The sequence below is a fragment of the Acinetobacter sp. AOR12_HL genome (genome assembly GCF_027855275.1).
GTDB lineage: Bacteria > Pseudomonadota > Gammaproteobacteria > Pseudomonadales > Moraxellaceae > Acinetobacter > Acinetobacter baumannii.
Genome location: NZ_JAKTIJ010000004.1, coordinates 1 through 57,671, shown reverse-complemented (window position 1 = coordinate 57,671; position 57,671 = coordinate 1). Strand labels below are relative to the sequence as shown.

Annotated in this window: 56 protein-coding genes, 4 tRNA genes and 1 riboswitch (1 of these 61 running past the window's edge); of the genes, 39 read left to right on the top strand and 21 right to left on the bottom strand. The window is 40.5% G+C overall.

Translation table 11 applies throughout. From position 1 onward, the window contains the following. Positions 1-326, bottom strand: partial view of a YifB family Mg chelatase-like AAA ATPase gene (locus tag MKL36_RS00920; protein WP_000010454.1) — the start only. The gene continues 1,162 nt to the left of window position 1, outside the view; only the first 326 of its 1,488 coding nucleotides appear in the window; the start codon lies at positions 324-326; the stop codon falls past the left edge of the window. Between the two features lie 65 nt (positions 327-391). After that, a complete protein-coding gene (locus tag MKL36_RS00915; RefSeq protein ID WP_000894500.1) occupies positions 392-619 on the bottom strand; it encodes an accessory factor UbiK family protein in 228 nt (75 codons plus the stop codon). A gap of 279 nt (positions 620-898) precedes the next feature. Between MKL36_RS00915 and glnK the strand changes: the two genes are divergently transcribed. From glnK to MKL36_RS00885, 6 genes are all read left to right on the top strand, one after another. Then, entirely contained in the window at positions 899-1,237 is a 339-nt protein-coding gene (glnK, locus tag MKL36_RS00910; RefSeq protein ID WP_000780326.1) for a P-II family nitrogen regulator, read from the top strand. Positions 1,238-1,294: 57 nt separating this feature from the next. Continuing rightward, positions 1,295-2,692: an ammonium transporter gene (locus tag MKL36_RS00905; protein WP_000738520.1), complete on the top strand. Its 1,398-nt coding sequence runs from the start codon at positions 1,295-1,297 to the stop codon at positions 2,690-2,692. Positions 2,693-2,850: 158 nt separating this feature from the next. Beyond that, a complete protein-coding gene (gene nrdR / locus MKL36_RS00900; protein ID WP_000543541.1) occupies positions 2,851-3,309 on the top strand; it encodes a transcriptional regulator NrdR in 459 nt (152 codons plus the stop codon). Between the two features lie 15 nt (positions 3,310-3,324). After that, a complete protein-coding gene (gene ribD, locus MKL36_RS00895) occupies positions 3,325-4,410 on the top strand; it encodes a bifunctional diaminohydroxyphosphoribosylaminopyrimidine deaminase/5-amino-6-(5-phosphoribosylamino)uracil reductase RibD (RefSeq protein ID WP_021510857.1) in 1,086 nt (361 codons plus the stop codon). After that, on the top strand, positions 4,407-5,699 hold the full coding sequence (locus MKL36_RS00890) for a DNA adenine methylase (RefSeq protein ID WP_001083669.1): 1,293 nt from the start codon (positions 4,407-4,409) through the stop codon (positions 5,697-5,699). The genes ribD and MKL36_RS00890 overlap by 4 nt, the downstream gene beginning before the upstream one ends. A 42-nt stretch (positions 5,700-5,741) precedes the next feature. Then, positions 5,742-6,401, top strand: a complete 660-nt coding sequence (locus tag MKL36_RS00885; protein WP_000493866.1) for a riboflavin synthase — start codon at positions 5,742-5,744, stop codon at positions 6,399-6,401. A gap of 58 nt (positions 6,402-6,459) precedes the next feature. On the opposite strand, the gene MKL36_RS00880 is transcribed toward MKL36_RS00885, so the two are convergent. The 4 genes from MKL36_RS00880 to MKL36_RS00865 all read right to left on the bottom strand — a co-directional run bounded on the left by MKL36_RS00880 (position 6,460) and on the right by MKL36_RS00865 (position 9,334). Continuing rightward, positions 6,460-6,678 carry a hypothetical protein gene (locus MKL36_RS00880; RefSeq protein WP_000354154.1) on the bottom strand — a complete coding sequence of 73 codons (219 nt, stop codon included), beginning with the start codon at positions 6,676-6,678 and terminating at the stop codon, positions 6,460-6,462. Between the two features lie 130 nt (positions 6,679-6,808). Further along, positions 6,809-7,447 (bottom strand): cell division protein BlhA, encoded by a 639-nt coding sequence (blhA, locus tag MKL36_RS00875; RefSeq protein WP_086374139.1) that lies wholly within the window; start codon positions 7,445-7,447, stop codon positions 6,809-6,811. Positions 7,448-7,485: 38 nt separating this feature from the next. Next, positions 7,486-7,893, bottom strand: coding sequence for a DNA polymerase III subunit chi (locus tag MKL36_RS00870; RefSeq protein ID WP_021510859.1), 408 nt, complete (start codon positions 7,891-7,893; stop codon positions 7,486-7,488). After that, entirely contained in the window at positions 7,886-9,334 is a 1,449-nt protein-coding gene (locus MKL36_RS00865) for a leucyl aminopeptidase (protein WP_000673449.1), read from the bottom strand. The genes MKL36_RS00870 and MKL36_RS00865 overlap by 8 nt, the downstream gene beginning before the upstream one ends. Before the next feature lie 143 nt (positions 9,335-9,477). Here MKL36_RS00865 and lptF point away from each other — a divergent pair, with 143 nt between their 5' ends. The 4 genes from lptF to MKL36_RS00845 all read left to right on the top strand — a co-directional run bounded on the left by lptF (position 9,478) and on the right by MKL36_RS00845 (position 14,521). Further along, positions 9,478-10,578, top strand: coding sequence for an LPS export ABC transporter permease LptF (lptF, locus tag MKL36_RS00860; RefSeq protein ID WP_000586912.1), 1,101 nt, complete (start codon positions 9,478-9,480; stop codon positions 10,576-10,578). After that, positions 10,578-11,648, top strand: coding sequence for an LPS export ABC transporter permease LptG (gene lptG / locus MKL36_RS00855; RefSeq protein WP_000881094.1), 1,071 nt, complete (start codon positions 10,578-10,580; stop codon positions 11,646-11,648). Before lptF ends, lptG begins: the two co-directional genes overlap by 1 nt. Positions 11,649-11,773: 125 nt before the next feature. Continuing rightward, positions 11,774-13,321: a 2,3-bisphosphoglycerate-independent phosphoglycerate mutase gene (gene gpmI / locus MKL36_RS00850; RefSeq protein ID WP_031963978.1), complete on the top strand. Its 1,548-nt coding sequence runs from the start codon at positions 11,774-11,776 to the stop codon at positions 13,319-13,321. Positions 13,322-13,336: 15 nt separating this feature from the next. After that, positions 13,337-14,521, top strand: coding sequence for a S41 family peptidase (locus tag MKL36_RS00845; protein ID WP_000942504.1), 1,185 nt, complete (start codon positions 13,337-13,339; stop codon positions 14,519-14,521). 3 nt (positions 14,522-14,524) lie between these two features. On the opposite strand, the gene MKL36_RS00840 is transcribed toward MKL36_RS00845, so the two are convergent. Genes MKL36_RS00840 through gacA form a run of 3 tightly spaced genes read right to left on the bottom strand, consistent with a single transcriptional unit; the run spans position 14,525 to position 18,185 of the window. After that, positions 14,525-15,946 carry a sigma-54-dependent transcriptional regulator gene (locus tag MKL36_RS00840; protein ID WP_031963979.1) on the bottom strand — a complete coding sequence of 474 codons (1,422 nt, stop codon included), beginning with the start codon at positions 15,944-15,946 and terminating at the stop codon, positions 14,525-14,527. Positions 15,947-15,970: 24 nt separating this feature from the next. After that, positions 15,971-17,539: a sensor histidine kinase gene (locus tag MKL36_RS00835; protein WP_001160340.1), complete on the bottom strand. Its 1,569-nt coding sequence runs from the start codon at positions 17,537-17,539 to the stop codon at positions 15,971-15,973. Positions 17,540-17,549: 10 nt separating this feature from the next. Next, complete coding sequence (gene gacA, locus MKL36_RS00830; protein ID WP_000633799.1) at positions 17,550-18,185, bottom strand: response regulator transcription factor GacA; 636 nt, start codon at positions 18,183-18,185, stop codon at positions 17,550-17,552. A gap of 212 nt (positions 18,186-18,397) precedes the next feature. On the opposite strand from gacA, the gene pbpG reads away from it, so the two are divergent. After that, positions 18,398-19,444 carry a D-alanyl-D-alanine endopeptidase PBP7/8 gene (pbpG, locus tag MKL36_RS00825; RefSeq protein ID WP_001984577.1) on the top strand — a complete coding sequence of 349 codons (1,047 nt, stop codon included), beginning with the start codon at positions 18,398-18,400 and terminating at the stop codon, positions 19,442-19,444. Between the two features lie 106 nt (positions 19,445-19,550). On the opposite strand, the gene thrC is transcribed toward pbpG, so the two are convergent. The 4 genes from thrC to xerD all read right to left on the bottom strand — a co-directional run bounded on the left by thrC (position 19,551) and on the right by xerD (position 24,174). Beyond that, positions 19,551-20,690, bottom strand: a complete 1,140-nt coding sequence (gene thrC, locus MKL36_RS00820) for a threonine synthase (RefSeq protein ID WP_021510861.1) — start codon at positions 20,688-20,690, stop codon at positions 19,551-19,553. 55 nt (positions 20,691-20,745) lie between these two features. Then, positions 20,746-22,047 carry a homoserine dehydrogenase gene (locus MKL36_RS00815; protein ID WP_000805827.1) on the bottom strand — a complete coding sequence of 434 codons (1,302 nt, stop codon included), beginning with the start codon at positions 22,045-22,047 and terminating at the stop codon, positions 20,746-20,748. Between the two features lie 244 nt (positions 22,048-22,291). Continuing rightward, positions 22,292-23,107, bottom strand: a complete 816-nt coding sequence (locus MKL36_RS00810; protein WP_000011163.1) for a DsbC family protein — start codon at positions 23,105-23,107, stop codon at positions 22,292-22,294. Between the two features lie 146 nt (positions 23,108-23,253). After that, positions 23,254-24,174: a site-specific tyrosine recombinase XerD gene (gene xerD / locus MKL36_RS00805; protein WP_000608735.1), complete on the bottom strand. Its 921-nt coding sequence runs from the start codon at positions 24,172-24,174 to the stop codon at positions 23,254-23,256. Positions 24,175-24,317: 143 nt separating this feature from the next. On the opposite strand from xerD, the gene MKL36_RS00800 reads away from it, so the two are divergent. The 5 genes from MKL36_RS00800 to ftsW all read left to right on the top strand — a co-directional run bounded on the left by MKL36_RS00800 (position 24,318) and on the right by ftsW (position 29,431). After that, positions 24,318-24,581: a FeoA family protein gene (locus MKL36_RS00800; RefSeq protein WP_001991212.1), complete on the top strand. Its 264-nt coding sequence runs from the start codon at positions 24,318-24,320 to the stop codon at positions 24,579-24,581. Next, a complete protein-coding gene (gene feoB / locus MKL36_RS00795; RefSeq protein ID WP_021510862.1) occupies positions 24,578-26,431 on the top strand; it encodes a ferrous iron transporter B in 1,854 nt (617 codons plus the stop codon). Before MKL36_RS00800 ends, feoB begins: the two co-directional genes overlap by 4 nt. A gap of 20 nt (positions 26,432-26,451) precedes the next feature. Further along, a complete protein-coding gene (locus tag MKL36_RS00790; RefSeq protein ID WP_000942501.1) occupies positions 26,452-26,703 on the top strand; it encodes a DUF6587 family protein in 252 nt (83 codons plus the stop codon). A gap of 160 nt (positions 26,704-26,863) precedes the next feature. Further along, positions 26,864-28,210, top strand: a complete 1,347-nt coding sequence (gene murD / locus MKL36_RS00785; RefSeq protein WP_021510863.1) for a UDP-N-acetylmuramoyl-L-alanine--D-glutamate ligase — start codon at positions 26,864-26,866, stop codon at positions 28,208-28,210. Between the two features lie 24 nt (positions 28,211-28,234). Beyond that, positions 28,235-29,431: a putative lipid II flippase FtsW gene (gene ftsW, locus MKL36_RS00780; RefSeq protein ID WP_000907680.1), complete on the top strand. Its 1,197-nt coding sequence runs from the start codon at positions 28,235-28,237 to the stop codon at positions 29,429-29,431. 49 nt (positions 29,432-29,480) lie between these two features. On the opposite strand, the gene gluQRS is transcribed toward ftsW, so the two are convergent. The 6 genes from gluQRS to MKL36_RS00750 form a co-directional block, all read right to left on the bottom strand. Further along, positions 29,481-30,464: a tRNA glutamyl-Q(34) synthetase GluQRS gene (gene gluQRS / locus MKL36_RS00775; protein ID WP_021510864.1), complete on the bottom strand. Its 984-nt coding sequence runs from the start codon at positions 30,462-30,464 to the stop codon at positions 29,481-29,483. A gap of 2 nt (positions 30,465-30,466) precedes the next feature. After that, a complete protein-coding gene (dksA, locus tag MKL36_RS00770) occupies positions 30,467-31,003 on the bottom strand; it encodes an RNA polymerase-binding protein DksA (protein ID WP_001262524.1) in 537 nt (178 codons plus the stop codon). A gap of 210 nt (positions 31,004-31,213) precedes the next feature. Then, positions 31,214-32,026, bottom strand: a complete 813-nt coding sequence (gene cpdA / locus MKL36_RS00765) for a 3',5'-cyclic-AMP phosphodiesterase (protein ID WP_000143915.1) — start codon at positions 32,024-32,026, stop codon at positions 31,214-31,216. Positions 32,027-32,030: 4 nt separating this feature from the next. Continuing rightward, positions 32,031-32,657, bottom strand: a complete 627-nt coding sequence (locus MKL36_RS00760) for an NUDIX domain-containing protein (protein ID WP_000029222.1) — start codon at positions 32,655-32,657, stop codon at positions 32,031-32,033. Between the two features lie 75 nt (positions 32,658-32,732). Further along, positions 32,733-34,610, bottom strand: coding sequence for a phosphomethylpyrimidine synthase ThiC (gene thiC, locus MKL36_RS00755; RefSeq protein ID WP_001072861.1), 1,878 nt, complete (start codon positions 34,608-34,610; stop codon positions 32,733-32,735). A gap of 89 nt (positions 34,611-34,699) precedes the next feature. Continuing rightward, positions 34,700-34,834, bottom strand: a riboswitch (TPP riboswitch). A 34-nt stretch (positions 34,835-34,868) separates the two neighbouring features. Beyond that, positions 34,869-35,951 carry a hypothetical protein gene (locus MKL36_RS00750; protein ID WP_021510865.1) on the bottom strand — a complete coding sequence of 361 codons (1,083 nt, stop codon included), beginning with the start codon at positions 35,949-35,951 and terminating at the stop codon, positions 34,869-34,871. Positions 35,952-36,061: 110 nt separating this feature from the next. Between MKL36_RS00750 and MKL36_RS00745 the strand changes: the two genes are divergently transcribed. The 4 genes from MKL36_RS00745 to phoU all read left to right on the top strand — a co-directional run bounded on the left by MKL36_RS00745 (position 36,062) and on the right by phoU (position 39,799). Continuing rightward, positions 36,062-36,643, top strand: a complete 582-nt coding sequence (locus MKL36_RS00745) for a TetR/AcrR family transcriptional regulator (protein WP_021510866.1) — start codon at positions 36,062-36,064, stop codon at positions 36,641-36,643. Next, positions 36,636-37,541 carry a DMT family transporter gene (locus MKL36_RS00740; RefSeq protein ID WP_021510867.1) on the top strand — a complete coding sequence of 302 codons (906 nt, stop codon included), beginning with the start codon at positions 36,636-36,638 and terminating at the stop codon, positions 37,539-37,541. Before MKL36_RS00745 ends, MKL36_RS00740 begins: the two co-directional genes overlap by 8 nt. Positions 37,542-37,636: 95 nt before the next feature. Beyond that, positions 37,637-38,968, top strand: a complete 1,332-nt coding sequence (locus MKL36_RS00735; protein ID WP_000959168.1) for a TolC family outer membrane protein — start codon at positions 37,637-37,639, stop codon at positions 38,966-38,968. 108 nt (positions 38,969-39,076) lie between these two features. Beyond that, positions 39,077-39,799: a phosphate signaling complex protein PhoU gene (gene phoU, locus MKL36_RS00730; RefSeq protein WP_000075183.1), complete on the top strand. Its 723-nt coding sequence runs from the start codon at positions 39,077-39,079 to the stop codon at positions 39,797-39,799. Positions 39,800-40,114: 315 nt separating this feature from the next. On the opposite strand, the gene MKL36_RS00725 is transcribed toward phoU, so the two are convergent. Beyond that, positions 40,115-40,384, bottom strand: coding sequence for an oxidative damage protection protein (locus MKL36_RS00725; protein WP_000089996.1), 270 nt, complete (start codon positions 40,382-40,384; stop codon positions 40,115-40,117). A gap of 9 nt (positions 40,385-40,393) precedes the next feature. Then, on the bottom strand, positions 40,394-41,827 hold the full coding sequence (gene argH, locus MKL36_RS00720) for an argininosuccinate lyase (protein WP_021510869.1): 1,434 nt from the start codon (positions 41,825-41,827) through the stop codon (positions 40,394-40,396). Between argH and MKL36_RS00715 the strand changes: the two genes are divergently transcribed. From MKL36_RS00715 to tuf, 19 genes are all read left to right on the top strand, one after another. Then, the gene (locus MKL36_RS00715; protein ID WP_021510870.1) at positions 41,818-42,957 is read left to right on the top strand and encodes a sensor histidine kinase; all 1,140 of its coding nucleotides are present in this window, start codon (positions 41,818-41,820) and stop codon (positions 42,955-42,957) included. The genes argH and MKL36_RS00715 overlap by 10 nt on opposite strands. A gap of 60 nt (positions 42,958-43,017) precedes the next feature. After that, entirely contained in the window at positions 43,018-43,758 is a 741-nt protein-coding gene (locus MKL36_RS00710; RefSeq protein ID WP_000865993.1) for a LytR/AlgR family response regulator transcription factor, read from the top strand. Positions 43,759-43,858: 100 nt separating this feature from the next. Further along, a complete protein-coding gene (gene hemC, locus MKL36_RS00705) occupies positions 43,859-44,776 on the top strand; it encodes a hydroxymethylbilane synthase (protein WP_031945568.1) in 918 nt (305 codons plus the stop codon). Between the two features lie 4 nt (positions 44,777-44,780). Then, positions 44,781-45,548, top strand: coding sequence for a uroporphyrinogen-III synthase (locus tag MKL36_RS00700; RefSeq protein WP_000897413.1), 768 nt, complete (start codon positions 44,781-44,783; stop codon positions 45,546-45,548). A gap of 8 nt (positions 45,549-45,556) precedes the next feature. Continuing rightward, complete coding sequence (locus MKL36_RS00695) at positions 45,557-46,396, top strand: hypothetical protein (RefSeq protein WP_001230201.1); 840 nt, start codon at positions 45,557-45,559, stop codon at positions 46,394-46,396. 9 nt (positions 46,397-46,405) lie between these two features. After that, a complete protein-coding gene (locus MKL36_RS00690; RefSeq protein WP_021510872.1) occupies positions 46,406-47,599 on the top strand; it encodes a hypothetical protein in 1,194 nt (397 codons plus the stop codon). Between the two features lie 7 nt (positions 47,600-47,606). Further along, on the top strand, positions 47,607-48,047 hold the full coding sequence (locus tag MKL36_RS00685; protein WP_000661569.1) for an acyl-CoA thioesterase: 441 nt from the start codon (positions 47,607-47,609) through the stop codon (positions 48,045-48,047). Positions 48,048-48,241: 194 nt separating this feature from the next. Next, on the top strand, positions 48,242-48,568 hold the full coding sequence (locus tag MKL36_RS00680) for an H-NS histone family protein (RefSeq protein ID WP_000801427.1): 327 nt from the start codon (positions 48,242-48,244) through the stop codon (positions 48,566-48,568). A 331-nt stretch (positions 48,569-48,899) separates the two neighbouring features. Beyond that, entirely contained in the window at positions 48,900-49,643 is a 744-nt protein-coding gene (gspN, locus tag MKL36_RS00675; RefSeq protein ID WP_000730343.1) for a type II secretion system protein N, read from the top strand. Further along, positions 49,643-50,479, top strand: coding sequence for a type II secretion system protein N (locus MKL36_RS00670; RefSeq protein WP_021510873.1), 837 nt, complete (start codon positions 49,643-49,645; stop codon positions 50,477-50,479). Before gspN ends, MKL36_RS00670 begins: the two co-directional genes overlap by 1 nt. 41 nt (positions 50,480-50,520) lie before the next feature. Then, entirely contained in the window at positions 50,521-52,797 is a 2,277-nt protein-coding gene (gene gspD / locus MKL36_RS00665) for a type II secretion system secretin GspD (protein ID WP_021510874.1), read from the top strand. Between the two features lie 40 nt (positions 52,798-52,837). Beyond that, the gene (locus tag MKL36_RS00660) at positions 52,838-53,467 is read left to right on the top strand and encodes an FHA domain-containing protein (RefSeq protein WP_000219972.1); all 630 of its coding nucleotides are present in this window, start codon (positions 52,838-52,840) and stop codon (positions 53,465-53,467) included. Positions 53,468-53,532: 65 nt separating this feature from the next. Beyond that, on the top strand, positions 53,533-54,201 hold the full coding sequence (locus MKL36_RS00655; RefSeq protein ID WP_000109463.1) for a phosphoglycolate phosphatase: 669 nt from the start codon (positions 53,533-53,535) through the stop codon (positions 54,199-54,201). A 108-nt stretch (positions 54,202-54,309) separates the two neighbouring features. Beyond that, positions 54,310-55,803: an anthranilate synthase component I gene (gene trpE / locus MKL36_RS00650; RefSeq protein WP_021510875.1), complete on the top strand. Its 1,494-nt coding sequence runs from the start codon at positions 54,310-54,312 to the stop codon at positions 55,801-55,803. A gap of 98 nt (positions 55,804-55,901) precedes the next feature. After that, positions 55,902-55,977: transfer RNA gene (locus MKL36_RS00645), tRNA-Thr, on the top strand. A gap of 56 nt (positions 55,978-56,033) precedes the next feature. Then, a tRNA-Tyr gene (locus tag MKL36_RS00640) sits at positions 56,034-56,117 on the top strand. Positions 56,118-56,154: 37 nt separating this feature from the next. Beyond that, positions 56,155-56,230 (top strand) — tRNA-Gly (locus tag MKL36_RS00635). 13 nt (positions 56,231-56,243) lie between these two features. After that, a tRNA-Thr gene (locus MKL36_RS00630) sits at positions 56,244-56,318 on the top strand. A 162-nt stretch (positions 56,319-56,480) separates the two neighbouring features. After that, positions 56,481-57,671 (top strand): elongation factor Tu, encoded by a 1,191-nt coding sequence (gene tuf / locus MKL36_RS00625; protein WP_001029610.1) that lies wholly within the window; start codon positions 56,481-56,483, stop codon positions 57,669-57,671.

Genomic DNA, 57,671 nt, shown 5'->3' with positions numbered 1-57,671 from the left:
TCTCCAATAAATTCAAAGTCTTCTGTGCAGTTTTCCGGAAGTTGACCAGAGGCAATTAAGATGCCTAAAGCAATTGGTAAATCTAGCCGTGAACCATCTTTGGGCAAATCTGCAGGAGCAAGGTTAATGGTCAGCCGCTTAGTTGGAAATTGAAATCCACTGTTAATAATAGCTGAGCGAACCCTATCCTTACTTTCCCTAACTGCTGCTTCCGCTAAGCCTACGATAGTCAGAGAGGGTAAGCCTTGACTCACATGCACCTCAACCTCAATGAGAGGCGCATGTAATCCTAAAAGTCCCCGAGTATAAATTTTAGAAAAAGACATCTTATTGTTCCATTATGGTGCTTCATTTTTAATCGTTGTAAAGTATAAGTGCGCTACGTTGGTGCTTATTTTTTATTCTTTAAAGCTTCTTCTAATAGACTGACTTGTTTTTGTAGCGCTTCTAAACGTTGATTGGCTAAATGAAGGGCTGTTTTTTGTCTTTCGATTTCTTGTTTAGAGACAAGATCTAATTTCTCGACAGTTTCATTTAATAATGCACGTAAGTTTTTTTCTAAATCTTTTTTAGGCTCGTCAATTTGTTCCAAGATGGCCTGTAATAGAGTTTCTAGCATGAGATATCCAAACTGTTGTATTACCTTATGCTCGCCAGTTTAACACTGCTTGAATCTAGGATATAGGCTTCTTGGCTTTTAGCCATGTCATAACGATAAATTGAAATAAAAACAGGACTGAAAATTCATTTTATTTTTAGTTGCTCATCTACATCTTGATAACTAAATAGGTTATAAAGAAAGCTCATGCAAAAGATTCATATCCTCCAACCTTTGAAATATTGGCATGAAAATTGAACATAAAACCTTACTGGTGAAAAGAAGCCGAAGGAAACAAACATGAAGCTTGTAACTGCAATTGTAAAACCGTTTAAATTGGATGATGTGCGTGAAGCACTCTCTGACATTGGTGTACAAGGGATTACCGTAACTGAAGTTAAAGGTTTTGGTCGTCAAAAAGGACATACAGAACTTTACCGCGGCGCTGAGTATGTGGTTGATTTCTTACCTAAAGTAAAAATCGAAATTGCGATTAGTGATGAAATGGTCGACGCGGTAATTGAGTCAATTACACGTGTGGCAAGCACTGGAAAAATCGGCGACGGTAAGATTTTTGTGACTAATCTGGAACAAGTCATCCGTATCCGTACAGGTGAAACAGGACCAGATGCTGTCTAAATTGGCACAAAGCTTGCTGAGCAATAAATAGCTCGCAAATGAGGTTGGGGGACACGAATGAAAAAAATGCTTATGGCGCTGAGTTTAACCGGCGCACTTTTGGGTGGTACTGCCGCTTGGGCAGAAGAGACTGTAACAACACCAACATCTGAGGTTACAGCAACATCAACGTCTGAAGCTCCTGCAACAATTGCAGCGGCACCAGCAGCTGAGGAAACTCCGGCCGCTCCGACACCGACTGCAAAACTCGATACCGGTGATACATCTTGGATTTTAATTTCAACAGCTTTGGTTCTGTTGATGACAATTCCAGGCTTGGCGTTATTTTATGGTGGTATGGTCCGTAAGAAAAATGTCTTAAGCACTATGATGTTTAGCCTTTCTGCTGCAATTTTAGTAAGTTTGCTCTGGGTGATTGCAGGTTATTCAATCGCGTTCTCTGGCACAGGTGCATACTTTGGTGATTTGTCTAAAGCAATGCTCAATGGCGTCGCTTTTGATGCACTAAGTGGAACAATTCCTGAAAGCCTCTTTGTTATTTTCCAAATGACTTTCGCCATCATTACTGTCGCAATTTTGAGTGGCTCGATTGCTGACCGTATGAAATATTCAGCTTTCATGGCATTCATTGCAATTTGGGTACTTGTGGTTTATGCGCCAATTACTCACTGGGTGTGGGCGGCAGATGGCTGGTTATTTAAAGCAGGTGCATTAGATTTCGCTGGCGGTACGGTTGTACACATTAACTCCGGTGTTGCAGGTCTAGTAGCTGCTTATATGCTTGGTAAACGTATTGGTCTTGGCCGTGAATCTATGGCGCCACATAACTTAACTTTAACTGTAATCGGTGCAAGTTTACTTTGGGTGGGTTGGTTTGGCTTTAACGGTGGTAGTGCTTTAGGTGCTGGTGCTCGTGCAAGTATGGCAATTTTAGTGACTCAAGTTGCTGCCGCTGCTGCTGCGTTCTCTTGGTTAGTAGTAGAACGTATGATCCGTGGTAAAGCTTCTGTATTGGGCGGTGCGTCTGGAGCTGTTGCTGGTTTAGTTGTGATTACGCCTGCAGCTGGTTTTGTTGGTGTAGGCGGAGCTTTAGTAATGGGCCTTATTGGTGGCGTAGTCTGCTTCTGGGGTATTACGGCACTTAAACGCTTACTTAAAGCCGATGATGCTTTGGATGCGTTTGGTTTACATGCTGTAGGTGGTATTGTCGGTGCAATTTTAACTGGCGTATTTTATAGTGATGAAATCATTAAGGCAGCCAACGTAGCATTAGCACCAACATTCGCTGGTCAGTTGTGGGTACAAGTCGAAGGTGTGCTTGCGACAATGGTTTACAGTGGTATCGCAACTTTCATTATTCTTAAAGTGATTGACCTTATCATTGGACTTCGTGTTAATTCCGATGATGAACGTATGGGTCTGGACTTAAGCCAACATGGCGAACGTATTGAATAATCACTAATAATACTTATATCAAAAACAGTCTTGTGCTGTGATCAAAGCGATGCTTTGATCTCGGACAGGACTGTTTTTTTGTCTCATAGAATGCTGGTTCTGTAAGTGTAGAAATTTTGCTACACTAGGTCAAAGTAATTGACCCTATTAAGTCCGCTATGCATTGTCCATTTTGCAACGCCGCAGATAGTAAAGTCATCGATTCGCGTCTAGCCGCAGAAGGTTGTCAGATTCGTCGACGTCGTGAATGTGTAAGTTGCGGTGAACGTTTTACCACTTTTGAAAGCTATGAAGTGGTGATGCCCCGTGTGATCAAATCGAATGGAAAAAATGAACCGTTCGATGAGGCGAAGCTACGTCGTTCGCTTATGCATGCCTTACAAAAACGTCCAGTGACACAAGAGCAGATCGAGACGGTTCTCAGCGATATTCAGTTGCAAATTCGTCGTTTGGGTGAGCGTGATGTGAAATCCAGAACGATTGGTGAGATTGTCATGCAATCTTTATTTGCACTTGACCACGTTGCCTATGTTCGTTTTGCTTCGGTTTATCAAGACTTTCAGGATGTTGAAGCGTTTCGCCGCCAAATTGAGCAAATGCAACAACGTGAACACTAATCATTTGAGATTTTTATGTCTGAGTTAAAACAAGATCAATACTGGATGCAGCAAGCCATTGAACTTGCCAAACGAGGACTCTATTCGACCAAGCCTAATCCAAATGTTGGTTGTGTCATCGTCAAAGATAATCAGGTGATTGGTGAAGGTTTTCACCCTAAAGCTGGTCAACCTCATGCTGAAGTTTTTGCCTTACGCGAGGCGGGTGAACAGGCACAAGGCGCAACTGCTTATGTGACGCTTGAGCCGTGTGCTCATTATGGACGAACACCTCCGTGTGCTGAGGCACTTGTAAAGGCACAAGTTAAAAAAGTGGTTGTGGCATGTCCCGATCCTAATCCGCTTGTTGCAGGTAAAGGTGTTCAGATATTAAAAAATGCCGGTATTGAAGTAGAAATCGGTATTTGTGAAGATTTGGCAGCTCAACTTAATCAAGGCTTTTTAAAAGCGATGTCTATAGGCATGCCATATGTACGATTAAAAGTTGCTTCTAGTCTTGATGGACGTACGGCGATGGCATCTGGTGAGTCGAAGTGGATTACGGGTTTTGCTGCCCGTCAAGATGTCCAACATTGGCGTGCGCTTTCAGGCGCTGTGATTACAGGTATTGAAACTGTAATTGCCGATGACTGCCAACTTAATGTACGTTCACTTCATAATATTGATATCGAAACAGTTGCTCAGCCAAAACGTGTAATTCTAGATCGGAGAGGGCGTTTACCACTCACCGCTAAAATTTTAGAAAATCCTGAAACTGTGATGGTCATGGGACCATATCGTCAGGAACTTGCTGACTTAGGCGTGATACAATTAGAAATTCAGTCTTTAAAAACACTATTACAGACCTTATCTAAGCAATACCAAATTTATGATGTGCTGATCGAGGCTGGCGCGACATTATCAAGTGCCTTTTTGCAAGAAGGCTTGATTGATGAAATGATCAGTTATGTAGCTCCAACTTTATTGGGGCAACGTGCAAGAGCCATGTTCAACGCAGATTTTGAATATATGGCACAGCAACTTCGTTTTAAACTTCTTGATGTAACACAACTTGATCAAGATATACGCTTAAGGTTAATCCCTACGCAAGAGAAAGTATGAATTCAGAGCCTTCGGTATACCACAAACGTCGTCATGCAGCCCGCACGACAGACGAATATCTTTTCCATCAGCTTGTCCCGTACTTGGGTAATAAGCGCCGATTGCTCCACTTGATTTTAGAAGCTCTGGAAATCACAGGGACGCTGAATAGCAAGAAAAAGAACCCCCCGATTTTTGCTGACTTTTTTGCAGGCAGTGGAGTGGTTTCTCGTTTAGCACGTCAAAATGGATACCGTGTCATTGCCAATGATTGGGAACCTTATAGCCATGCGTTAAATCATGCAATTTTAGCGTGTGTCGATGCACCTGCTTTTAAAGAGTTGGGTGGCTATCAGAAAGCGATTGATTATTTAAACCGCTTACCCGAGGTTAAAGGCTGGGTAACACACAATCTTTGCCCTCGTAATGATGATGTCTATGATCCATCTCGTGACCGATTATTCTTTAAACGTCGCAATGGTATGCGCATCGATGCGATTCGCCAGCAAATTGCAACATGGCAAGCGCAGGGTGCAATTAATGATGTAGAAATGAGTGCTTTGCTTGCGCCATTACTCTATTCAGCAAGTTTTGTGAGTAATACCAGTGGTGTATTTAAAAGCTTCCACCAAGGGTGGGGCGGACGTACACAAACAGCATTAGAGCGTATCGAATCACTACTTTGGTTAACTCCGAGCCGTTTCTGTGAGATTGGCGACCGTAAACGCCCTGCTGCTGAAATGTGGTGTGTAGATGCTCAGCATCTAGCAAATCAGATGAGCGGTTTTGAAGTAGATGTAGCCTATCTTGACCCACCTTATAATCAGCATGCTTACAGTAGTAACTATCACGTTTTAAATGCGTTGACATTATGGGATCAAGTCGACCTACCGCCACCAGACACTAAGGGTTATAAGAGTGGTATTGACCGTGCATGGCGTAAAGAGCGTCCAAGTCCATACAACTCTTCTAAACATGCAAAAGATGCGTATGAAAAATTACTTTCAACCATCAATGCACGTTATATTCTGACCAGTTATTCGACCGATGGTAACATTGAGCCGAAAGATTTACTGATGGCCAATCTGGAACGTGGAAAAGTGACTCTACTTACTCAAGATGTTCCACGTTATCGCGTAAGTAAACAACGTCAGTCAGAGCGTGCACGTGTGCTTGAGTTTATTGTGATTACAGATACTCATGCCAAACCAGGACCACCGTTACGTCAATTGTTAGGTCAGCTTTACCACTTCGCCGAGCTAGGTGGTGTAGATACTTCAGGTAACAGTACGCAGCTCGCACTTTGGTAAGCGCTGCAATTTAAGCAGTGTAAAAGATTTGGAGATTGAGCCATGTTTACAGGCATTATTGAAAGTTTAGGTAAAGTAGAAAGCCTGCAAAGTGTAGGTGGCGATGTGCGTTTACGTATTCAAACCGATTTGGATATGTCTGATGTACATTTGGGTGACTCAATTGCAACTAACGGGATTTGCCTCACAGTGATTGAGTGGGGTGATAACTGGTATGCGGCTGATGTATCTCGTGAAAGTTTAAACCGCACGACTTTGGGTAACTGGAAAGTGGGTCAACGTGTCAATGTAGAAAAAGCCATGTTACCGACTACCCGCTTTGGTGGACACATTGTAAGTGGTCACGTTGATGGTGTAGGTGAAATTACCCTAGTACGTGAAGATGCTCGCTCAATTTATTTTGAAGTGACTGCGCCTGTAGAACTTGCTAAATATCTGGCAGAGAAGGGTTCAGTAACTGTAGATGGTATTAGCTTAACGATTAATCATTTACGCGGTAATATTTTAAGTTTAAACCTCATCCCACACACAGCAGAGCGTACTAATATTGGAACGTGGCAAGTGGGTAGCAAGGTCAACCTTGAAGTTGATGTTTTAGCACGTTATATCGAACGCTTATTACTAGGTGATAAAGCTGCTGAACAGAAAACTGAATCAAATATTAGTATGGCCTTCTTAGCTGAAAATGGTTTTTTAAAATAAACTTTTAAATTGCCAAAATAAAAAACCGGACATACGTTCCGGTTTTTTATTTTAAAAATTAATGCTTGGTGAGAGTAACTGAGTGTGTGCCGACCCAAGGTTTATTATGCTGAGTGCGAGTAATTGAAAATTCGCCTTTTTCCGATGCTCGTGTGAGTAAGATTGAAAGCGAATTAAAGTCGTTATGACTCATATAAAGTTCTTGTGCTGAGAAGGTCCATTGCTCGCCTTGATTAAGTTGCTCAATTTGCGTTGAAATCTGATGCGGAATGTCCATTTCTTACCCTCATTAATTTTCATAAATAATCATGACTTATTCTTATAATTGCTTGAACCATAAGAATATTGTGCATGACCATTTTGTGACAATTAAATGTCATTTTTATGACAGGAAGAATATTAAAACTTTACTTTTCTATTTTTTCATCAGAAAAGTTAGAATTCTTTAAAATATATTCAATTTCTTCTTGAGCCGCAGCATGCAGTTTGGCACGGAAAACTGTTACTGCCTGTTCAATTAAGCTTTCAGCTTCAAGTTCTAGGCGAACACGTACACTTTCAAGCTCAGATAAGATTTGATCGTCAGTAATGCTAAGTTTTGCACCAGAAGAATAATCAATTGCTGGCGTTTCAGGGTTTTTCTGATAACGTGCAGTATGTTCAGCAACTTCTTGTTCTAAATGACTGCGTAAAGCCTGCAAAGCTTCCGTTTGTTCACTAAATTTACGAACTTCGTCAGCTTGTAATTCAGCAGCATAAGCTGCTTCCTTTGCGCGCTTATCTGCAAGAGCTTTTTCTAAAGCAAGCTGGTGACGAATTCGTGCTTGCTCGATTAACTCTGCCTTTAAGTCAGCATATGCCTTTTCAATATTTTGTTGTGATTCTAATTGCGCTTTTTCGTCATTTAAAACCCACAGTTGAATAGGGGTCTGAGGCTCTAATAAATCACAAATACGAGCCAAATCCTGTTGATAAGCATGACGGACAGCTTCAGGCGCATTTAACCATCTTTTTTTAAAATCTTGCCCGACATTTAATGCCACCACAGTTCTCCTTTGCTCAACAGTATTTACATTTTAGCGCGTTATAATTTAAAGGTTCGAGGTTCTATACCTAAACGACGATACATTTTAAATTTTTCTCGGCCAATTTGCTTGGCTGCTTCATTATTTTCAACAATTTCTATAATGTGGCTAAAATGTTCCACTTGTTCAAGTGCATGATTGTTAAAATTAAATACCAGCCAACCTTGTTCAGAAGGTTGTTTAGCCGAAATACATACTGCTGCATCTACCTGATCAACGCCATGGGCAATAAAGCTGGTCGGATCAAAGCTCCACAATTTTTCATCAAGTGTTTGTTGTAACTGCACATCTGGGCAATACCACCAGATTTGTGAATGCTTCAGTAAAATTTTTCGACATAAACGGCAAGCACTATCGACTTGCCGTTCTTCACTGGTTTCAAACAGATAAAAGCTAACTTTAGCCATTCGTACTTACACGGTTAGCCAAGAATTGCATAAGTAGCGGTACTGGACGACCAGTTGCGCCTTTTGCTGAGCCTGATAACCATGCTGTTCCGGCAACATCCAAATGAGCCCAGCGATAGTCACGAGTAAAACGCTCAAGGAAGCAGGCTGCTGTAATTGCGCCGCCATGTGGTCCACCAATGTTAGCGATGTCTGCAAAAGGAGAGTCCAATAGTTCTTGATAATCATCAATCACTGGCATGCGCCATACACGGTCAAATGACTGCTCACCAGCTTGTTGGAGTTCAGCTGCCAAAGTATCGTCCGGAGAGAATAAACCACTCAGTACTTTACCTAACGCAACTACGCAAGCACCAGTTAATGTTGCGATATCAATCACAACTGCCGGATTGAAACGTTTGATATACGTTAAGGTGTCGCAAAGGACCAAACGGCCTTCAGCGTCAGTGTTTAAAATTTCAACGGTCTGACCACTCATGGTTGTTACAATATCGCCTGGGCGAGTTGCTTTACCTGAAGGCATATTTTCCGCAGCTGCAATCGCACCCACAACATGGATTGGAAGACGTGCCTCACATAAAGCACGGATTGTGCCGAGTACAGAAGCTGCACCACACATATCAAACTTCATTTCATCCATGCCAAGTCCTGGTTTTAAAGAAATACCGCCTGTATCAAAGGTTACGCCTTTGCCGACAAGTACGACAGGAGCTTGTTCAAGCTGTGCTTGGTATTCAAGAGTCACAATACGGCCCGGACGCTCAGACCCTTTGCTAACTGCAAGAAATGCATACATGCCTAAATCAGCCATTTGTTGCTCATTTAAGACAGTGACTTTAAGTAAGTCTGGAAATTCTGCAGCTAAAGCTAACGCCTGTTCTGCCAGATATTCAGGGAAACAGATGTTACCTGGTCGGTTTCCTAAGTCACGAGCATAAGACTGACCAGATTGTACGGCATGTACTAAAGCGAGTTGATTTTCATCAAGGCTGGTTTGTGAGCTAATTAAATCAACTTGTTGTAACACAAATTCATTTTTTTTCGATTTAAACTCATCATAACCATAAGCTGCTTGAGTTAAGCTTAATGCAAATAAATAATGGTATTCGACAGGTAACGCAGCAATATCAATTGCGATATGCTTAAATTTATTTTGTGCCGACTTGATAATGGTTTGCGCCAATTTTGCTAACTTAGCTGCTTGAAGTTCAGCTGCTTTTCCTAAACCAAGTAATTGGCTATGGGGCTGAGTGCTAAGTTGACCAAATAATGGCAACGTTTCATTGAAGTTGGCTTTAAATTGAGTTGCTGTAAGAATACTTTCTAGATTATTGATTTGATATGTATTGAGATTGCTTTGTAGCTGTTCTGAATCAACTAAAATCCACAAAGATTCATTAGATGTTTGTTCAGGAAAAGTTGTATAAGTTGTAAATTTCATGGCTGCCGTGATTGCCTATAGAAAGTTATGTTGGATTAAAACATTGAAACACTTTCAAGCATAGCGTTGCAATGTGCGGTTTTATATTTTTAACATTCGGGTAAACTAGCGTTCGTCCCGATTAGCCTTTTGGAAGTATTAATTTGATTATTCGGCGTTATCTCGTCAAGCAAGTTGTCTCTACCTCATTGGTGGTCATTGCATTATTGACCTTAATCATGATGGGTGGTCGTCTGATCAAATACTTTGGTGTGGCGGCACAGGGGCGACTAGATGCCAGTATCTTGTTTAGCATCATTGGATATCGTTTACCTGAATTTCTAACCCTCATTTTACCACTTGGGTTTTTTATTGGTTTAATGTTGGTGTTTGGTCGTTTATATGTTGACCATGAAATGGCCGTATTGAATGGTAGTGGGGTAAGTCGTCATCAGTTAGCGCGCTTACTTATTCCAATGACACTGGTTTATATGGTGTGTCAGTCCGTACTTATGCTTTGGATGACGCCGTGGGGACTTCGTGAATTCGAAAAATTAACTACAACCCAAGCAGTGCGTACAGGGTTTGACTTGGTGCGACCAAGAGAGTTTATTTCTTCTGGACCTTATACGATTTATGCAGGTTCATTGTCGGAAGATCGAAAAAACCTTAAAGATATTTTCTTTTATCAGCGTGCAGCCAAAGAAGGCAAGCCAGATGTCATGATTTTGGCAAAAGAGGCGACTCGTGTAGAAGTTGCAAATGACACCGCCAATGTCGTTGATCTCGTTCAAGGTCGTCGCTATGAAATATTCCCGGGACAACCAAAATATACACAAGCAGAGTTCCAGTCTTATCGTCTACGTTTAGAAAATGACAAAGATGTTAAGTTTGAGAGTGGCGATGTAGAAGCACTTTCCACATCAAAACTATTTTCTAAAGCAAATGATCCGGTCGTAAGAAGTGAGTTGGGCTGGCGCTTATTTGGTCCGTTTACCATTATTATTGCCTTGATGCTATCTGTGGCATTGTCGGAAGTAAGCCCGCGACAAGGTCGTTATTATCGTCTTATTCCATCTATCTTTATTTTCGCGAGTTTGATCGTACTCATGATTGCAATTAAAACTCGTATAAGTAAAGGAGAACTGGATATTTGGGCTTATCCAGTGGCTTTATTGGTTTATGCAATCGCAGCTGCCTTATTTTCACGTAAGCAGAAATTAGGGCCGAAAATCAAGAAACAGATTAAGCGAGTGAAATTATAATGTTAGCACGTCGAATAGTCGCCAAATATGTGACGAAAACCACTGCGCTCGCAATGTTTGGTACCACCATTGTTTTGTCTGTTTTGCAAATCCTGTTTACTTATCTGGGTGAATTAGGTGAGTTAAAACCTGACTATAATGCATGGCAAGCTTTTATCTATGTGTTATGGGGTGCCCCTCGCTATCTATATGAAATTTTACCTATCTCGGCCTTAATTGGCGCTGTGATTGGGTTAGGCGCTTTAGCATCCAATAGTGAGCTGATCGTGATGCGTTCGGTCGGGATTAGCTTATGGCGTATTGTAGGTTGGGTTATGCGCTCAGCTTTGCTGCTTATTGTTTTATCTTTTGCTCTAAGTGAGTGGGTTGTTCCCTATACAAATGAGAAAGCACAAAGTGTCAAAAGCCATCGATCAGTTGCTGCTTTAGGTGAAGTGAAAGGCTATTGGTCACGAGAAGGGCAACGTTTTATTTATATTGATTATGCGAACTCACAAGGAAATTTAAGAGATATCCAGGTCGTAGACTTTAACAAAGACTACCATTTACAGTCTTTAATTAATGCAGAGCAAGGAAAGTTTATCCAGGATGGTCAATGGACTTTACAAAAAGCCAGCCAGATGGACATTCTTACAGATGGTAATTCGATACTAAATAATCATGATCAGCAGTCTTTAGGTTTGGCTCTACAGCCTAAATATGTACACATGGTGACTTTAGACCCTGAGGACTTGTCTCCAAGTCAGCTGATTAGTTTTATGCGCTATATGGACGAATATAGCCAAGTGCCGAAAACTTACCAATTAGCTTTTTGGCAAAAAGTCGCTTCTCCATTTTCACTCATTACTCTTGTATTAGTGGCTTGTTCTTTTATTTTTGGTCCACTACGTCAACAGTCGATGGGTTTCCGTTTGGTGATCGCACTCTTCATTGGTTTAGGCTTTTATTATTTACAAGACTTCTTGGGCTACGCAAGTTTGGTATACGCGCCTTCACCAGCTTGGTTTGTACTCATGCCTATTATTTTAATGTTTGGTGCCGGAAGTTATTTGCTTTATCGGGCCCGTTAAATTGAAAGTATATGAATGGCTTTCTCAATGAGGAGCATTGGGGAAAGCCATAGGAAAAAATAGAGTCTTCACCGAAAATTCGGTAAGATATTGCGATGAAATTGTAGACAAAAGAGAAATTGATTATGACGGATGCAACTGCTGGCAAGATCCCTCACGTTCTGGTCATTATGGATGGTGTTGGACACCGTGAAGCGATTGAAGATAATGCTTTTCTTGCAGCAAAAACCCCGAATTTAACTGCAATGAAAGCAAAGCATCCAAATAGTCTCATTTCTGGTTCTGGTGAAGATGTTGGTTTACCTGATGGACAAATGGGTAACTCTGAAGTTGGTCACATGAACCTTGGCGCTGGCCGAGTGTTATACCAAGACTTCACACGTATTACTAAAGATATTCGTACTGGTGCTTTTTTTGAGCACGAAGTATTGGTTGATGCCGTAGAAAAAGCAAAAGCAGCGGGTGGCTCAGTTCATATTATGGGCCTACTTTCTGAAGGCGGTGTTCACTCACATGAAGATCATATTGTGGCGATGTGTGAACTTGCCTTAAAACGCGGTGCGAAAGTTTACTTACATGCATTCCTTGATGGTCGTGATACTCCTCCACGCAGTGCTCAACCTTCATTAGAAAAATTAGATGCTTTATTCGCTCAATATGAAGGCAAGGGCCGTATTGCAACCATGATTGGTCGCTACTTTGCAATGGATCGTGATAACCGTTGGGATCGTGTTGAGCAGGCTTACCGTTTATTAACGGAAGGTGAAGCTGTTCGTACTGCAACTACTGCGGTTGAAGGCTTAGAGCTTGCATATGCTGCAAATGAAAATGATGAGTTTGTAAAAGCAACCCGTATTGGTGAGATCGCTAAAGTTCAAGATGGCGATAGCGTTGTATTTATGAATTTCCGTGCTGACCGTGCCCGTGAAATTACGCGTGCGTTTGTTGAAAAAGATTTCGCAGGTTTTGAGCGTAAAGTTGTACCGAACCTTTCTAAATTTGTCATGTTGACGCGTTATCAGGCAAGCATTGATGCACCTGTGGCATATATGCCTGAAGAGTTAAAGAACTCGCTTGGTGAATATTTATCTTCTTTAGGTAAAACGCAATTACGTATTGCTGAAACTGAGAAATATGCCCATGTGACTTTCTTCTTTAGTGGTGGTCGTGAAGACGAATATCCAGGTGAAAAGCGTATTTTAATTCCATCACCAAACGTTGCGACATATGACTTAAAGCCTGAAATGAGTGCGTATGAAGTAACTGATGAGCTAGTCAAAGCAATTAACTCGGGTGAGTACGACTTACTTGTTGTGAACTATGCCAATGGTGACATGGTCGGTCATACAGGCGTATTTGATGCTGCAGTTAAGGCTGTTGAAGCAGTTGATACATGTTTAGGTCGTGTATACGAAGCTGTAATGGCGAAAAAAGGCCATATGCTTATTACGGCTGACCACGGTAATGTTGAACAAATGCAAGATTATGAAAGTGGTCAGGTTCATACTCAGCATACAACAGAGCTTGTGCCTTTTATTTATGTGGGTCCAACCCAAGCAACGATTGCAGAAGGTGGCGTGCTTGCTGATGTTGCACCGACTATTCTGAACTTAATGCAGATTCCTGTGCCTGCTGAAATGCAAGGTCGTAATCTCATTACATTGTCTGCTTAAGCAATAGGTGACTAAATGCTGCAATACAATATATATAAAGCTTTTTTTGTTAGCGTATTGATGTGTTGCAGCCAGCTCGCTTTTGCAGCTCCTGTTGTAAAAGAAAAATTATCGTCTCTGCATCCTGATTCCCCGGAATCAGAAGAAAGTTATGCAGAAGTGCCTATTGAGTCTATTCAACAGTTTGTACAAATATATGGGATCGTCCGTGATAACTATGTCGATGAAAAATCGGACGATGCTTTATTTTTACAGGCAATTAAAGGTTTAGTCAGTGGTCTAGACCGTTACTCCCGCTATTTGTCAGCTGAAGAATACCGTCAACTCATTCAATATACTGAAGGGGATCTTGCTTCAGTTGATTTTGTACTAAGCCCCGAATCACATGTTCATAAATGGATGATTCGTGACCTTAAGACGGGTTCTGACTCATATAAACTAGGCTTAAGAAATGGCCAAACTATTTTAAAGATTGATAATCAGGAACTTAAAAATCTGACACATGATCAGGTGCTAGGTTTGCTTTATGGATCGATAGGCTCGACGCTTCAAGTACAAACAGAAGAGTCAAATAGTCCAATTAGTTTAGTCCGTAATAAAAAGATTGAAACCGATATTGAGCCTGTGATGTTGCACAATCAGGTGTTGGTATTAAAAATTAGAGTATTTCAACAAGATACCGCCAATGAGATTAAGCGTTTAATTGAAGAAAATAGTTCTTCGCGTTTAAAAGCGGTGTTAATTGATTTAAGAAATAACCCAGGCGGCTTGTTATCTGCTGCTGTTGAGTCAGCCGATTTATTTTTAAATCATGGCATTATTGTCTCTACAAAAAGTCGTTCAGAAGGCAATCAGCAATTTCAGGCTTTGCCAGGTAACGATTTTCAAAATATAAAAGTTGGTATTTTAATTAATCACCGATCTGCCTCGGCAGCAGAAGTTTTTACTGCTGCAATGAAAGAGCATCAACGTGCTTGGGTCATGGGTGAAAAAAGTTATGGAAAGGGTGTTGTGCAAAAGCTTTTCCCTCTACCAAGTGGGGCAGCGCTACAAATGACAGTCTCACATTACTACACACCAAATGGTAATATGATTGAGGGGCAAGGTATTCAGCCTAACCAGACTTATCCCTTACCCCCAGAAATGAAAGAAGAAGTTTATCTAGATCGTGTTGCCGATCTCCTTCTAAAAAGAAAGTAAATTTTATACTTCCTGTTCTGTCTCCGTATCTAAGCCAAATTTTTTCAGACGATAGCGTAAAGAGCGGAAAGTCATTCCTAATTTTTTAGCTGCTAAGGTACGATTCCAATGAGTCATATTGAGTGCATTGAGTAAAATATCTTTTTCAATATTTTCTAAATAACGTTCTAGGCCTTCACTTGGTAATTTTTTTACGACTTGAGGAGCCGCCACAGTGGTTTGTATGCTTTGAGTAGCCGAAGTAAAAGGATTAGAAATATTCGCTCTTAGAGGAGCAGGATGTAAATGAGATATATCTATGGTGGCGTCTTCACTTAAGGTAATTGCGCGCTCAATCATATTTCTTAATTCGCGAACATTACCCGGAAAGTGTTGCTGTAGCAGATAAGTTTTGGCCGCTTCTGTTAATTGTTTAGGTGGCGTTTCCCACTCCATACAAATTTTCTGAATAAAGTGATTGGCCAGTAAAAGGACATCTTCGCCACGTTCACGTAGAGGTGGCAATATGAGGTCCATAACGTGAATACGGAAGAATAAATCTTGACGGAATTTACCTTGTCTAACCAATAAATCTAAGTCTTGATGACTTGCACTAATCACACGGAAATCAACATCGATTTCCTGATCTGAACCGACGGGTCGGATCTTTTTTTCCTGTACTGCACGGAGCAGTTTGACCTGCATACTTAAAGGTAATTCGGCAATTTCATCTAAAAATAAACTGCCACCGTGTGCCGATAAAATGAGACCTTGCTTATCTTGAGTTGCTCCGGTAAAGCTCCCTTTTTTATGCCCAAACAACTCACTTTCCATCAGTTCGGTTGGAATAGCACCGCAATTAATCGCAATAAAAGGGCCTTCACTACGGTTACTCAGCCGATGAACCAGATTGGCAACTACTTCTTTACCTGTTCCAGACTCACCGGTAACAAATACAGGTGCTTGTGAGCGCGCAATTTTTTTAATTGCAATACGTAGCTGCTGGATGGGTAGAGAACGGCCGATTAATAATTTATTTTCTAACGCATTCTCGGCAGCATCATGCTCTACTTTTTGCCGATTCAAGGCTTTTTGTAATAACTGATCTAGATGTACTTGGTTGACCGGTTTGCTTACAAAATCAAAAGCGCCTGCTTTTAATGCTGCAATTGCAATATCCATATTGCCGTAGGCGGTTAAAACGGCAATGGGAGTATTAGTATAATTTTGAGAGACATGTTTAACTAAATCTATCCCGCTCCCATCGGGTAGGTTTAAGTCGGTTAAACACGCATCGTAATGAAACTGAGTGAAGAGTTGTTTGGCCTGTTCAACCCGATAAGCAAGATGTGTTTTAATCCCCATTCGTGCAAGTGTCATTTGCATTAAAAGGCACAAATCTTCTTCATCGTCTACAAGCAAAACCAGTGGTTGCTGTTCTGCCATTTCCCCAAAAACCTAATAAAAAAATCAATATATTATTGGGCATTCTATTCTGAAGCATGCCCCTTGTTTTTGCTCTACATAGGTGAGCTTTGCATGGTTCGCCTCACAAAAACTATGAGACAAATATAATCCTAAACCAGTTCCATTAATTTCGGTACTAAAAAATGGTTTAAATAATTGAGATATATCACGTTTTGAAACACCTTCACCGTAATCGATCACATCAATATAAATTTTATTTGTCTGTGAATGGATGTTGATCGTAATGTAGGGTGAGTCGGGGGCATTATGCCGTAAAGCATTTCTCACCAGATTAATCATGACTTGTCTTAATTGTTTTTCATCAAATAAAAATTTTAAAGAACTATCCGAAATTTTAAGTTGAATTGAATGTTTAACGTCAAATAAATCTTCTTCGAGCAATGTAACTATGAAGTGTTTTACATCGATCTGGATAGGATGTGTTCTTTCGCTACGAGCAAGCCCTAAGGTATCTTGAACAATACTATCAATACGTTTGGTTTGTTTGCCAATCATATGACGCAAAGTATTTTGTTGTTCTGGATCGCTATCTTTCAGTAACTCATTTGCTTGTACGATTGCAGCGAGAGGATTGCGGATCTCATGTGCAATACTTGCTGAGAGTTGCCCTAGCGCAGCAAGCTTAAGCTGTTGTGCTTGCTGATTAATTTGTTGGGCATCTTGTAAAATGAGCAGGGTTAGCGTTTGTTGTGGGACCAAAAGGTGTTGCACTTTAATGTTGATGGAGTACGCCGATAGCCGAGACTCAAAAATGAATCGGTCACCTTCTTTTAAGTCGCCAAACTTTAAAATTTCAAATAAATCGGTATGCCACTTCGCTAAAGGATATTTTTCATTGGCAAATTGAGGGGGAATACCCAAGAGTGAACAGGCCGCAGGATTACTGACAACGATGTCGTAATTCTCATCTAGAACTAAATAGCCTTCTTCAATTTGTTCTAAGATATAACGGTTAATATTTTGGAGTTGATAAAGTTCAATTGACTGGTGAAAGGTGAGTGCTTCAAGTAATTTAAAGCGCTGCACAGCAATTTGGCCAATACCGTGAACCACAAAAAATAAAAAAGCTAAGAGAGCGCTATTACCAATAGTATTTAGATTGTTATAGTCAAATAGACTACCTACAAATCTTTGATAAATAACAGCGATAACCGCAAGCAATGTAATCAGCAAAGACATTCTTGCGCTGAGTAAAATCGCCGAGGTAAAGATGGCAATTACATAGAGTAAGCTGAGTTGTAAATTTGGTTCACCCACAGAAAAAGTCAGTAAACTCAAACAAATAATATCAACAATAAAAAATAAAATAAGCTGTCGTGTGGCTTGAGTGGCAATAAATTTAAAGCATAACAGCTGAACAAGACTTAAGAGGGAATACCCGAGTAGTGTGTAGGAATATAAGGCAGGTTGCTGCAAACTGTTATCAGTTTGCGCATCGGTTAAAACTAAAATAATATTCAGGCTAACCGCAATAATAAGACGGTATAAGCCATACCAAGTGCCCAAACGAAAAATCGTATGGGACAAGGATGAATTTAAGGGAAATTGCATGTAAGTTTGGTTATGGCTTGATCAAACCGTAACGAATCGCAAGATGTGTTAGTTTTACATCGCTATCAATTCCTAACTTTTCAAAAATACGATAACGGTAAGTATTTACAGTTTTCACACTTACAAAAAGTTTATCGGCAATTTCTTGGGCACTAATACAGTTGACGACCATCATTGCAACTTGCATTTCCCGTTCCGATAATGAATCAAAAGGGGATTGTTGAGTGTCGGATAAATATGAGCTCGCGAGTTGTTCGGCAATATCTGCACTAAAATATTTACCGCCTTGCATGACCTTATTAATTGCACGAACCATTTCGGCAATTGGCGCGCCTTTAGTGATATAGCCTTTTGCACCGGCTTTTAATAATAAAGATGGGTAAGGCTCTTCGGCGAGGCCGCTTACAGCAATGACTTTCGTCTCTGGAGCCGTCTGTAATAAACGACGGGTTGTTTCTACACCACCGATGCCCGGCATGTTGACATCCAGCAGTACGACTTGCGGATGTTGTTGGCGAACGATAGCAATTGCTTCTTCGCCCGATTCGGCTTGTCCAATTACCTCAACATCGGCATGATCTTCTAACATACGGCAAATACCCGTACGTACCAGTTCATGGTCATCGACAACTAAAACTGTAATCAAGAAGACCTCCTTTCTTTCAAAAAACAAGTTTTTTGTTACATAAAGCAAAATAAGCTTGCAATGGAATGACAAAATTAGCAATCCTATTCTTCTATAGTGAGCGAATAGTTGTGCACAATTGTGTCGGTAAAAGCTTTATACCTTATATCTCAAATGTAAGGCATAATGATAGTAAGCGCAAATGTGTGTCACCCTGAGTCGAGTATTGTGCCGTGAAAAATTCTAAAAAGTCTTTAATGCATGTGCTAAGCATGTCTATTTTGCTTAGTTTGAGTTCAACAAGCTTTGCAGAACTCGTCAATAACCCGTCTTCAGGGAGTACTGGTACTGCAAGTTTAAATTGGTCTGCAGCGGATGCTAGTCAACTTTTAAATGATGAAGATGATGAACCGACTCCGCAAGGTTCAACTTCTGTAACCACAACATTGCGTGGCAGTAATGCGCCAAGAGTTATTACTTCTGCCCCTAAAGTTGCTCCAATCCGTGATACTGTGGGTTATAACGCCCAGCCAAGTGTCAGTGCACGTGCTGCACTTGTAATGGATGCACAAACAGGTGAGGTACTTTATAGTAAAAATACCAACGCATCAGTGCCGATCGCTTCTATTACCAAATTGATGACAGCAGTTGTAACGGCAGATGCCCGTTTAAACATGTCTGAAGAAATTACACTTGAGCAAATTGATTTTGCTGGGGCTGGCGGGAAAAACTCAAGCTCAACACTTCGTGTTGGCGATAAAATGAACCGCGCAGAAGTTCTTCTGTTTGCTCTGATGAAGTCAGAAAATCCGGCAGCAGCAGCTCTAGCGCGTACTTATCCGGGTGGCCGTGCTGCATTCGTGGCGGCAATGAATGCTAAAGCGCGTGCTTTAGGTATGAATGCAACTCATTATTATGAGTCAACTGGTTTAGATCCGCGTAATGTATCTTCTGCACGTGACTTGGGAATTTTGGCGAGTACAGCATCTCAATATGGTTTAATTCGTCAGTTCTCAACCACACCGACCTATGACTTTAATTTAGGTTATCGTGTTCTTAAATCAAATAATACAAATGCTTTAGTCCGTAATGGTGGTTGGAATATCAACTTATCTAAGACTGGTTATATTAATGAAGCAGGCCGTTGTGTAGTTATGCATACTACTGTGAACTCACGTCCAGCAGTGATTGTATTATTGGGTGAGCCAAGTACTCAGGCACGTAATAACGATGCAACTAACTTGCTCGGTTGGTTAAGTAATTTGCCAAAACGTATTTAATTTAATTATTTTTAAAAACGCTTCTTTAGAAGCGTTTTTTTATGCCATTTAAAAAGCATAAAAAAACGGCTGTATTAAACAGCCGCTTTTTATAAAAACTCAGATTTTACATATTAGATAAAATCGAATCTTTTACTTGGTCCATTGTTGCATCAATTGACAACATCACTGCATCAGCACATTGTTTGATTGCTGTATCAGGGTCTTTCAAGCCATTACCCGTTACAGTACATACAATGACAGAACCTTCAGCAATTTTACCCGCTTTAATATCACGGATTGCACCGCCAATAGAAGCAGCAGATGCTGGCTCAACAAATACACCTTCATACATAGAAAGTAAGCGTTGAGCTTCTAAAATTTCGCTGTCTTGAAGTTCATCGAACCAACCTTTAGAGTCACGTACTACAGCTTTTGCATGGTTCCAGCTTTGTGGGTTACCAATACGAATCGCAGTTGCAACTGTTTCCGGTTTTTCTACTGGAGCACCACGTAAGAAAGGAGCTGCGCCAGAAGCTTGATAACCTACCATTGTTGGTAAGCCTTCTGGTTTTGGACCAGTGAATTGATCAGTCGTAGCGTCATAAACAACTTGTTCAAATTGGTCAGCAGGCTGGTTAGCTACTGCTTCGGTATAACCCATCCAGTGAGCTGTAATGTTACCTGCGTTACCAACTGGTAAGCAGTGGTAATCAGGTGCACGGCCTAAAGCTTCAACGATTTCATAAGCAATAGTTTTTTGACCTTGCAAACGGTAAGGGTTGATTGAGTTTACAATCGTTACAGGTGCTTGATCAGCCACTTCTTTTACAAGACGCATACCATCATCGAAGTTACCACGAATTTGCATAGTGATCGCACCATACATCATGGCTTGCGCCATTTTACCCATCGCAATTTTGCCTTCCGGAATCAAAACAAACGCTTTGATACCTGCGCGTGCAGCATAGGCAGCAGCAGCAGCAGAAGTGTTACCTGTAGATGCACAGATAATTGCTTTAGAGCCTTCTTCAACTGCTTTGGTTACAGCCATGGTCATACCACGGTCTTTAAATGAACCAGTCGGGTTTAAGCCCTCGTATTTCACATAAATTTCAACGTCTTTGCCAATAATACGTGGAATATTCTCAAGTTTAATGAGAGGGGTGTTGCCTTCACCCAAAGAGATAGCACGAGTAGTTGCCGAAACTGGCAAACGGTCACGATAACGATCTACAAGACCAGTATAACGATTGGCATTAGACATGATGGTGTTCCAATTATGAGGTGAAGCGGGAGAGGGAATTTTTCCCTCAACCTGATTAACTATCGAGCGATTCTAAACGAATTCTTACGATTTCGCCACGAATTGCAGGTAATGCTTGAATTTGCGCAAGAGCGTCATCCATTTTGGATTCAACGATTGGATCGGTCAAAATCACAATTGGAATGAGGTCTTTTAAGCGAGATTGTTGCATGATGGCATCAATACTGATTCCGGCACGGCTTAAGATGGTCGTCACATCTGCAAGTACACCAGTCTGATCTTCAGCATTTAAGCGGATGTAATAACCTGTGGTCATTTCTTCACGGCTTAAAATTGGCATATTTGTTAATGCTTCAAAAGCCAGTTGAGGAATTGTGCCTGCGCCATCTTCTGTATAAGAAATATCACGAACGATATCAATTACATCGGCAACAACCGCAGAAGCTGTTGGGCCTGCACCAGCACCAGCACCGTAATAAAGCGTTGGACCTACTGCGTTGGCTTGAACTAAAACAGCATTTTTAACGCCGTTTACATTCGCAATAAGCTGCTCATCTGGAATAAGTGTTGGGTGAACACGTAGTTCAATACCCTTTTCAGCACGGCGGGCAATGCCTAGATGTTTAATACGGAAACCAAGCTCCTCAGCATACTTCACATCTTGTGCAGTAATTTTGCTGATACCTTCGGTATAGACTTTATCGAATTGCAAAGGAATACCAAACGCACAAGACGCTAAAATTGTAAGCTTGTGTGCAGCGTCAATACCTTCAACGTCAAAAGTTGGGTCCGCTTCTGCATAACCGAGTTCTTGAGCTTCTTTTAATACATCATCAAATGCGCGGCCTTTTTCTCGCATTTCAGTCAAAATAAAGTTACCTGTGCCATTAATAATGCCTGCAAGCCATTCGATATGGTTTGCCGCAAGGCCTTCACGGATTACTTTAATAATTGGGATGCCACCCGCAACAGCTGCTTCATAAGCAATTTGTACAGCATTATCTTCTGCTGCTTTAAATAGTTCATTACCATGTTCAGCGAGTAATGCTTTGTTTGCAGTCACGACTTGCTTGCCGTGTTTGATCGCTTCCATAATGATTTCGTAAGCAGGATGAATACCACCCATAACTTCTACAACCACATCCACATCGGGTTGACGAACGATATCAAGTAAGTCTGCGCTTTGTTTAATCCCTTCCAATTCGAGATCTGGACGAGGACGACGTGTTCCAACGTGGGTAATTTGAATTTCTCGACCGGTGCGACGTTTAATTTCAGCGGCATTTTCTTGTAGTAGTTTAAGGGCTCCTCCACCTACGGTACCTAGACCGAGTATTGCCAGGCGAACTGGTTTCACGTCACACTCCATATCATCATTGAATCATTTAATTGAAGCTAGATCATAGCTAAAAAAAACGCCAGACTCTAGCGCTTTTAGCGCCTGTTCAGTGATTTAGAGTGCGATGTTTGGAAAAGAAGAGTAGATCACTCTTTAAACACTGGTATGAAAAGAAGTATTTATTGAAAAAACAAAGCGCTGCAATAAGATCAGCGCTTTATTTGTAAGATGGGTGATGAATTGTTCATCAACTTGGAGAGGGTTATTTATCCAATCGTTTAATCAATTCATCCGGTGTTAAGTATCCACCCAAGTACTCACCATCAACATTATAAATAGCTGGTGTACCATTTACGCCCATGTTTAGACCAAGTTGGTATTGTTCACGAACAGGGTTTTTACATTGAGCAGGTGGAATACTAATGCCCTGTACAGCTTGGTCAAATGCAGCTTTACGGTCTGCACTACACCAAACCGCTTCCATAGTTGGCATAAACTGTTCGCCGCGTGGCCATGCAATGTAACGAACCTCAATGCCTTTCTCATTAATCTCAGCTAAATGCTCATGTAATTTATGGCAGTAAGGACAGCTTGCATCGGTAAACACATAAATCACATGTTTAGCTTTACCGCCTTTAGCTGGATAAACAATTAAGTCTTCATTTTTTAAAGCAGCAAGATGCTTTTTGTTTTCTGAGGCTTGAAGGCTATCGCCGATATTATGAAGTTCTTTACCGCCTAAACGGATGACATCGCCTTGAATCAGGTATTTACCATCACTTGTTGTATAAACCGACGTCATTCCTTCAAGGTTAACCCAATATAAATTAGGAACTTCGGTAGGCTTAATATCTAAAATTTTGACATTGATATTTGCATTCTTAAATTGTTTTTGCAAAGTTTCAATTAAACGCTGTTTAGCATTGCGTTCAATAATGGTTGAAGCTTCCCCTGTAGCAGGTGCGGTCGCTGTGAGCGCATCTTCTTTTTGTGGTTTGTTTTCTTTAGAACAAGCACTGAACAACAGGCTAGAAGCCAAAGCACAGGCAAGAAAAATTTGAGATCGGGTAAAGGACATAGATAACCCTTATTTCATCAGTATTTATAGTCAGAAGCTGCTAAGCATAACAAAAAATCTAGTGTGTATTGTTAAAACTTTCTTAACCTTTGTGAACGAAATCAAGTGATTGTTTGGTGCATTCCAAAATATATGTTTAAAAAATTTTAACCCCTAGGGTGATGTTTTTCATGCAATTGTTGCATTCTGACTTGTGCTACATGCGTATAGATTTGCGTGGTTGATAAATCACTATGACCCAGTAACATTTGTACTACGCGTAAGTCCGCCCCATGATTAAGTAGATGCGTGGCAAAAGCATGACGTAAGGTATGAGGTGAAAGTTCAGCTTGAATATTGGCCTGTAGCGCATAACGCTTAATGGCATACCAAAAGTTCTGACGGCTCATAATTCCACCGTGCTGGGTTAAAAATAAATAGTCAGTTGAACTTTTATAAAGTTGTGGACGTGCCTCGTTTAAATAGCGTTCCACCCAATCGCAGGCATATTGGCCTAAAGGCACTAAACGTTCTTTGTTACCTTTACCCGTAATACGCAGGTAACCTTGTTTTAAATTAATAAGTTCGAGGCGTAAATTCAGTAATTCAGAGACACGTAAACCACAAGCGTAAAGGACTTCAAACATTGCTCGGTCACGTAAGCCCAACGCCGTTGTAATGTCTGGCGCCTGAATGAGCGCTTCTACATCTTCTTCAGACAAGTCTTTAGGTAAAGCTCGGCCAATTTTTGGTGAATGGTGAGTAGCTACAGGATTATCACTTCGTAATTTCTGTTCACGTAGAAATTTATAAAACTGACGTAGGGCAGATAAGCAACGAGCAATTGAGCGTGGGCTTTTCCCTACTTTGGTAAGTTCAATGAGGACGTCAGAAATGTCATCGCTCGTCCAATCTGGCAATCTATTTTTTTTATGAAGTTCACTACATTGAATCAGGTCGGATAAATAGGCATTGCGCGTATGCGGACTGACTGTCTGTGCAACCAGATAGTCGCGAAAACCTTGTAAAAAGCTTAAATGTTCAGGAATTTGAACAGGGCTAGGAATACGCGGTTTTTTATTTATCATAAACAACTTCCTCTAAACCACTGTACTGTAAAAGAAACTTTAAGGTTTGTCGATTAAACTCCATAAGAATTGAAATCTAACCTTATTTGGTAATTATTCTCATTTATATGTATACTAGTAAAAAAGGTTTAGGATCGGATGCGGTGCGTTTATCAGCGTTGAAAGTGAAGCAAGCGGCGACCATCACCAAAGTGAATCGGATAGAAGTAGAGTCCGAGCAGCAAGATTTGGTCGCAATTCGTTTGGAAAGTCTGGGTTTTGTACCAGGCACGCGAGTGGAAGTGATTACCAAGGGTGTTTTTGGTGGTGATCCGATCTTAATCCAAATTGGCTTTACTCGTTTCGCTTTACGTAAAGCAGAAGCGGAAAAAATCGAAATTCAGGTAGAAGAAGGAGTACCCGCATGAGTGATGCGTTACGTATTGCCCTTGTGGGAAACCCTAACTGTGGTAAAACCTCTCTTTTTAACCATTTAACTGGAACCCGACAAAAAGTCGCCAACTATGCCGGTGTAACGGTCGAGCGTAAAGTTGGTCATTTTCAGTTACCTTCAGGCCGTTCAGTTCGAGTGCTCGATTTGCCGGGTACATACAGTCTTAATGCGACCAGTCCAGATGAAGCAATTACTCGTGATGTCTGTTTAGGAAAAATAGCGGAAGAGGGGCAACAAGACGCTTTTTTATGTGTGGTTGATGCCACTAACTTAAAATTGCATTTAGGCCTTGTACTCGAAATGATTGAGTTGGGTCGCCCAATTTTACTTGTACTGAATATGATGGATGAAGCACGTCGTCGTGGCATCCAGATTAATACTCAAAAGTTATCTCAACGTTTGGGCGTACCAGTCGTTGAAACAGTAGCTGTCCGTAATGCGGGTATTGAAAATTTATTACATGCCCTTGATCAAGAAAAATACAGTGTGCCACAAACTGAACTGAGTGGCTTAACTGGGACTCATCATCAAAAAATCGATATGATTTTTAAAGATGTTGTTCATTATATTGATCAGGAAGACAAGCGTACTGATTTTCTCGATCGAATTTTCTTACATCCAGTCTTAGGTCTACTTAGTCTTGCCATCATGATGTTTATTGTGTTCCAAGCAGTTTTTGCATGGGCAGCGCCTTTTATGGATGGTATTGAAGGCTTCTTCGGCTGGCTGGGTGAAGTAGTAGGTTCTGTGATTACACAGCCACTACTGCATAGTCTGGTGGTTGACGGAATTATCGCGGGTGCAGGTGGCGTAGTTGTTTTCTTGCCACAAATTCTAATTTTGTTCTTCTTCATTTTAGTACTAGAAGAATCGGGCTATTTACCGCGTGCAGCATTTTTACTTGATAAATTAATGTTTCAAGCGGGTTTAAGTGGACGTGCTTTCATTCCGTTACTTTCAAGCTTTGCTTGTGCAGTACCGGGAATTATGGCAACGCGTAGTATTAGTGACCCTCGTGACCGTTTTACAACGATTATGGTTGCGCCACTAATGACTTGTTCGGCACGTTTACCCGTATATGCCTTGCTGATTGCTGCATTTATTCCAGAGAAAATGGTCTGGGGTATTTTCAACCTACAAGGACTGGTACTTTTCGGTCTGTATATGGCTGGGATAGTGAGTGCACTGTGTGTTTCATTCTTAATGAAATTTTTCCAAAAAGATAAGTCTCAACACGCTTTACTGCTAGAGCTGCCGAGTTATCGTTTCCCTGATTTAAAAAGTGTGGGAATCGGTTTGTTAGATCGTGCGAAGATCTTCTTGAAGCGTGTCGGCGGCATTATTTTTGCGCTTTCTATTTTGCTCTGGTTCTTGTGTACTTTTCCACAGCCACCAGAAGGGGCAACATTGCCTGCTATAGATTACAGCTTCGCAGGTATGCTTGGACACCTTATCCAGCCTTTATTCGCTCCAGTTGGTTTTAACTGGCAAATCTGTATTGCCTTAATCCCGGCTATGGCAGCTCGTGAAGTTGTAGTGGCTGCATTAGGTACCGTATATGCCTTGTCGGCAACTGATGAAGATGCAGTAGCACAAGGTTTGTCTCATTTAATTAGTGCAGATGGTACAGGGTGGTCGTTGGCAACAGGTTTATCGCTTTTAGTGTGGTTCATTTATGCGCCGCATTGTTTGGCAACATTGGCAACAGTACGTCGTGAAACAGGTTCATGGAAACATGTTGCAGCTATGACTGCATATCTGTTTGGTTTAGCTTATTTTGCATCGTTTGTTACCTATCAAATTGCTTCCCACTACTGGGGTTAAGGCAATAAAGGAGGTTGTATATGCTTCAATATCTGATCATTGCGGTTTTGGTGATTTGGAGTGCTGTTGTTGTTTTTAAGAAAGTATTTCCAAAAACAGCAAACTCGGCCTTTTCAGCACTATCCGTTTTTTGTGAAAAGCAGGGTTGGGCAACTTTAGCAAAATGGCTGAAACCAAAAATGACTTTTGGTTGTGCAGGTGGCTGTGGCTGCTCAAGTGAAGATAAACCAACTAATACAGTTCAAGAAATTAAACCAGTTAAATGGCAATAAATTTAGTATTTCTTGTTTCGTTTAAAAAGCCATCACATTGATGGCTTTTTTACGCACTGACACAAAAAAAGATGAATAAAGTTCAAACTGAAAAAGCATTCAAAACAGCAAAGTGCTAACATTTTTGCCATTCTGTCGATTGATAAATTGTGGGGCAAAAATGTTAATACAACGTGGTGGATTAAAAGTTGTCGCAGGCTTGGGAATATCAGGCGTTTCTGCTGTAAATTTCCTGCATGAACAAGGCTACCAAGTTGCTGTAACGGATTCCCGCCCCACACCTCCCGGACACGATCAGATTCCGGCTGGCGTTAAAACCAGTTTTGGTCAACTTGATCAAGAATTATTATTACAAGCAGAAGAGATTATTTTAAGCCCAGGCCTTGCACCGCAATTACCGGAAATTCAGGCAGCTATTGCTAAGGGTATTTCTGTGGTGGGCGATATCCAGTTATTGCGCCGTGCCACTGATGTGCCGATTGTAGCGATTACAGGTTCCAATGCAAAAAGTACTGTAACGACTTTAATTGGCTTAATGGCTAAGGATGCAGGTAAGAAAGTTGCAGTAGGCGGCAATCTTGGTCGACCAGCGTTAGATTTACTTAAAGATCAACCAGAGTTACTGGTCCTTGAGTTATCAAGCTTTCAGTTAGAAACCACCTCTCACTTAAACGCTGAGGTAGCAGTGGTTCTCAATATGAGTGAAGACCATTTAGACCGTCATGGAAATATGCTGGGGTATCACCAAGCAAAACATCGTATTTTCCAAGGCGCTAAAAAAGTTGTATTTAACCGAGACGATGCGTTAAGCCGCCCACTTGTTCCAGATACGACACCAATGCAAAGCTTTGGTTTAAACGCACCAGATTTAAATCAATATGGTGTTTTAAGAGATGCCGACGGTACGCTTTGGCTTGCTCGTGGTTTACAGCGTTTAATTAAAAGCTCAGATTTATATATTCAAGGTATGCACAACGTAGCCAATGCTTTAGCGTGTTTAGCATTGGGGGAGGCAATTGGTTTACCTATGGAGTCAATGCTTGAAACTTTAAAACAATTTAAAGGACTAGAGCACCGCTGTGAGTACGTTAAAACCGTGCATGAGGTCCGTTATTATAATGACTCTAAAGGTACCAATGTTGGTGCTACACTTGCAGCAATTGATGGCTTAGGTGCTGCCATTGAAGTGAAAAAAGGTAAGGTTGCGCTTATTTTAGGTGGCCAAGGTAAAGGGCAAGATTTTTCTCCTTTACGTTCTTCTATCGAAAAATATGCCAAAGTTGTGGTATTGATTGGTGAAGATGCGCCTGTCATCGAACAAGCCATTCAAGGCGCAACTAAAATTTTACATGCAGCAACGCTTAAAGAAGCTGTCGAGCTGTGTCAACGTGAAACACAAGCTGAAGATGTGGTATTGCTATCACCAGCATGTGCAAGTTTTGATATGTTTAAAAGTTATAATGACCGTGGTCAGCAGTTTGTTGCCTGCGTCAATTCGTTGGTTTAAAGAAAATATGATTAGGAATGTAGTATGGCAGGCTTAGCTCAGACCACAATCCAGAAAATCAATCATTGGTATGAACGGATATTGCCGAAATGGCCAGCGGAAGTGACGCCACGTAATGTCTTGATTTTCTGTGTGGTTGCATTGTTATGTATCGGTTCGGTGATGGTCGCATCTGCTTCCATGCCTTATGCTGAATATATGCATGAAAACCCATTTCACTATGTGATTCGTCATGGGATCTCAATCGTTGCTGCTGGGGTGGTGGCTTATTTAACCTATCGAATATCACTCAATACATGGTTTAAAAATACCTTTCCACTGTGGTTATTAACCATGGTTCTGTTACTTGCGGCTTTGGCTGTAGGTTCGGAAGTTAACGGTTCCACACGTTGGATTAAAATTGGTGGTTTTACCTTGCAGCCAACAGAGGTTGCCAAGGTCATGATGGCCATCTTTACCGCAGATTACGTAGTACGCCGTGCTAAAGAAGTTCGTACCCACTGGAAAGGCTTACTTCGTTTAAGTGGCGTTATGGCAATTACGGTAGGTTTAATTATTGCCGAGCCGGACTTGGGTGCGACGGTGGTTATTGTCATGATGATGGTCGGGGTGTTCTTTTTAGCGGGTGCGCCTCCAACACAATTCTTAATCATGCTTGGTGCAATTGTCACGGGTATTGTGTTTTTGATTTTATTTGAACCTTACCGTTTCCAACGTTTGATTTCGTTTACTGACCCTTGGGCAGACCCATTAGGCGTGGGTTATCAGTTATCAAATGCGTTAATGGCTTTTGGTCGTGGTGAGTGGTTTGGTACAGGCTTGGGGCATAGTGTTCAAAAGCTTTCCTATTTACCAGAAGCGCATACTGACTTTATGTTGGCTGTGTTAGGTGAAGAATTTGGTTTCTTTGGTATTTCAATTGTCATTGGCTTATCTTTCTTGATGCTGGCATGTTGTATCAAAATTGGTCACCGTGCTTTGAAACATCATTACCTTCGTGCGGGTTATTTGGCTTACGGTATTAGTATTATTTTCTTACTCCAGATTTTGGTAAATGCGGGTATGAACATGGGCTTAATGCCAACCAAAGGTTTAACTCTGCCATTTATTAGTTATGGTGGTACGTCTTTAATGATGTGTGCAGCTATGATTAGCTTGATCTTAAAGATTGATGCTTCAACTCAAGAAGTGAACCCTGAGAGGGAAGAATCAAACTTCTAAACCATGAAGCGTTATAAAAAGCCCGATATCAAATCGGGCTTTTTATTATTTATAGATATGTTCCGCAAAGTTGTTGTCCATGAGGAATCAAATCTACATTCCACTGGGTTACCGCCTGCTTGAGCATCACTTCGGGACGATCTAAATCAACCTGTGGTTGACCTAAGGCTTGTATGGCTTGTTGTAGTAATTCAGGAGCTTTAGTTAAATCAAGTGCATGGGCAAGGTTTTGCTTTGAAAGTTTTTGCCCTTGGTCGTTCATGGCGAGCGGAAGATGCATGTAACTCAGCTTAGGGTAGCCGAGGAGCTGACCAAGCCAGATTTGACGCTCAGTGTTATCTAACAGGTCTGCACCTCGCACAACATGAGTAATGCCTTGTAGGTAATCATCTACGACGACAGCAAGCTGGTAGTTAATAATTCCATCACGGCGTTTAAGGACAAAATCACCAAGGTCATGCTCTAGATTAGAACAATGAAGCCCTTGTAGGCGGTCATTGAAACAGATTGGCTGATCTTGAACTTTTACCCGAATGGCTTGATGTTGGAAGTCGAGCTGCAAATCTCGGCATGTGCCTGCATAGATAGCGTTTGAACCGAGCATTTTACGGGTACATTGACAGGCGTAAACCAGACCCTCTTTTTTAAGTTGGTCTAATACACTTTCGTAAATATCTAGGCGGTCTTTTTGAAAAATGATCTCGGCATCCGGATCGAACTGAAAAGCTTCAATTGATGCGAGTATATGGTCTTCACTACCGGGGTAGATGCGGGGAATATCGGTGTCTTCAACACGAACTAACCATCGACCTTGATGGGCTCTGGCATCGCAGTAACTGGCAACAGCAGTAATGAGTGATCCGAAATGTAAAGGGCCGGTTGGCGAGGGCGCAAACCGACCTGAGTATGAGCAGCGATTAAGCGGAACATTGTTCCGCCGCTGTGCAAGGGAAAAGCTATGCTTTTCTGGCAGGCGATTTAACTGCTGCGCAAGAGCAGAGCTGTGCTCGGCCGGAGAATTCTTAACCGTCACAATTAACCGTTATTTTGCTTCTCTTTAATTTCTGCCAAAGTTTTGCAGTCAATACATAACGTTGCAGTTGGACGTGCTTCTAAACGACGTAAGCCGATTTCGATACCACAAGTTTCACAGAAACCGTAGTCTTCGTTTTTAATTGCTTCAAGAGATTGTTCGATTTTACGAATTAATTTACGTTCACGGTCACGTGTACGTAATTCAATTGCAAATTCTTCTTCTTGGGTAGCACGGTCATTTACGTCTGGCAATGCAGTTGATTCATCTTGCATCGTATTTAAAGTACGATCAACTTCAGACATTAATTCAGCTTTCCATGCTTGCAGAATTTGTCGGAAATGCTCGAGCTGTCCTTCAGACATGTACTCTTCATTTTTCTTAGGTTGATAAGGTGCAATACCAAATAAACTTGCAGTTGAGCCTACGTCAGAAGTTTTAGGTTTCACTTTACGTGCACGTTTTGCAGAAGCTTTATCACCTTCTACTACAACTTCTGTATGTTCATCCAAAACTTGGTTGTGGTTGTCATTCGCCATAATAGGGCATTCCTCATCATACACGTATTATCTATACGCAAAAAATATGGTGATATGCAAGTGTTTTTATAGAAAACCATCGATGGATTTTTCCATCGGGTCGTCATCATATAGATTTTTCCTGCAAGATGATAGTCATTCTGTCCCGTAAATATTTTCAAAACGTGTTTACCCTAGTCATAATTCTTTTGGGTTATATAAACTTTAGGGCTAATAACCTGAAATATCAGTATTTATACGGGTTTTGAAATTTTCAAGGCGAAACACTTTTGTTTCAAAACTACCATCGTTATTCAGACGAATGTAACGATAACCCGGTGCATTTTGGTCGAGTGCAAAATCATTACTAAACGGCTTAAACTGTACACTTGTGGAAGGCGTAGAAAAAAACTCGATACCTTGCCAGATATTAAGGGAATCTTGATGAACATGTCCGCAGACTAGGGCCTTCACGTTTTGAAATGGACTTAAAGTATCTAAAAGTGCATTTGAGTTTTGAAGCTTATGGTGGTCAATCCATTTTGATTTCATGGCAAATGGATGGTGATGACAAGCCAGCAAAACAGGATGATCTGCAAATTGTTCAAGTAAATTCGCTAAATTTTCTAATTGTTCCGAAGACAGATGACCATCTACTTTTCCCTTTACCGCGCTATTTAGCATAATCACACGCCAGTTTCCTAAACCGACAACTACAGGTTGTTGATGGTTTTCGTTATGTAGAGGAAAGTGGTCGACATTGTCATGATTACCGAGGGTCTGGAAAAAAGGCAGACCCAAGGTTTGCATAAAATTGATATAACGTTTGTAGGTAATAGGTGTTGGGGCTTGTGCGAGGTCACCGGTATGAATAATCGCATCAGCTTCGGGATGTTGTTTTAGTATCTGTTGAATAATGGCGTGGAAACTTTCTTCAGGATTCATCCCCACAAATTCTAGCTGTGGATACTCCAATAAATGTGTATCGGTAATTTGTATGATGACATGATTTTTTTGTGAAAGTGTTGAGACTTGGAAAGTCACCGTCCTACCTCTTCGGATTTATTATCGTTTTGCTGTGTTGAGCCAGCCATTGTAATGCCATAATAACAGGGGCATTTCTTAAACGTCCGCTGTTGAGTAGTGTTTGAATTTCACTATAACTAAACAAATGCAGCTGAATATTTTCACCCTCATTATCTACCCCAAAAACACCGCCTACAGCAGGTAAATTGGTTTCGGCAACATACAGATGAAATAACTCTGAACAGGCGCCAGCTGATGGGTAAAAACTAAATAGATGTTCTAAATCCTGAACTTCGCAACCTGATTCTTCAAGGCTCTCGCGTCGAATGCAACTTTCTGGTGATTCATTGCCATCTAATACACCTGCGATAATTTCGAGTTGCCATGGCGAATGGGAGTCATCTAAAGCACCAACACGAAACTGTTCAATCAGGGCAAACTGTTGTTTTTGATCATTGTAGAGTAGAACGCCAGCCGCTTCAGGCCGATGCACAAGTTCGCGCTGCAATACAGGAGTATATTCAGATTGATTAAATAGACGATGTCGAAGGCTGACTTTTTCAACTTGAATAAAACCACTGAACAGAGGTTCACGTGATGTTACTTCGACATCTTTAGATGTATAACTTGGACGCTCGACAATACTCATGATTCGATCAGGACGAAATCTATTTATTTCATCCTAACCGAGAATCATGGCTAGGCAAGTGTTTTTTTTGAATATTTACACTTTATGATACAGTTTTTGTCCTTGCTCTTGATAAACCTCTTTCATTGCTTTGAGGCCTTCTTCAACCTCTGAATCGCTATTGGTGAGATTGTTGGCATAGTCACGTACATTCTGGGTGATTTTCATCGAACAGAATTTTGGACCACACATTGAGCAAAAGTGAGCAGATTTATGCGCTTCTTTTGGTAAAGTCTCGTCATGCATGCTGCGTGCTGTATCGGGGTCTAGGCTTAGGTTGAACTGGTCGTCCCAACGGAATTCGAAACGTGCTTTAGACAAGGCATTATCACGAACCTGTGCACCCGGATGACCTTTGGCAAGATCGGCTGCGTGTGCTGCAATCTTGTAGGTAATAATTCCGTCTTTTACATCTTTCTTGTTTGGTAAACCTAAATGTTCTTTAGGTGTCACATAGCAAAGCATTGCTGTGCCATACCAGCCAATCATGGCTGCACCAATAGCAGAAGTAATGTGGTCATAACCCGGAGCGATATCTGTGGTTAAAGGCCCAAGCGTATAGAATGGAGCTTCTTTACACACTTCTAACTGTAAGTCCATGTTCTCTTTAATCATATGCATTGGTACGTGCCCTGGACCTTCGATCATGACCTGCACATCATGTTCCCATGCACGGTGAGTCAACTCACCCAGTGTTTTAAGTTCGCTGAACTGCGCTTCGTCATTTGCATCTTGAATACAACCCGGACGTAAGCCATCGCCTAAGCTAAATGACACATCATAGGCTTTCATGATTTCACAGATTTCATCGAAGTGTGTGTATAAGAAGTTCTCTTCATGATGAGCGAGACACCACTGCGCCATGATTGAACCACCACGAGATACAATACCTGTTAAACGATTTGCTGTAAGTGGCACATAGCGAAGCAATACACCTGCGTGAATGGTGAAGTAGTCAACACCTTGTTCAGCTTGTTCAATAAGCGTGTCTTTAAAGATTTCCCAAGTCAGGTTCTCAGCAACACCATCAACTTTTTCAAGTGCTTGATAAATTGGTACGGTACCGATTGGAACTGGTGAGTTACGAATAATCCATTCACGTGTTTCATGAATGTTCTTACCTGTAGACAAGTCCATAATGGTGTCAGCGCCCCAACGGGTTGCCCATGTCATTTTCGCAACTTCTTCATCAATTGAAGAACCAAGCGCCGAGTTACCAATATTGGCATTAATCTTAACCAAGAAGTTACGGCCAATAATCATTGGTTCAAGTTCTGGGTGGTTAATGTTGGCAGGAATAATAGCGCGGCCTTCGGCAACTTCTTGGCGAACAAACTCAGGTGTAATTTCTTTTAAGTTTTTCGCACCAAAGTTTTGACCTGGGTGCTGGCGCATATCTACAGCTTCACGTTGACGCTGATTTTCACGAATTGCAATATATTCCATTTCAGGCGTGATAATACCTTGCTTGGCATAGTGCATTTGAGTGACATTTTTGCCTGCTTTAGCGCGGCGTGGGTTTTGAATATGTGCAAAGCGAATATCAGCAGTACGAATATCTTTTAAACGCTCCTGTCCAAACTTTGAAGTTAGGCCAGAAAGAACGTCAGTATCGTTACGCTCTTCAATCCATTTTTGACGAACTGAAGGTAAACCTTTGTTTAAATCAATTTGAACATTCGGGTCAGTATAAACACCTGAAGTGTCATATACCATAATAGGTGGGTTGTGCTCACCACCAAGGCCAGTTGGGGTATCGGTTAAAGAAATTTCTCGCATTGGAACCTGAATATCAGGGCGAGAGCCTTCAATATAAACTTTTTTAGAAGCGGGTAAGATGCGGGTTAAGTCTTTTGCATCTTGTTCATGTTGTGCTGAAATTTCAGCAGAAGAGAGATTCGTTAATTGGTTCATCACATGATCCTTATGAATAACATCAACGAATCAAGCACGACCAAAAACGATGGCGGATTTATCTTGAACTAGATAAATTGAGGGCTTAGGTTTTCAGATGGCTTGATTCCTACGCAGGTCTTAACCTGATCAGGTTCAACGGTACTTGTGATCAAACTGGTGTTGCGATAACACGAAATTTACACAATCTCAGCGAGCTATTACTCGCGCTCCGTCAAGCGATTTAAAGACTAACATGTTTTAGGTTGGCTGGCATTGTCAATTTGTATCTATACAAACTGCATCTATATGGCAGTCACGATAGACTTCCGTGTTCCATGGCGAATCTAATTTTAATAACTGTTCAAGTTGTTCATGCACAATCTGATAGGTAGATTTCTTTTGCCCATTTTCATCAGTTAAATCTGTCTTGAATTGTGTATTACGCTCATCGACAGGGGTGGCAATAAATTTAAGAAATTGTTGGGCAGGTTTCGCTAAACTTGATTGGCTCTGAGTTGATAAAAAGCGGATTTGCTGAAGTGCATCAGGGTCAAACCATGTGTTCGGGGCATATTCATTCGACACAGGTGTGTTATCTAGACCAAAGAAAATGAAGTATCGATATTCATTAAAGAGTAATTTGGCATCATTAATAAAATAACTCTTTGGATATTTTTGAATAAACTTTTCCCAAAATAAAGCACGTTCAGTGAGCTCTTTCCATGAAACAGCCAAAGCACCATCGTTATAGAAAATGTCTTGATTGTCTTTTGCCATACGAGATAAAAATTCTTTCTGGTCAGCGGGTAAAGCCTTAGAAAAAACATCAACTAAGTAGTTTGGCTGGCGACGATAAGTAAACATACCTTCACCTTGATAGAGCAGCTCAATATAGGCTTGGCCTTCGTGTTGAATTAAATATTGGTCACGCGGACTCAGTTGATCGAATAATTTCTTCTGGCTTTGTATGACCTTTTTAGGGTCTCTTTGTTTTTGGTCTAAAACGGCATAACCAAAAGCTTCAAAAGCTCTAGCTGTTTTGTCAGTGTAGTCTTGTTTAAGAAAACGTTGATACATGGTTGTTGATGCATCAATTAGCTTAAGCTGTTCCTCATTTTTTAACGAAGGAACACAGTTTTTAAGCTTTTCATTAATTTGATTTAAGTCTTCTATTTTACTGTTCTGATTAATCGTGTGCATGGCTACCATAATTTGTAAGCAGCTACTGTCTCGCTGTTCGGTGGCCTTTTGCGCAGTTGATTTTTGCTCTTTAGATACAGTTTGATCTTGCTGTGAGGTTTTATTGCAGCCAGCTAAAAGTAGTGCACTGCACATACTCATCATTAGAATTTTTTTCATCTTTATATTTTTATCGAAGTTGATATTGCTCAAATTATAACGCTTAAAAAGATTGCATCACTGTTAGAAATCTTTATTATTAGGTAGGTCGGTCTACTTAGGTAAAAGCTATGAATGATAAAACAGCAAGACAGAAAATTCTCGATGCAGCGGCAACACTGTTTTATAACGATGGCATTACTGCAACAGGAATTAATACGGTTACGGCTAAAGCAGATGTAGCCAAAATGTCGCTTTACAATAATTTTTCTTCAAAAGGTGAACTTGTTGATGCCTATATTGCTGCACGACATCAAGAGTGGTTAGACCTTTATCAAAAGCGTTTAGAAAAAACAAAAACAGCTAAAGAAGCTATTTTGGCCGTATTTGATGCCTATCAAGATCATGCCGAGTTTGCTTATGAAAAGGGTTTTAGAGGATGTGGGCTATTAAATGCTGCGGCAGAGTTCCCAGCGAATAGTTCAGGACGAAATGCTGTAAGACAGCATAAAGAACAAGTTGAGGCGATTGTTGCCGAGCATTTAAATCGCTTATTAAAAGATTCACAGCGTGTTAGCTATATCGCCTCACAACTTTCTTTTTTATTAGAAGGGTCGATGGCAAGAGCTGGTTTAGAGGGTAGTAGCCGTCAACTTCAATTAGCGAGACAAATGGCAGAAGATATTTTAGATCGAGAATACCAACATGATTAGCCTTATTAAAAATAGTAGTTATGGTGGCACTATTGCAATTTTAGTGGCCTCTTGCTTATGGGGAACCACGGGCACAGCCGCAGCATTTGCCCCAACACTCGGACCACTTGCAATTGGCGCGGTTGCTATGGGGGGAGGTGGGCTTTTACAGGCATTGATTGCATCTCAGGCCATTCGGGAACACCGACAATTTATTGGACGAAATATTTCTATTATTCTTTTAGGTGTTGTGGCAGTTGGGATATATCCCCTAGCTTTTTATTCTTCCATGCATTATGCCGGAATTACGATTGGTACGGTGGTTTCAATTGGTTCGGCTCCACTCATTGCAGCAGTTTTAGAGCGGTTCTTTGACCGTAAAGTTTTATCTAAAAAGTGGTTCCTAAGTTTTGTGTTGGGTGTTGTGGGGGTAAGTTTATTATCTATGGGCGAAAGCCACGCAGCACAAGAGAGTACAAATGAATGGAATAAAATTTTTGGTATTTTTCTTGGGCTGGTAGCGGGTGCAACATATTCACTTTATTCATGGGCTGCAAAAAGATTAATAGACCGAGGTATTGCTGCTAAAGCTGCAATGGGCATGATTATGGGTGGTGGGGCAATCATCTTGCTTCCAACTTTATTAATTACAGGTGGTGGGTTACTGCAAAGTTCAACAAATTTACTTGTTGCTGGCTATATGATGCTTATCCCTATGTTTTTAGGTTATTTACTTTTTGGTTTCGGGTTAAAAACTGTAAATGCGAGTAAAGCCACCACTTTAACTTTATTTGAACCTCTTGTTGCAGCGATTTTTGCCATTGTTTTGGTTGGTGAAAGTGTCTCATGGATTGGGTGGGTAGGCATGTTTTTGATTTTCATTTGTATTTTGATGTTATCAAAGCCTGAAAATACATAAAAAATGAAAACTTTTACTGGCTTGAGTTTAAATTAAATTTTTCTTAGTCTTAAAGCCAAGTTTTATCGTTGATTTAAACAATGAAAATAAAATTAATGCTTGTTGCGGGTTTATGGAGTTTTACATCGTCGAGTTTTGCTCTAGATTTAGTTGAAACTTATGAGCGCGCAAAACTAAATGATCCGACGTGGCAAGCGAATCAACAACAGTTTGAAGCAGATCAGCTTAATTTAGGCTTAGCAACAGGCGCTTTACTACCAACAGTTACATTATCTGGAAATATTACCCGTAATCGACAAACGGTAAAGCGTTCAAATTTTCCCGGTGTTGATCAGGAAGGACTTTCCGATGCTTTGGTAAGTAATACATCGACTACCAAACAGGCAACTTTATCTGCCCGTCAGCCTCTTTTTCGTATGGATGCATGGGAAGGTTATAAACAGGTTAAAACTTCGGTTGCTCTTAGTGAAATTACTTTAAAACTGCAAAAACAAGATCATGTTTTAAATGTAGCTGAAGCCTATTTCAATGTATTGCGTCAGCAGGCACTTACCGCTGCATATTTACAAGAAGAAAAAGCCTTGCTTGAACAGCTCAATATGATGAACGCCAAGCTTAAAGAAGGGTTGGTAGCACGTAGTGATGTGAGTGAAGCAAATGCCCAATATCAAAATGCCCGAGCCAACCGTATTGCTACCAATGTGCAGCTTTTATTGGCTCAAGAGCAACTATCTGAATATATTGGTCCTTATCAAGATAAGCTTGCTGTATTGAGAAGTGATTTTATCTTTCAAAAACCTTATCCGGCACAGCTCGATGAGTGGTTAGGATTAGCCCAACAGCAAAATTTAAAGATTCAACAAGCACGTTTACAAAAGCGATATGCTGAAGATCAACGTCGTGTGGAAAAAGCTGCACTTTATCCCCAGATAGATGCAGTGGCGAGTTATGGTTATACCAAACAAACGCCAGAAACGCTGATTTCGACTGATGGGAAGTTTGATCAGGTCGGGGTAGAGATGAACTGGAACTTATTTAATGGAGGTCGGACCCGAACTTCTATTAAAAAAGCCAGTGTGGAGTTAAATAAAGCGCAAGCCCAACTTGATGCGGCCATTCGCCGTGCCAATGTCGATGTGAAAAGTGCTTTTATGCAGGTAGATACCGACCGAGCAAAGCTTGAAGCAAGAAAGGCGGCAATGGACTCTTCAGCACTTGTTTCTCAAGCTTCAAAAGCAAGTTATAACGAAGGCTTAAAAAGTATGGTCGATGTTTTATTGGCGCAGCGTAATGCTTTTTCAGCAAAACAGGATTATCTTAATGCTCAGTATGACTATTTATTAAATGTATTACGTTTAAAAGCGGCTGTAGGTCAGCTAGGGGAAAAAGATCTAGTTGAATTAAACAGCTGGTTAACGTATCAGTAATAAAAAAATGGTTTTATCTGAAATTTAATTTTGTCATAAAAATTTAATGATTGATGTGTTTTAATGCTCAATCATTTTATCCCTGCGCCATCATGTTGGAGGCTTCCCTTGAGTCCGAGTAATCCGGTGTTAAGCCATCATATTTCTTCTCAATTTAATGAAGATTTGCAAGATGTGAACACAAAGTTTATGACCATGGGTGGCTTGGTCGAACAACAGGTTGCCAATGCAATTCATTCTTTACTTGATACAGATGCGAACTTAGCAATTGATGTTCAATTTAAAGATAATGCAGTCAATCAATACGAACGTGATATTGATGAAGGGCTGACGCTGATTTTGGCACGTCGTCATCCGGCAGCAATTGACTTGCGTATGGTAATTGCCATGAGTAAAGCCAATACTGACCTAGAGCGTATTGGGGATGAAGCTGCAAAAATTGCCCGTATTGCGCAAAATCTATGTGAAGAGGGCGGTTCTCCTCGTGGCTATATGGAAACACGTCATATTGGTAACCAAGTACGAGTCATGATTCATGACGCACTTGATGCTTTTGCACGTTTAGATGCAGATCAGGCATTACGTGTACTTTTAGCCGATGCTGACATCGACCGTGAATATCAGTCGGCAACGCGTACTTTAATGACTTATATGATTGAAGACCCGCGTCATATTGCCCGTGTGATTAATGTCATGTGGGTTTTACGTTCTTTAGAGCGTATTGGTGACCACGCTCGTAATATTGCTGAACAGGTCATTTACATGGCAAAAGGCTTTGATGCACGCCATACCAAAATTGAAGAAATTGAAGCAAAAGTACACGAAAAGTAATATGTGAGCTGAGATATTTAAAGGCCTTGTTTGAAACAAGGCCTTTTTATTTTTTTTAAATAATAGATAAAAAAATGTCCCGAACTTTGGGGGGAAGTTCAGGACAGAAAATCAAGTGCATTAAGAGAAAACACGACAGGGATCGTGTCTTACTTGCTATGAATTGATATTAAAGTTTCAGCCAATTCATGTCATGTAGAGTCCTGTGCACTCTATGTAAGGCTTTATATGTTTGTGTAAGTTTCACGTAAAAAAAGGCAGGTCTATGTATATAAACCTGCCTTTTTAAAAAATGATGAGCTTGGAATGAACCTGTTATTCTGGTTTCCAGCCTTCCGCTTTTTCAACGCTCTCATCATTATTGAAGAACTTCTCACGTTGCTCTTCAAGGAATTTTTTCGCTTCTGGTTCAAACACGTTTAAACGCTTTTCATTAATTAGCGTAGTTTGGTGTTGTAACCATTCTTGCCATGCTTGCTTAGAAACATTTTCAAAAAATTCCTGACCTTTAGCACCTGGAAATGGAGCGAAGTCCAATCCTTCCATTTCCTTTTGGTATTTACGGCAAAATACTTGTCGACTCATTTTGTATCCTTAAGCGTATAACTGTTCTAGACGTTTATGGGCACGTGCAATCGCAGCTTCAACCTGTTTTGGTGAAGTTCCGCCAATATGATCACGCGCATTTACCGAAGCTTCTAGTGTCAAAGCTTTATCAAATACATCTGCTGTAATTAGGTCAGAGAATTGTTGTAATTGCTCAAGTGTTAACTCAGATAAATCTTTTTCTTCAGCAACACCTAATGCAACAGCTTTACCTACAATTTCATGCGCATCACGGAACGCAACGCCTTTTTTCACTAAGTAGTCAGCAAGATCAGTTGCTGTAGAGAATCCGCGAAGAGCAGCTTCACGCATGATTTCAATATTTGGAACCAATGCAGGGATCATGTCAGCAAACGCCATGAGTGAACCACGAACGGTATCAATGGCATCAAATAAAGGTTCTTTATCTTCTTGGTTGTCTTTGTTGTACGCCAGTGGTTGACCTTTCATAAGCGTAAGTAAGCTAATTAAGTCACCAAATACGCGGCCAGATTTACCACGGATGAGTTCTGGAACATCAGGGTTTTTCTTCTGCGGCATGATTGAAGAACCAGTACAGAAGCGATCAGGAATATTTACGAATTTAAACTGTGCAGAAGTCCAAAGAATAAGTTCTTCAGACATACGCGATAAATGCATCATGATTAGAGATGCTGCTGCATTAAATTCGATAGCAAAATCACGATCAGATACAGCATCAAGAGAGTTTTCAGATACAGCTTCAAAGCCTAGTAACTCTGCTGTATAAGCACGATCAATCGGGTAAGTTGTACCAGCGAGAGCCGCAGACCCAAGTGGCATACGGTTAACACGCTTACGGCAGTCTTGAAGACGTTCAGTATCACGAACTAACATTTCAAACCATGCCAACAAGTGATGGCCGAAAGTTACCGGTTGAGCTGTTTGTAAGTGTGTAAAGCCAGGCATAATAGTATTTACATTTTTGGCAGCCAAGCCCAACAAACCTTTTTGTAAACGCTCTAATAAGCCTAAAATGTCGTCAATTTCGTCGCGGAGATAAAGACGGATATCAGTTGCAACTTGGTCGTTACGGCTACGGCCAGTGTGTAGTTTTTTACCTGTAATACCGATACGTTGAGTCAAACGTGATTCAATGTTCATGTGAACATCTTCAAGATCGATACGCCATTCAAAAGTTCCAGCTTCAATTTCTGCACGAATGGTGCTTAAACCTTCAATAATGTCGTCTCGTTCTGCTTCTGTCAGTACGCCAACTTTCGCAAGCATGGTAGCATGCGCAATAGAACCAGCGATGTCTTGCTTATAAAAACGCTGGTCAAATTGAACAGAGGCGGTAAATTCGGCTACAAAAGCATCCGTCGCTTCAGAAAAACGACCACCCCACATACCTGAGGTTTGGTTTGGGGCTGCTGAATTAGGGGGATTTGAAGATGTGGTCATGGTGGCTCAGTAAAATAAAAAAGAGTATATCACTTGCCGAAGCTCAACAAACAAAGTTGTTTTCTACAGCATATCGAAATCAAAATTCCTCCTATTTTTTTACGAAAATTGATCGTTGGCAACATTTATTAGAATTAATTATCGCAAGTAATGTTTTAGCTCTGGTTTTAGCTTTGGCTGAAGCACAGTCTTGGCATGCATTAAACGGTTCACGTCTTTTACAATACATCGTTTTTATTAACTGGGTGATTTTGTCTTTTTTTGCATTGGTTGAACATTTTCAGGATTTTTTTAGTCAGCTACAGCAAAAATATGCTTTGGTAATTGGCTTTGTTATGCTGCAAGCGATAGTTGTGGTAACCACCATAATAAGCAATTTTTTTCAGTTCGGAGTTTTGAAAAAAACATCTGTTATAACGCAGGACTGGAGCATTTATTTTACCAATGTCCCTTTATATTTAAGTTATGGAATATTATTAGGGGCCTTTTGTCTGCGTTATTTATATGTTCGAGAACAATGGTTACACCAACAATATGCAGAATTAAATGCCCGTATTCAGGCAATGCAGGCTCGCATCCATCCTCATTTTTTATTTAATAGTTTAAATAATGTGGTGAGTTTAATAACGATAGATCCAGATAAAGCAGAAAGTATGTTAATTAGCCTGTCACGACTGTTTAGGGCGAGTTTTCAAGAATTAAAATTAGTGAGCTTGCATGAAGAAATTGAGCTTAGTAAACAATATTTAATGATTGAGCAAATACGTTTGGGCGAGCGTTTAAAAGTCGAATGGAAAGTGGAAATTGAACCTTTGCAATTAAAGCAGGTCACTATTCCTTTATTGACATTACAACCTTTATTAGAGAATAGTATTTTTCATGGGGTAGAGCCAATGATGGGTAAAGCAACCATTGGGGTATTGGTTGAAATATTGCAAAATCAGGTCAGTATAGTCATTACCAACCCTTATACACACGATACAATAAATTCACGGAAAGGGCATGGAATCGCTCTTGAAAATGTTAAACAGCGCTTAAAAGCGTATTATGGGAATTCAGTGAGATTCCAGGTATATAAGGGTGAGGCTTTATATACCACTATTATGAGCTATCAATACCAATCAAAATAATAAGTCAGTCAGAGTTAACCATAAAAAAATGGACCAAGTTAACGGTGACAAGGAGGATGAATGAAGGTGCTAATTTGTGATGACGAACCACTTGCAGTGGAACGATTGTCACGTTTAGTTTCAAAGATGGGACATGAGGTTGTCGCAACAGCTCATCATGGCCAAGATGCCTTGGAACAGGCACGGCTTCATCACCCAGATGTGATTTTACTTGATATCCAGATGCCGGGTATGAATGGTCTCGTCTGTGCGGAACAATTAAGCCAACTTAATCCTCGACCTGCCATAGTGTTTTGCACAGCTTATGATCAGCATGCATTGGAGGCATTTAAGTCACAAGCACAAGCTTATCTTCTTAAGCCCATTGATCCTCAAGAGCTGGAGCAGACATTTAAGCAATTAACCCAGCTAACGCAAGCGCAGCTCAGCGCTTTGCCTAAACCTGAGCTTTTACAGGATTTAAAAACACAACGTCATCAAATTGCTGCTAAAACCTATCGTGGGGTTGAGCTAATTCCTGTTGAAAATATCTATTACTTTTTAGCAGATCAGAAATATGTCACGGTACGTCATAAAAATGGCAGCGTATTGATTGACGAAACACTTAAAGAACTTGAAACTGAGTTCGCAGATCAGTTCATCCGTATTCACCGTAATGCACTGGTCTCGATTGCTTATTTAGATGGTTTAGAGCTAGTAAGTTCGGGCCAATATCAGGTTCGCTTACGTGGCTTAGATGAAAGACTTTCCGTAAGCCGCCGTCATTTATCTACCCTTAGAGAACGGATACACCAACTTTAACCTGTATTCATCTTATTTTTGCTTGTGAGATTTTACTTGCAATTTTAAGGGATCAAGTTAAGTTTAGGGTGTATTGTTTGACCAGCCCATGCTTGAATTTATGAAAACCTTGAAAATTGCTACACGACAAAGCCCACTTGCTCTTTGGCAGGCAGAACATATTCGTGCCCGTTTACAGGAGCTTCACCCAGATTTAACGGTGGAGTTGGTCAAGTTTGTCACGCAGGGCGATAAAATTTTAGATACACCTTTAGCAAAAATTGGTGGCAAAGGGTTGTTCGTTAAAGAATTGGAAGCAGCACTTTTAGATGGTCGTGCGGATCTTGCTGTACATTCAATGAAAGATGTTCCGATGGCGTTACCAGAAGGTTTAACTTTGGCCGTAATTTGCGAACGTGAAGATCCGTTAGATGCTTTTGTTTCGAATAAATTTGAAAAATTTGCTGATTTGCCGCAAGGAGCAAAAGTTGGCACCTCAAGTTTACGTCGTAAATCACAAATTTTAAAACAACGTCCAGATCTACAAATTATTGATTTACGTGGTAATGTCGGTACCCGCTTAGCGAAGCTAGACGATGGTCAATATGATGCCATTATCTTGGCGAGTGCTGGTTTAAAACGTTTAGGATTGGCAGAACGCATTCGTCACTGTATCGAGCCAAGTGTAAGTTTGCCTGCGGTGGGACAGGGCGCTCTTGGTTTGGAATGCCGCGCAGATGACCAAGAAGTATTGGCTTTAATTCAGCCACTTCTACACCCAGAGACAGATATATGTGTACGTGCTGAGCGAGCATTCAATGCCTATCTTGAAGGTGGTTGTCAGGTGCCGATTGCAGGTTATGCAACACTCCAAGATGGTAAAATTCATATTGAAGGCCGTGTAGGTAGTGTTGATGGGCAAACATTATTACGGGCTGAGCTTACAGATGAAGCGAATAATGCTCAGCAATTAGGTGAAAACCTTGCTCGGAACTTACTTGATCAAGGCGCTGGTGATTTATTAAAGGCCCTCTACTAACGCTATGTTGTTTATTAATACCCGACCTGACTCGCGTGCGGCTGAATTAACTCATGCTTTGCAGAATAAGGGGTTTCAGGTCGAGTCTTTACCTCTTTTAGAACTGGTTGCTCAACCTTTCTCAGAATCACTCTTTCAACTCTATCAGCAGTTAACTGGTGCACAAGCGATTGTAGTGGTTAGTCCCACTGCTGTTGATGTGGGGATGCAGTATTTAGCACAAAGTGGTTTAAAAATAGATGAGCTAAAACATATTCAATGGATTGCGGTGGGGCAGGCGACGGCTAATCGTCTTCACGACTATGGGATTGAAGCGCATGTTCCTGAGGTTGAAACTTCCGAGGGAATGCTTAACTTGCCTCTTCTTCATCGTATGCAAAAATCAGGTAGTGTAGCTTTTTGGAGAGGTGAAGGCGGCCGTCAATTTATGATGGAAACTTTGCAACAGCAAGGAATTCAGATTTTAAATTTTGTTCTATATCGCCGGCAGTGTCCGCAAGCTTCATATTCGACATTCAAACATCTGACACAGAATTCAAATTATAATTTAGATAAATGGCTCGTCTTAATTACTAGTGAGGCGAGCTGGAAATACTGGTTAGAGCTTTGTTTAAAAAATAAGGCACAACCTGATTGCGTATATTTAGTTTTAGGACCACGCCTTTTTCAACTTGTTAAAGACTATCGCGATCAGCAACAAGCTCATTTTCACATTATTCAACTTGAAAATTTATCGCCTTCGGGGATGATTCATCACATTCAGGCATTATAAGGATTCGTATGAGAAAACTTGTTTCTATCATCATTTTGCTGGGCATCGCTTGGGTGGCTAAGCTCAGCTACGATATGTGGCAAATTTCTCGTACCGTCCCTGAACTTCAGCAAAGCTTGCTGCAATCTGAACAGCAATATGCCAATTTGAATGATCAATTGGTTGCTTTGCAAAGACAAATTCAAAATCAACCAAGTCATAATTCTAAAACAACGCCTTTAGCAACGACTGAAGTTGTTCAAACCGGAATTGCACCGACCGTATTAATTAAACAAAAATTAGAGTTAATCCAGTTTGCAATTGACCAACAGCAATTTATTTATGCTGTAGATCATCTAACCCAACTACAGCAAACCCTACCACAATATGGAATTGCTCCTGCATTACAACACAGCTTAAATCAGGCTCTTGAGCAAGATAAGCAGGCTATTCAACAGTTTGTGCTTGCTCAAAATCAGCGACATCAACTCATTGACGATTTACTCCAGAATATTGATAAAAATATTCAGCAAGCCTTAAAACAGCCTAAATTTGAGATGGACCAATCCGAGGCTGTGTCATGGTGGAAAAAATGGTTCCGTATTGAGAAAGTAGAAACGCCGTCTATTAATTTAATGAACCGAAGTGTAGTGCTTAAAGAAGTGCAATTAAGGCTGTTAATTGCTGAGCAAGCTTTAAACCAAGGAAAAATGGCTGAATATCAAAATGAGTTGCAGACAGTAATGCAAAAACTAAATGAATTACCCGATGCGACTAGCCAACAACTCAAGAACCGTATTGCTAAAGTGGCGCATTTATCTGTAGTGCCTGTTCCTAAATTATCGACACTTGGTCTAATCGGCTCATAAGGAGGACACATGAAGCATCTCCTGTGGGTTTACTTTTTAATTAGCTTAATCCTGTTTGCAGCTTTGGCCTTATTAAGTTATGGCTATGGTATGGGTTATGTCTATATTTACTGGCGGCAATTGCAATTGCAAACAAATGTATGGGGACTAGTCCTTACGTTTGTTGTGATGAGCTTTATTGCTCAGGTGATATGGCTCTGGATTAAGCGTTATTCTTCTCGGGAACAAAGAAAGAGAGAGAATATTTTTCAGTTTAAAAACCTTCATCCGTATGAACAATTAGGTATTGTCTGGTTATTAGAGGCTGCTGAAGATCAACGGGTATTTATCGAACGTGTTTTTACTCAATCAGGCCTTCTAAAAAATATTATTGATGCCAAATTTCTAGTTTTAAGTGGAGATTACCAAAAAGCTTTAGAGGCCTTGGATCAATCCCCACCAATGGCTTTTGAGTTAGCAGAATTACAGCGTATTGAAATATTCTTGGCACAAAACGAAGCTGAACGTGCCTTAACCCATCTTGAGTTTTTATATCAGCATCAGTTATCGCCATGGCTTGAAGAAATTGAGACAGCATATCAACAACGTTTAACGGCGCTTTGGGGCCAGCTTGCTTTACAACAACCATGGGTATACTTGCGTTCTATGAAATATGGTTTGTTGGACGCTGAACATCGTGATTTATGGTTACAACAATTACTTCAACAGTTTGATCAAGCTTCAATAGATGATTTACAAGCATTGCAACAGCGCTATCTAGATTTAGAGTCAGAAATTCAAACCAGACCTTATAGCAGTAAATTGTTATGGTTAAAACTTTTGGCCCGTATGCCAGAAATGAGTATTCAGCATGAAGCATTAACCTTGCATTTACTCAAAGAGCAATTCGATCCGGACGTATTTTACTTATGGTTTCAGCAACAATTGCTTAAGCAGGTTCCTGACTATGCCGATGTCGAAGAAAAGATTAATCAATTTGAATCTCAATATATGAATTTGCCAGTTTTAACATTTGCAAAATGGCATGTTTACATGGCAACAGGTCGTCAAGCTGAAGCAGAAATATTATTAAGTTTATATCCAGATAATATTTTAATGAGCTATTTACGTATTAAATCAACCTTAAAAGAAGATGATGAGTTAATCAAACAGTTAAACCTAATCTTTGAAAATGATGCGAATTTTTTAAAATTTAAAATCTGAGGTAAAAATGAAAGAACTGTCTGTCTACCCTGTAATATACGACCAGAAAGTAGCATGGGGAGATATGGATGCTTTTGGCCATGTCAATAATGTGCAATATTATAGATATATTGAAAGCTCACGTATTTTATATATGGAAAATGTAAATATATTAACTCCAAATATATATACTGTTGTTGCTTCAAGTCAGTGCAAATATTTAAAACCTGTGTTTTATCCAGATGTATTGAAAGTAGGGGTTCGTGTAGAAGAGCTACGTAAGAGCGCGTTCCGTATGGCTTATATATTATGGAGTGAATCGCAGCAGCAAATCGTTGCTACAGGTGAAGCAGTTATGGTTTGTGTGAATAAAATGACAGGATTAAAATGTGAAATACCAAGTGAAGTAAAAAGTAAAATTATTGAATTAGAAAAATCAGTTGGGCATGATTTAATACATTTAGCTTAAATAAATATTAAGAAAATATATTACAATTATAATTGCTAATGTAATTAAAAAGTAAATTTATAGCGTTATTCTGATGAACTTGACTTTCAAACTATTGCTTATTGAATAGAATATAAATATGATTGGTTATGATTTAATGTTTTTAAATTTTGTCTGTATTATTTGAATTGTCAGTAAGACTGGAGTATTTATTAATGAAACCGGATATTAGTGAATTATCTGTTGAAGAGTTAAAACGCTTACAAGAAGAAGCAGAAGCTTTAATTGCAAGCAAAAAAGATCAAGCAATCGAAGATGCATATAATCAAATTATCGAGATTGCTGAAAATGTAGGTTTTAGTGTTGAACAGCTTCTAGAATTTGGCGCTCAAAAACGTAAGAAAACAACACGTAAATCTGTAGAACCACGTTACCGTAACAAAAACAATGCTGAAGAGACTTGGACTGGTCGCGGTAAACAACCACGTTGGTTAGTTGCTGAAATTGAAAAAGGTGCAAAACTTGAAGATTTCTTAATCTAATTGTATTGCCTCTTAAAAAGCCAAGCGATTCTGCTTGGCTTTTTTATTTTTAAAAGAATTAAAAAAATTTTATTTTAAATATGAATATTCAATAAGGTGTTTGAATTCCTAATTAAGAGCATTGTTGAGACTAAACTTTCATTTAGTAAGATCAATCGTAAATTTCATGATTTTGTCATACGTTCAACTTATAGTCTTTAGCGAGACGCCAAGCCCGATTGCTTGGTTTTTTTATATGAAGTGAATTGGCGATGTTGAAAAAGTATGCATAATGTCAGACTAGAGAGGAACTCTCATATAAGGATGATAATTTGCATGTTGGTAAGGCTGAATGAAGAAAAAGTCTAAGCAATGGAAGTGGTGGTTTTTTGCCCTCATTGCATTTTTAATTTTTATTATTTTACAGATTCCGGCGACTTGGCTTATCTCTAAATTTTCAAAGAATAATCAAACTGTCCATAATGTAAGTGGCAACATCTGGCAGGGGCAGGCAGACTGGCACCGTGGGGCGTTACGAGGCACTATCCACTGGAAAACGAGACCGCTAGACTTACTTTTATTACGCTTTGCTGCAGATGTTGATATTCATAGTGGTAATACGCAATTAACGGGGATTATGGCGTATGGTTTTGGAAAAAAAGTTATTGTAAGGGATATGAATGGCCAGATTGCTCCAGAAACACTGAAGCAAATTGTAAATTGGCAATGGCCTGTAAACAGTATTCAACTTAAAGATATCCAATTTAATTATAAAAAAGAGCAAGGCTTTGCGGCAGTTGATGGGCAATTGCATTGGGGTGGTGGGGCGCTCATTTATAATATTGGTGATCGTCAAGATCGTATGAATATGCCTTCTTTAAGTGGGCAATTAACTGACCAGAACGGACAGCTACAAGTGGACATCCGTGATCAGCGTAATCAAAAAATGGCCAATCTTTTACTAGATGCCAATATGATGCTGGATGTTCAGCTCACACAGCGTTTATTACTCAATGTTCCATCATATGACGGTAAAGCCGGTTTGGATACTTTTGTCATTAGTTCTCGCCAACCATTATTACAAGGTGGTAACTAATGAAAGTATGGATTGATAAATTACAGCAATTGCAATGGCAAAAATTAGATCGACTGAGTGTAGTGGTCCTTGCCATTTTAATTTTATGGTTATGCTGGAAACTCGCTTCATTTTTTTGGTTGGTGATTGCGCCTCCTCAACTGATGCAATTTGATCGGGTAGAACTCGGTTCTCAACAACCACAAATACCAAATATTAGTACTTTTTCACTTTTTAACGAACCTTCTGCCAATGCGGCTCAAGAAAGCGTGAATTTAGAATTGCAGGGTGTAATGGTCGGCTATCTAAACCGGTTTTCCTCTGCTGTTATTAAAATTGATAATACTGCTGAGCGTTATCGAGTTGGTGAAACCATTGGTTCAACTTCTTACCAATTGGCAGAGGTGTATTGGGATCATGTTGTGTTGAGTCAAGGAAATGGCAGTACCCGTGAACTTCAGTTCAAAGGTTTGCCAAATGGTTTATATCAACCGATGACTCCGGATGCTTCACAACAAAGTGCTACACCGTCTCAACCTACAGAGCCTATGAATACGGCCCAACAGGCATTGGGACAAGCGATCCAGCAGATGCAAGGTAACCGAGAGCAGTATCTCCGAGATATGGGGGTAAGTGGTAACTCAGGTGAAGGCTATGAAGTTACAGAACGTACACCGACTGCACTTAGAAATAAGTTAGGTTTAAGACCTGGCGATCGAATTGTCTCTTTGAATGGTCAAACGGTTGGGCAAGGGCAAACGGATGTGCAATTACTTGAGCAGGCTCGTCGAGCAGGGCAAGTAAAAATAGAAATAAAACGTGGTGATCAAGTGATGACCATACAACAAAATTTTTAGTGATAACACGTCACCATAAGAGTTAGGAAATATCGCGAGTTATGGCTTTATTGAATCATCAACGTCCACTTTGGGCATTACTTGCAGCAGCCCCATTGATTGCGACAGTAAGTAGCAGTGCCTATGCCCAAACATGGAAGATCAATTTACGTGATGCTGACTTAACTGCCTTTATTAATGAAGTTGCAGACATTACAGGAAAAAATTTCGCTGTAGATCCGAGAGTACGTGGTAATGTCACGGTTATTTCTAATAAGCCATTAAATAAAGATGAAGTTTATGACCTATTTCTTGGGGTCTTAAATGTAAACGGGGTGGTTGCAATTCCTTCTGGTAATACCATTAAGCTTGTACCGGATAGCAATGTTAAAAACTCGGGAATTCCTTATGATTCTAGAAATAGGCTTCGTGGTGATCAAATCGTTACACGTGTGATTTGGCTGGAAAATACTAATCCAAATGACTTAATTCCAGCACTCCGTCCCTTAATGCCACAATTTGCACATATGGCGGCAATTGCAGGAACCAATGCACTTATTGTTTCTGATAGAGCTGCGAATATTTATCAACTTGAAAATATTATTCGTAACTTGGATGGAACTGGGCAAAATGATATTGAAGCGATCACGCTTCAGTCGAGCCAGGCAGAAGAAATTATTACCCAGCTTGAAGCGATGAGCGCAACAGGCGCATCTAAAGATTTTAGTGGTGCCCGTATTCGTATTATTGCTGATAATCGGACAAACCGTATTTTAATAAAAGGTGATCCGCAAACACGTAAACGTATTCGTCATATGATTGAGATGCTGGATGTACCTTCGGCAGATCGTTTAGGTGGCTTAAAAGTTTTCCGTTTGAAGTATGCCAGTGCTAAAAACTTGTCTGAAATTTTGCAAGGCTTAGTCACAGGACAGGCAGTATCTTCATCGAATAATAGTAATAATTCATCTAACTCATCGAATCCGATTAATAGTTTAATTGGTAATAACCAGAATTCTGGTTCAAATACATCGGGTTCAAATGGTGCCTCAATTTCAACTCCTGCAATTAACCTAAACGGTAATTCGAACAGTAGTAATCAGAATAATATCACCAGCTTTAATCAAAACGGTGTGAGTATTATTGCAGATAATGCTCAGAACTCATTAGTAGTTAAAGCTGATCCCCAATTAATGCGTGAAATTGAATCAGCGATTCAACAACTAGACGTTCGTCGTCAACAAGTGCTTATTGAGGCCGCAATTATTGAAGTCTCTGGAGATGATGCAGATCAACTTGGAATTCAATGGGCACTCGGTGATTTATCTAGTGGGATTGGTTTACTTAGCTTTAGTAATGTAGGGGCGAGTTTATCTTCTATTGCTGCTGGTTATTTATCGGGTGGTTCGGCTGGAGCTGCATCTGCTATCGCTAATGGAGCTAATAAAGGTAATGGTGCAACTTTAGGATTGGGTAATTTTGATAACTCTCGTAAGGCATATGGTGCATTAATTCAGGCTCTCAAAACCAATACAAAATCAAACTTACTTTCGACACCGTCCATTGTGACGATGGATAATGAAGAAGCTTATATTGTTGTAGGTCAGAACGTTCCATTTGTCACAGGGTCGGTCACTACCAATAGTACAGGTATCAATCCCTATACAACTGTTGAGCGTAAAGATGTCGGTGTGACCTTGAAAGTTGTTCCACATATCGGTGAAGGTGGTACAGTTCGTTTAGAAGTAGAGCAAGAAGTTTCTGCTGTTCAAGATAGCCGTGGGCAAGCAGCTGACTTGGTGACAAGTAAGCGCGCTATTAAAACAGCTGTTTTAGCCGAGCATGGGCAGACTGTGGTGCTAGGTGGATTGGTGTCGGATGACACTTCGCTTTCAAGACAAGGTATACCTGGTTTAAGTAGTATTCCTTATGTTGGGCGATTGTTCCGATCAGATAACAGAAGCAATGTAAAACGTAACCTTCTCGTTTTTATTCACCCAACAATTGTGGGCGATGCAAATGATGTACGCCGTTTATCTCAGCAGCGCTATAATCAACTTTATAGCTTGCAATTGGCTATGGATAAAAATGGCAACTTTGCAAAATTACCTGAGCAAGTTGATGATATTTATAACCAAAAAATGACCCCGCCGAGTATTGCCTCTAAGCCAAAAAATTACCAACAGGTTCCATCAGGTGGTAAAAGTTCGACCATAACTACGCCGGTAGCTGTAGAACCTACCGTCCAAAAGCAAACACTACAGTTGCCTGATCCTGAAATTAATCGTACTAAAAATACAGTAACAACAACGACACTGCGTCCAAGCACAGCGCCGTAGTAGCATGTTATGATTAATAAAAAATGAATAGGACATAGGCATGACTTGGAAATTACAAGCAATTACTGGTGAATTTACTGGCCAAGAAATTAATGTTGATCGTGATATGTTGGTGGGACGTCATCAAGATGCCGATTTATTACTACAGGCTGCTGAAATTTCACGACGCCATGCAGCATTGCTGTTAAAAGATCAAGCGCTATGGGTGCAAGACCTTAATTCATCGAATGGTACGTTTGTGAACGATATTCGTATTGAGCAAGAAAAACAGTTGCATGATGGTGATATTGTTCAATTCGCAAGTTTAAAATTTTCAGTTTTCGCCCCTACACAAGAAAATACTGATTTACCTGAAATTGAGGTGGAGCCAGTACAAACAGCACCGATACAAGATTTAAGCGATCAAGGTATGCCAAGTATTGCGGAGCGTGCAGCAGAAACTGAAGTGAGTCGTGATGGAATGCCTCAGCGAGTTTCTGTACCAAAACCAGCACCGATTCCTGAAGGGGTGGATATTCATGCTCAGCCAGAACAAACTCCTGTTGCTATTGAGGAGCCAGTTTCTCGGGTTACTGAAGAGAAAGAGCAGCAAAAGAATGCATCTATTGGTCTAGTGACCATTATTATTTTAGTGATTTTAGCTGTATTGGCGTGGTTATTCTTTAAATAATTCGTTGGTGCTTTTACAATCAAGGCATGCTAAACGCATGCCTTTTTAATTTTGAGTAGAAGAAAATGTCTGTTGCACAACTAAGTAAGCGCGATTTAATTTTATTTGATCTAGATGGAACGTTGGTTGACTCCGCTGCCGATTTATATCGGTCTATGAACTTAAGTCTGCAATCACTCAGTTGGCCATTGGTAACAGAAGCACAAATACGGGAATGGGTAGGTAAAGGGGCTTCAAAACTTTGCGAAAGTGTTCTGCTTCATATATTTGGAAAATTAGATGTTGAACAACATAAAGTTTTATTACAGAAATTTGTAGAGGTATATGGTGCGGAGCTGTGTGTGAATACTCAAATTTACCCAGGCGTACCTGAGTTTTTAAAACATTGCCAAACTTTGAATATCAAAATGGCATGTGTGACTAATAAGCCTGTCAAACTTGCTCAAGGGTTACTGGATGCGCTAGAGCTTTCTTCTTATTTTCAAGTTGTACTTGGAGGAGATAGCTTACCTGAAAGAAAGCCGCACCCACTACCATTATTGCATTGCATGGAAAGCCTAAAAATATCTGCTTCACAATCATTAATGATTGGCGACTCAAGTAATGATATTGAAGCTGCACGCCGTGCTGGAATTGATTGTATTGTGGTTAGCTATGGCTATAATCATGGAGAGAATATCTATGATTGCCAACCTCAGCAAGTTGTTGATAGTCTTGCTGAGTTAATTGTCTAATGAAGAAAATGGAGATAAGAATGAATAAGCGTATGGTTTTTCGATGGCGTGTCTAAACCGAATCTAGAAAAACACACTTTTAAATCGAAACCATATTAGAGAAGATTCATGACAACATTAGCGCAATTCGAGCAACTTAAGGCTGCTGGTTACAATACTATTCCTGTTTATCGTCAACGTTTAGCGGATACAGAAACCCCATTATCTGTTTTTGCTCGTTTTAAGGATCAAACACAGGCTTACTTATTTGAGTCTGTTGAAGGGGGGGAAAACTGGGCGCGCTACTCTATGATTGGTTTAGGCGAATCAACAGTTTTTTCTTGTAACGCTGGTGTTTTATCTATACAACATGCTGACGGATCAGTAACACAGCAAAATTGTCTAGACCCATTCCAATATATCCGTGAATTCCAAAAACAATTTAAAGTTCCTGCGGCTAAACTCTTACCAGACTTACCAAGCTTTACGGGCGGCTTGGTGGGTTATTTGGGCTACGATGCTGTCCGCTACATCGAGCCACGTTTAAAGAATGTACCTGCGGCTGATCCGATTACGCTGCCAGATTTATGGTTGATGCTCTCAAAGACAGTCATTGTTTTTGACAATCTTAAAGATACGCTATTTTTAATTGTGCATGCGGATACAGAGCAGAGTAATGCTTATGAAGACGCTCAACAAAAATTAGATCAATTAGAACAGTTGTTGGCGACTCCAGTTAGTTTGCAAGCGCGACCACATACGCCTCCGCATTTTGAATCAATTACTGGTAAAGCAAAATTCTTAGAGACGGTAGAGAAAGTTAAAGAGTATATCCGTGCAGGCGATGTGATGCAGGTTGTACCTGGGCAGCGTATGGTTTCTGATTTTGATGGAGAAGCTTTACAGGTTTACCGTGCATTACGTCATTTAAATCCATCACCTTATCTATTCTTGGTTCAAGGGCAAACGATTACTGATAAAAAACCATTTCATATTGTTGGCTCATCACCGGAAATTCTATCTCGTTTAGAAAATGGTATTGCTACAGTTCGACCTTTGGCAGGAACTAGACCGCGCGGTAAAACTAAAGAAGAAGATATAGCATTAGAAAAAGATTTGCTGTCTGATGAAAAGGAGATTGCTGAACATTTAATGCTGATTGATCTTGGGCGAAATGATGTAGGGCGCGTATCGAAGATAGGTAAAGTCCAAGTCACGGATCAAATGGTGATTGAGCGTTATTCACATGTCATGCATATTGTTTCAAATGTACAAGGTGAAGTGCGTGATGATATTGATGCACTTGATGTATTTAAAGCCACCTTTCCGGCAGGAACGTTATCAGGTGCCCCAAAAATTCGTGCAATGGAAATTATTGATGAAGTAGAGCCTGTGAAAAGGGGAGTTTTTGGCGGGGCTGTTGGTTATTTGGGATGGCATGGTGAAATGGATATGTCAATTGCAATCCGTACTTGTGTTATCTGTGATAAAAAGGTGTATGTACAGGCTGGTGCAGGGCTAGTTGCTGACTCAAATCCAGAATCTGAGTGGAATGAAACCCAAATAAAAGCTCGCGCAGTGATCAAAGCGGTTGAATTATCATCAAACGGATTGATTTTATGAGTTTTTAGCGGTTTTTTTTAAAAAACCGCTTGCATCGTTTGGAAGTTTTGCTAAACTGCACACCGTTCCGATACGAAACGTACGAAACACTAAGAAACGCCGGCATAGCTCAGTTGGTAGAGCAACTGACTTGTAATCAGTAGGTCCACAGTTCGAATCCGTGTGCCGGCACCATTTTAAAGTGTTAAGTTGATTGAGTAAAGAACGGCACTGTAGATAAGTGCGATATTGGTGAGATTCCCGAGCGGCCAAAGGGGGCAGACTGTAACTCTGTTGCGAAAGCTTCGAAGGTTCGAATCCTTCTCTCACCACCATCTCTAAACTTCGAGTGAAGTGGTTATTACCAACGTTGCGGGAGTAGCTCAGTTGGTAGAGCGGCAGCCTTCCAAGCTGCATGTCGCGAGTTCGATCCTCGTCTCCCGCTCCATCGAAGGATAGTCGCTCTTATAGCTCAGTGGTAGAGCACTCCCTTGGTAAGGGAGAGGTCTCGAGTTCAAATCTCGATAAGAGCTCCAGATATTAAAGTTTAATGTGGATTTCCACAAAGTTTTCAAAAAGCAGGCTATATAGTCTGCTTTTCAAGTATTAGGTGTCTAGTTTTTTTAGGCGATATGTCGATAAACTGAGTTAGCTCAGCGCCATTTGTAGGTGGTTCGACGTAAACGAGGAAGATCATCATGGCTAAAGCCAAGTTTGAACGTAATAAACCACACGTAAACGTGGGTACAATCGGTCACGTTGACCATGGTAAAACAACTTTAACTGCTGCGATTGCAACAATTTGTGCAAAAACTTACGGCGGTGAAGCGAAAGATTACTCACAAATCGACTCAGCACCTGAAGAAAAAGCACGTGGTATTACAATTAATACATCACACGTAGAATACGATTCTCCAACTCGTCACTACGCACACGTTGACTGCCCAGGCCACGCCGACTACGTTAAAAACATGATCACTGGTGCTGCTCAGATGGACGGCGCGATCCTTGTATGTGCTGCAACTGACGGTCCAATGCCACAAACTCGTGAGCACATCCTTCTTTCTCGTCAGGTAGGTGTACCTTACATCATCGTATTCTTAAACAAATGCGACCTTGTTGATGACGAAGAATTACTTGAATTAGTAGAAATGGAAGTACGTGAACTTCTTTCTACTTATGACTTCCCAGGTGATGATACTCCAGTAATCCGTGGTTCAGCTCTTGCAGCGCTTAACGGTGAAGCTGGTCCTTACGGTGAAGAATCAGTTCTTGCTCTTGTAGCAGCACTTGACTCTTACATCCCAGAGCCAGAGCGTGCAATCGACAAAGCATTCTTGATGCCAATCGAAGACGTATTCTCAATTTCTGGTCGTGGTACAGTAGTAACAGGCCGTGTTGAAGCTGGTATCATCAAAGTTGGTGAAGAAGTAGAGATCGTTGGTATTAAAGATACGGTTAAAACAACTGTAACTGGCGTAGAAATGTTCCGTAAACTTCTTGACGAAGGCCGTGCAGGTGAGAACTGTGGTATCTTACTTCGTGGTACTAAGCGTGAAGAAGTACAACGTGGTCAAGTACTTGCTAAACCAGGTACAATCAAGCCGCACACTAAATTCGACGCAGAAGTATACGTACTTTCTAAAGAAGAAGGTGGTCGTCACACTCCATTCTTAAATGGTTACCGTCCACAGTTCTACTTCCGTACAACTGACGTAACTGGTGCGATCCAGTTGAAAGAAGGCGTTGAAATGGTAATGCCAGGTGACAACGTTGAAATGTCAGTAGAATTAATCCACCCAATCGCAATGGACCCAGGTCTACGTTTTGCGATCCGTGAAGGTGGTCGTACTGTAGGTGCTGGTGTTGTTGCTAAAGTAACTGCATAA

Bases quoted from the DNA above. Each gene is read 5' to 3' on its own strand.
- MKL36_RS00915 (WP_000894500.1), bottom strand. From the start codon at position 619: ATGCTAGAAACTCTATTACAGGCCATCTTGGAACAAATTGACGAGCCT.
- glnK (WP_000780326.1), top strand. From the start codon at position 899: ATGAAGCTTGTAACTGCAATTGTAAAACCGTTTAAATTGGATGATGTG.
- MKL36_RS00905 (WP_000738520.1), top strand. From the start codon at position 1,295: ATGAAAAAAATGCTTATGGCGCTGAGTTTAACCGGCGCACTTTTGGGT.
- nrdR (WP_000543541.1), top strand. From the start codon at position 2,851: ATGCATTGTCCATTTTGCAACGCCGCAGATAGTAAAGTCATCGATTCG.
- ribD (WP_021510857.1), top strand. From the start codon at position 3,325: ATGTCTGAGTTAAAACAAGATCAATACTGGATGCAGCAAGCCATTGAA.
- MKL36_RS00890 (WP_001083669.1), top strand. From the start codon at position 4,407: ATGAATTCAGAGCCTTCGGTATACCACAAACGTCGTCATGCAGCCCGC.
- MKL36_RS00885 (WP_000493866.1), top strand. From the start codon at position 5,742: ATGTTTACAGGCATTATTGAAAGTTTAGGTAAAGTAGAAAGCCTGCAA.
- MKL36_RS00880 (WP_000354154.1), bottom strand. From the start codon at position 6,678: ATGGACATTCCGCATCAGATTTCAACGCAAATTGAGCAACTTAATCAA.
- MKL36_RS00870 (WP_021510859.1), bottom strand. From the start codon at position 7,893: ATGGCTAAAGTTAGCTTTTATCTGTTTGAAACCAGTGAAGAACGGCAA.
- MKL36_RS00865 (WP_000673449.1), bottom strand. From the start codon at position 9,334: ATGAAATTTACAACTTATACAACTTTTCCTGAACAAACATCTAATGAA.
- lptG (WP_000881094.1), top strand. From the start codon at position 10,578: ATGTTAGCACGTCGAATAGTCGCCAAATATGTGACGAAAACCACTGCG.
- gpmI (WP_031963978.1), top strand. From the start codon at position 11,774: ATGACGGATGCAACTGCTGGCAAGATCCCTCACGTTCTGGTCATTATG.
- MKL36_RS00845 (WP_000942504.1), top strand. From the start codon at position 13,337: ATGCTGCAATACAATATATATAAAGCTTTTTTTGTTAGCGTATTGATG.
- MKL36_RS00840 (WP_031963979.1), bottom strand. From the start codon at position 15,946: ATGGCAGAACAGCAACCACTGGTTTTGCTTGTAGACGATGAAGAAGAT.
- MKL36_RS00835 (WP_001160340.1), bottom strand. From the start codon at position 17,539: ATGCAATTTCCCTTAAATTCATCCTTGTCCCATACGATTTTTCGTTTG.
- thrC (WP_021510861.1), bottom strand. From the start codon at position 20,690: ATGTCTAATGCCAATCGTTATACTGGTCTTGTAGATCGTTATCGTGAC.
- MKL36_RS00810 (WP_000011163.1), bottom strand. From the start codon at position 23,107: ATGTCCTTTACCCGATCTCAAATTTTTCTTGCCTGTGCTTTGGCTTCT.
- xerD (WP_000608735.1), bottom strand. From the start codon at position 24,174: ATGATAAATAAAAAACCGCGTATTCCTAGCCCTGTTCAAATTCCTGAA.
- feoB (WP_021510862.1), top strand. From the start codon at position 24,578: ATGAGTGATGCGTTACGTATTGCCCTTGTGGGAAACCCTAACTGTGGT.
- MKL36_RS00790 (WP_000942501.1), top strand. From the start codon at position 26,452: ATGCTTCAATATCTGATCATTGCGGTTTTGGTGATTTGGAGTGCTGTT.
- murD (WP_021510863.1), top strand. From the start codon at position 26,864: ATGTTAATACAACGTGGTGGATTAAAAGTTGTCGCAGGCTTGGGAATA.
- ftsW (WP_000907680.1), top strand. From the start codon at position 28,235: ATGGCAGGCTTAGCTCAGACCACAATCCAGAAAATCAATCATTGGTAT.
- dksA (WP_001262524.1), bottom strand. From the start codon at position 31,003: ATGGCGAATGACAACCACAACCAAGTTTTGGATGAACATACAGAAGTT.
- MKL36_RS00760 (WP_000029222.1), bottom strand. From the start codon at position 32,657: ATGAGTATTGTCGAGCGTCCAAGTTATACATCTAAAGATGTCGAAGTA.
- thiC (WP_001072861.1), bottom strand. From the start codon at position 34,610: ATGAACCAATTAACGAATCTCTCTTCTGCTGAAATTTCAGCACAACAT.
- MKL36_RS00750 (WP_021510865.1), bottom strand. From the start codon at position 35,951: ATGAAAAAAATTCTAATGATGAGTATGTGCAGTGCACTACTTTTAGCT.
- MKL36_RS00745 (WP_021510866.1), top strand. From the start codon at position 36,062: ATGAATGATAAAACAGCAAGACAGAAAATTCTCGATGCAGCGGCAACA.
- MKL36_RS00740 (WP_021510867.1), top strand. From the start codon at position 36,636: ATGATTAGCCTTATTAAAAATAGTAGTTATGGTGGCACTATTGCAATT.
- MKL36_RS00735 (WP_000959168.1), top strand. From the start codon at position 37,637: ATGCTTGTTGCGGGTTTATGGAGTTTTACATCGTCGAGTTTTGCTCTA.
- MKL36_RS00725 (WP_000089996.1), bottom strand. From the start codon at position 40,384: ATGAGTCGACAAGTATTTTGCCGTAAATACCAAAAGGAAATGGAAGGA.
- MKL36_RS00715 (WP_021510870.1), top strand. From the start codon at position 41,818: ATGTGGTCATGGTGGCTCAGTAAAATAAAAAAGAGTATATCACTTGCC.
- argH (WP_021510869.1), bottom strand. From the start codon at position 41,827: ATGACCACATCTTCAAATCCCCCTAATTCAGCAGCCCCAAACCAAACC.
- MKL36_RS00710 (WP_000865993.1), top strand. From the start codon at position 43,018: ATGAAGGTGCTAATTTGTGATGACGAACCACTTGCAGTGGAACGATTG.
- hemC (WP_031945568.1), top strand. From the start codon at position 43,859: ATGAAAACCTTGAAAATTGCTACACGACAAAGCCCACTTGCTCTTTGG.
- MKL36_RS00700 (WP_000897413.1), top strand. From the start codon at position 44,781: ATGTTGTTTATTAATACCCGACCTGACTCGCGTGCGGCTGAATTAACT.
- MKL36_RS00695 (WP_001230201.1), top strand. From the start codon at position 45,557: ATGAGAAAACTTGTTTCTATCATCATTTTGCTGGGCATCGCTTGGGTG.
- MKL36_RS00690 (WP_021510872.1), top strand. From the start codon at position 46,406: ATGAAGCATCTCCTGTGGGTTTACTTTTTAATTAGCTTAATCCTGTTT.
- MKL36_RS00685 (WP_000661569.1), top strand. From the start codon at position 47,607: ATGAAAGAACTGTCTGTCTACCCTGTAATATACGACCAGAAAGTAGCA.
- MKL36_RS00680 (WP_000801427.1), top strand. From the start codon at position 48,242: ATGAAACCGGATATTAGTGAATTATCTGTTGAAGAGTTAAAACGCTTA.
- gspN (WP_000730343.1), top strand. From the start codon at position 48,900: ATGAAGAAAAAGTCTAAGCAATGGAAGTGGTGGTTTTTTGCCCTCATT.
- MKL36_RS00670 (WP_021510873.1), top strand. From the start codon at position 49,643: ATGAAAGTATGGATTGATAAATTACAGCAATTGCAATGGCAAAAATTA.
- gspD (WP_021510874.1), top strand. From the start codon at position 50,521: ATGGCTTTATTGAATCATCAACGTCCACTTTGGGCATTACTTGCAGCA.
- MKL36_RS00660 (WP_000219972.1), top strand. From the start codon at position 52,838: ATGACTTGGAAATTACAAGCAATTACTGGTGAATTTACTGGCCAAGAA.
- MKL36_RS00655 (WP_000109463.1), top strand. From the start codon at position 53,533: ATGTCTGTTGCACAACTAAGTAAGCGCGATTTAATTTTATTTGATCTA.
- trpE (WP_021510875.1), top strand. From the start codon at position 54,310: ATGACAACATTAGCGCAATTCGAGCAACTTAAGGCTGCTGGTTACAAT.
- tuf (WP_001029610.1), top strand. From the start codon at position 56,481: ATGGCTAAAGCCAAGTTTGAACGTAATAAACCACACGTAAACGTGGGT.